Source organism: Mobilibacterium timonense (assembly GCF_900155555.1).
Classification (GTDB): Bacteria; Bacillota; Clostridia; order Peptostreptococcales; family Anaerovoracaceae; genus Allobaileyella; species Allobaileyella timonense.
The window spans coordinates 115,343-173,013 of record NZ_FUHN01000008.1; the positions used below are offsets into that span (position 1 = coordinate 115,343).

Consider the following 57,671-nt stretch of genomic DNA (forward strand, 5'->3'; position numbering starts at 1 on the left):
CAGCGCTGCTGATATCGTCAGTGCTGTTCGTCTCGGAGTGTTTTACTCCGCTCCACACGAGGTCAGTCCTGTCCCCTGAGCTGCCGCTGACTACCGACCAGGCCGGATCCGCAGGTGCAGCGAGTTTTGCCTTTTCCACATTCAGCTTGCCGGATACTTCGGTGTTATTGTTGTCCTGATCTGTGATGTAGGCCTTCAGGTCGTATGTGCCGGGTGTCAGCTGAGAGCGTCCCTCGCCCAAAGGTTTGTACTGATCTTCTGACTCCTCTTCACCCTTATAGTAATAGGAGTAAGTATCTCCGTCCGAAGCATTGCCCCAGGTGAATTTCACCCTGTCTCCGTAATGGATGGTGTAGGTCCTGGAGTCTCCGGTCACGGTCCCCTTATCTCCGTTGACCATCAAAAAAGCCCCTGACGTGGCTGAAGTATCACTGCTTGTATCTCCCGCGAATACCCAGGCCAGATCTCCTGCGCCTGTCGTGAATACCATTGCCACCGCCAGAAGGGCACAAAACAACTTTTTCAACATCCTGTCCATTTCTCAGATCCCCTGTCCCCGAACCACTGCCGGCCCGAAGGAATGATGCTCAATATTTTGTCATTTGATCAGAGCTCTCTGTCCGCATTCGTGTTAACATAGCCTCTAAAGAGAACGGTATAACTTGTGCTTTTGTATCCTGTATACCTTTTCTGATTATACTCCTCCTTCATATAGTTTTCACAAAAACATTCAATTTGGCTTGAATAAATTCACAAACTTTAATTTATGCATGGCACCGAAGGGAACGAGAATAAGAAAAAACCGCCTGTCGTATCGACAGACGGCTTTATTGATCCTGATATTCGAATACTTACTAGCCGAAGTACTTCTTTCCCAGATTTGCGAAGGACTCTGCGGACCTCTGGATGGTCTCGTTCGCGATGCAGAAGGATGCTCTGACATATCCAGGACAAGCGAATGCACTTCCTGGTACGATGAGGATCCTCTCGTCCTTTGCGGCCTGAACGAACTCCTTCTCGTCCTCAACAGGGGACTTGATCCACAGATAGAATGCACCCTGAGGTACGATAGCTGTGAATCCGGCCTTTGTAACGATGTCGTACAGGTCCTTGGCGTTCTTCTCGTAGTAAGGGATGTCGACTCTTGCATCCATGCATCTCTCTACTACCAGCTGCATGATTCCAGGTGCGTTGGTATCTCCGCATACACGGTTTGCTACGATGGCAGCCTGTACGAACTCGTCTGCACCCTCAGCCTTGGAAGGAACGGCAACGTATCCGATCCTCTCTCCAGGGAGGGACAGGGACTTGGACCAGGAGTAAGCCATGATGGTGTCGTCGTAGTAGTCAGGAATGAAAGGAACTTCCTTGTCTACGTATACCAGCTCTCTGTATGGCTCGTCTGACAGGATGTAGATCGTGTGTCCGTACTCCTTCTCGGCCTCCTTCAGGACCTCTGCGATCCTCTTGATGGTCTCTGCGGAGTAGATAGCACCTGTAGGGTTGTTAGGGTTGTTGATGATGACCAGCTTTACCTCAGGTGTGAGGGCAGCCTTCAGAGCCTCAGGGTCAGGCTCGAATCCGTTAGCCTCGTTCGGAGGAACCACGATGGTGTCTGCAAGATAGTTTCTTGCCCAGTTAGCGTACTCTACGAAGTAAGGAGCGAAAACGATCTGCTTGTCACCAGGGTCGAACACGGTCTTCATGATGTCGTTGATGGCAGAGCCGGCACCTACTGTCATGATGATGTGCTCCCATGAGTAGATCTCCTTGCCCTTTCCGAATCTCCTGTTCAGGTTGTCAGCAACAGCCTTTCTTGTGGACTCGTATCCGGCATTTGCCATATATCCGTGTACTACATGTGGATCCATCTCGTTGTTGATGTACTCGATGGCATCGTGAACTTCCTTCGGTGGGTGGAGTCCAGGGTTACCTACAGAGAAGTCATACACGTTCTCCTCACCGTAGACCTTTGCCATCTTCTTACCTTCCTCGAACATAGCTCTGATTACAGAGCTTCCTGCCAGGAAAGGCTTCATGCTCTTTGCGATCATTAGTCTTCTACCTCCTGTAAAACCAGTTAGCCTTTTAGGTTCCCGGGTATCTCTGCCCCAGGCAAGAGAATTATATCACAATGCTATCGATGTAACAACACAGCAACACCGCTCCTGAGGTCACTCTTGCTTCAATTTTTCTTATCGTCTTCACGGAAAAACTTTTCCTTGAGATCCTCTCTGATCTCTTCCCTGCGCTCCTCTCTCCTCTTCTCCACTCTGAGCCTGTTCTCCTGGAGCTTGTAGTACTTCGCCCTCCTTCGTTCAAGCAGGACATGGGAAGATACTATCTCTTTCGTGCTCTCCGGATGATGGGCGATCTCCACGATAGCCGTTATCGGCTCGGCATCCGCCACTCTGTATGTCACGGCCGCCACGAATGGCATCAGGAATACCGTTATTGCTCCCGCGGCGATGAGCGCCGAAGCCACGTCCTCGTCCATGATGCCCCTTTTAACGCATATAGTAGTTATCGCCACCACCAGCGGAAGGGCTGTGGTGCAGTAGGCAGCCGCCGCTATCCTGTTGTGGAGAGACAGCTCCTCCCTCGTGCACTTTCTCACGGAAAGGGAGATGATGATAGGTACGGATCGAACGAGGATCAGTGCCACTATGAAAAAGATCATTATCATCGGTCGTGAGGCTACGGCTCTCAGGTCGATCCTGGCCCCCGAGGCCACGAAGAACAGCGGGATGAAAAAGCCGTGGGCCATTCCGTCCAGTTTCGTCTCCAGAACCTCATTTCCTTCCGGCACGATATACCTGAGGATGAATCCTGCGGCAAAGGCCCCCAGTACGATGTCTATCTGGAATATGGATGAAAAAGTCACCAGCATGACGAGTATGAGCACGGTCATACGCACAAAGGTCTGGGATGTGGATTCCGACCTGCTCACCAGGAACCGGTAGATCTTGCCTCCGTTGCTCTTCGCCCTGGCACCTGCATGGGCTATCCACACGCAGAGCCCAAAGAAGACCCCAAGTATCAATGTTATCTGCCAGGTCGTCCGCACTCCCAGGAGGACTGCTACTGCCAGGATCACCGCCAGTTCTCCCCAGGTGCCATAGGATATCACGATCTGACCGACTCTTGTATCCGTAAGTCCCCTGTCCTTAAGTATAGGCATGAGCGTGCCGAGCGCCGTCGTCGTGAACAGGAGAGACGTGGCTATAAGGCCCTGCCTTCCCGATGCCAGAGATGGTGTGACCCATGACACAAGAAGAGCTATGGCGAAGGTCGCACACCACGTTCCAAGGCCGTGTATCCCGTCCTTTCCCGTGACGGACTTTGGGTCTATCTCATATCCTGCCAGCAGGAAGAGGAATGCACAGCCCATCTCCGAGAGGAACTCTATCGCCGGATATTCTGTCTGTATTATCCCGTACATATTCGGTCCCAGCAGGGCGCCTCCCGCGATGAGGAGCACGGTCTCCGGCACGATCTGCTTCGGTATTATCCTCGCCACCAGTGGCACCGCTGCGGAGATCCCCACGATCACCGACAGTGAAATAAATACTTCTGTCATCTTAAACTATTACCTTCTTTTCCCGGATGTGTTCTTCATTTACGTATCTGTTCAATTTACGACTGTTACGACCCGAATGCAATCATAGACCATAGCCCCGGCCCGCGCAACAAAAAACCGCCTCCCGCGGGAGACGGTCTGTATATACCCGGCTGTTATGCCTGAGGCTGCTGAGCCTCAGCGGCCTTGGCAGCCTTTGCTGCTGCAGCCTTCTTCTTTGCTGCCTCGATCTCCTCAGGGGACATCTTCTTAGGCAGTGGCTTGATAGGTCTGTAGCTGTTGATGGCACCTGTAGGGCACTCTCTTGCGCAGGCAAGGCAGTTCTTGCACTTGCTGTAATCGATGCTGGCCAGGTTGTCCTCAACGTGGATGGCATCGAACTTACATGCCTTCTCGCACTTTCTGCATCCGATACATCCGTTGTCGCATGCCTTTCTCGTAACTGCCCCCTTGTCGGTGGAGCTGCACATTACGTGGACCATGCTCTTGTAAGGGACCATCTTGATGATCTTCTGAGGGCATTCCTTGACGCACTTTCCGCAGGCAACGCATGTGTTTCTGTTCACCAGAGCAACTCCGTTGAACACCTTGATGGAATCGAAGTCACACACGTTCACACAGTCTCCCAGGCCGAGGCAGCCGTGAGAGCAAGCGTTCATTCCGCTGAAGAAGCCCTTTGCGCTCTTGCAGGACTGCATCCCCTGATACTCGAGGAAGTCTCTCGTAACACTGTGGTCGCCGGTGCACATCACCTGTGCTACTTCTTTCTCAGCGGCCTCTGCATTTCTTCCCAGGATCTGGGCGATCTGCTCTGCTACCGCAGCTCCTCCCGGTGAACACTTCGAGCAGGAGAGCTCGGAATCAGCGACCAGAGCTCCCGCATAGTCATCACATCCGGCGAATCCGCATCCGCCGCAGTTAGCGCCCGGAAGCACTTCCCTTACGGCCGTCTGTCTCTCGTCTACAGGTACGAAGAACACCTTGGAAGCGATGCACAGAAGGACTGCACAGATGAGTCCTATTACCATTACCAATATTACTGGTGTAGCCATTAATGCGCCTCCTTACTGGAACAGTCCGGTGAATCCCATGAAGGACAGGGACAGGATGGTGGCACTGATCAGGATCATAGGCATACCCTTGAAGGCTGCAGGAACACCGCTCTCATCCCAGAGCTTTTCCTCACGGACACCGGCGAACAGGACCATAGCTACAAAGTAGCCAACGCCTGCACCAAAAGCATTAACGATGGACTGAATGTATGTGTAGTTATTGTTGATACTCAGGATAGCAACACCGAGTACCGCACAGTTCGTGGTGATCAGAGGCAGGAAGATACCCAGAGCCTTCTGGAGAGAAGGCATGTACTTCTTCATGAACATCTCTACGAACTGAACCAGCGCGGCAATAACCAGAATGAATACTACAGTCTGAAGATATCCGATATCGAACTTATTCAGCAGCTGCTGAATAGGCCATGTTACCAGCTCGGCCAGCACCATTACGAATATTACTGCTCCGCCCATACCAGTGGCGGAATCCATCTTGTTTGATACTCCAAGGAAGGAGCAAATTCCCAGGAACTGAGACAGCACGAAGTTGTTCACCAGCACCATGGACATGAAAATGAGTATTAACTGTACCATTATGCCTCTGCTCCTTTCTGCTCAAGTCCGGTGTCTGCCGGGTCGATGATCCTAGGCTCCTCTCCTGTGCAGGAATTGTACATCGGGCATGCTGCGCAGCCGAAGCTCTTTCCCTTGAGTGCCTTCCCCTTCGTGATGAGGTTGACCAACACGATGAGGATGCCGAACACGAAGAATCCGCCAGGAGCCAGGAGGAAGAATCCGATAGGAGTAAACCAGGAACCGAGTACCTGAACTCCTGCAAGTGTTCCCATTCCAAGAAGCTCTCTGATAGATCCCATTACGGAAAGTGTCAGTGTGAATCCGAGACCCATTCCGATACCGTCGAGTGCGGAATCGATAACGGTGTTCTTGTTGGCAAATGCCTCCGCTCTTCCCAGGATGATGCAGTTTACTACGATCAGCGGGATGAACAGTCCGAGCGATTTATACAGAGAAGGCGCATAACCCTCGAGCAGCAGCTGGACTACAGTTACGAATCCGGCGATGACTACTATATAGCAAGGGATCCTGACCTTATCAGGGATGACCTTTCTCAGCAGAGAAATTACTATGTTTGAACAGATCAGAACTGCCGTCGTGGACAGTCCCATTCCGATACCGTTGATCAGAGAAGTGGATGTGGCCAGCGTAGGACATGTTCCCAGCAGGAGTACCAGCACCGGGTTCTCTTTGATCAAGCCGTTTGTGAGGATCTGAAGTTTGCTTTTCTTAGCCATTATTTCACACCTCCCATCTTCTTGTACTGCTGAAGTGCGCAGTATACAGCCTTGTGGATGGCCTCAGATGAAATGGAAGCTCCTGATACATACTTTACTGTAGGATCGTTCTTGATCTGCTCGTTGCCAAGCTTTGTCAGTCCATTGTACTGCTTCAGGTGCTCTACAGCCTGCGCTCTGGTACCAACACCAGGAGTATCATCAGCCGATGTCACCTTTACCTTAGTGATCGCACCATCCTTGTCGATACCGATCATTGCAGTGAGGAGTCCGCCATAGGAATTGGACTCTACTGTGATGACGCATCCCGCTCCGTTCGTAGCCTCGAAAACGTCGTCAACGAACACCTTGTTCTTTTCCAGCACAAGATGACTTGTCTTTACTTCCTTGAAGTCGCCCTTCGCCTCAGGCATGATCTCGGACCTGGCCTCGTTCGCCGCAGCCAGATTGTTCTTGTCGATGATAGGCTTTGTAACACCATAGGTCATGGCCAGGGCAAATGTTACTACGAAACAAATGACTACCAGAACCAGGATCGGGGCTCCGAAATTGTGGAAATTGCTGTCCTTATTTTTCATCCTTGCCACCTCCGCAGTAGTACTTATAGGTAAGCCTGTTGATGAGCGGTGTGCAGATATTCATAAGGAGTATGGAGAAGGAAACACCTTCCGGATATGATCCCCAGATACGGATGGCCATGGTGATGACACCGCATCCGATACCGAATATCAGCTTGCCCATCGGGAGCTTAGGAGTAGTAACGTAGTCTGTAGCCATGAAGAAGGCACCCAGCATAGCGCCGCCTGCACAGAGGTGGAAGATGGCCATGTGGAGGCTGAATCCATAGTTCAGGAAGGCGATGACGAACACCGTTCCCAGGAAAGCAGCAGGGATGATCGGGGAGATCACCTTTCTCCAGATCAGGAAGATGCCTCCGATGAGCAGAGCAAGTGCGCTCACCTCACCTACGGATCCGCCGATGAATCCAAGGAACATCTCCATGTTGCTAGGCAGCTTGGATGTCTCTCCGCCTGCCAGCAGGTTCAGAGGCGTAGGCCCCGTCACCGCGTCTGCGGATGCAGCCGTGCGAGGCAGAGGCCATGTGGTCATCTGCGCTGAGAAGGAGATGAAAAGGAAGATCCTGGCGGTGATCGCCGGGTTTACGAAGTTCTTTCCGATCCCTCCGTAGAGCTGCTTTACTACAACAATAGCGACAAAGCTTCCCAGCACTCCCATCCAGATAGGAAGAGAAGCCGGTACGTTGAATGCGATCAGGAGTCCTGTAACAGCAGCACTCAGGTCGCCGATGGTCTGTTCTTTGTGAGTTATCAGGTTGTACAGCCACTCGAAGCCGACTGCGGAGATCACACACGCAATGGCCAGGAGTACGACTCTGCCTCCGAACACGTAAACTCCCGCTACAAACGCAGGAAGAAGTGCCAGAAGGACTGTGCCCATAACTTTCGTAGTATCCGAATCAGTGACGATGTGCGGCGCTGAGGATACTATGAGTTTATCGTGAAAATTCCTAGTCTTTTCCATTACTTCTTCATAGCCTCCTTTACGAGTCCCTTAGCCAGTGTGTTCGTCATGGCCAGAGGTCTTCTTGCAGGGCAGATGAAAGAGCAGCTTCCGCATCCCATGCACTGCATTACCCTGAACTTGTTCAGTCTGTCGACATCTCTCCTCTCATATGCCTCAGCGAAGATCTGTGGCATCAGGCCGAACGGACAGGCACTGTGGCAGCGCTGGCAGTTGATGCAAGCTGTCTCCTCCTTGACCTGGGCAGCTTCCTGTCCGAAGATCAGAAGTGATCCTGTGTTCTTCATGATAGGAGACTCGTCGGAGTTGGTGGCACGGCCCATCATAGGTCCGCCCATGACGATCTTCTTAGGCTCCGCCTTGTATCCGCCGCAGAAGTCGACGATGTCGGCTATCTGAGCGCCGATCGGAGCGAATACGTTCTTAGGGTCGTTGACGGCATCTCCGTCGACTGTGACTCTCTTTCTCACCAGAGGCATGCCGGTCCTGAAATATCTTCCCAGCTCTGCGACTGTGGTGACGTTGTCCAGTATGATACCCAGCTGTGCAGGAAGAACTCCGGCATCCATCACCTTTCCGGTGACTTCGTAAACCAGGACTCTCTCTGCGCCCTTCGGGTATCTGGACTGCAGTTTGAAGGTCTCTACGTTTGTCAGGCCCTCCTGCTCTATCAGTCTGTTGAGATTGGCGATAGCATCAGGCTTGTTCTCCTCAATGCCAATGTAGCCCTTCTTCAGATCCAGATGCTCCATGATGATCTTCACGCCATCAAGAACATCCTGTCCCTGCTCTACCATCATCCTGTTATCAGCAGTGATGAACGGCTCACACTCTGCACCGTTTACGATGAGAGTGTCACATTCATCCAGGTTCTTAGGGCTCAGCTTTACGTATGTAGGGAAGGAAGCTCCTCCCAGTCCAACCATTCCGCTGGCTCTGACCGCCTTGATGAAATCGTCAAAGCTATTGATCTCAGGGATCTTGACCTCTTCGCTTACAGCCTGCTCCTTATCCGTCTCGATGACGATGTGAGTCTCTGTACCTCCCATGGATCCACGGAACGGAACTATGTCCTTTACTGTTCCCGAAACGCTGGAATGAACAGGTGCGCTGATGAACGCATCAGAGTCGCCGATCTTCTGGCCGACCTTGACGTAGTCACCCTTCTGCACTAAAGGCTTGCAAGGAGCACCGATGCTCTGAGACATGCTGATCCTTACCACATCAGGAATTGGCATTACCTCGGTCTCGCGGCCGGCGGTATTCTTATGATGCGGTACAAGAATGCTTGGTAAGTGTTTACCTTGGCTCATCCTTTAGAAACCTTCCTTTCTTTATAGAAATCCTTTAAATATGTCTTATAAAAAACTTACATCATAGACTTATGAATTATACATCATGTAATCACAAAAATCATTGGATATTTATCTTATCGTCACATTTCAGCCTTGCACAAAATGACGACCATTGAAATATCGTCACACGTCCTTTCCTACTTTAATAAGGCCTTCCTCATCTACGCCCATGAGCTGGTCACCTTTTCCAAGAAGCCCGCCTATGTACGAGATCGCCTCGTAACTGAGCACTTCTCCCGGACATGCCAGTGGGACTCCCGGTGGATACGGAATAATCGGATCGTAGAGGACCCTGCCCTCGGCCTGGTAGATAGGGATCAGCTCCGCCTCGGCGGGTACTTCGCGCTGCTCCATTTTTCCGGAAAAAGGTTTTTCCCTCTCCCCGGGGTCTGCGACTATGCCGTAGTCGTCCGAGATCTCCCTCAGCGCTTTCAGCAGCTGTATATAGTCCTCGCTCCTGTTCCCTGCCCCCGTGAGAAGCAGTACGTAATCTCCGTGCACCATCTCGGGCCAGATGTTCCTGTAGATGAGGTCCTCCCAGAGCTGGCTGCCACGGACCCCCTTATCGGCAAAGGAGAGATTGATCTTAGTTCTGTCGTATGTACGCCTGTCCTTCGTCACAACGGTGAGACCGGCGATCTCTTCAGCCTCCTCGTAAAAGGTGTCAAGGTCGTCCCGCCACCTGTCGATGATATACGGGCCATGCTTTTCCATGATCTGGAGACTGGCATCCAGACTCTCCATGAGTATGTATGACGGACTGGTGGTCTGGAGCATACCGAGCATCCTCGAGATGCGGTCCACATCAGGCCTGTCCGTACAGACGTTCAGCACCCCCGTGCCCGTGAAGCCAAACAGTGATTTGTGTATGCTGTTTATTGTGATGTCGGCTCCGAGAAGTTCGGCGCTTCGGAATTCCGCCGGAGCCTCTCTGTATCCGCCGGGATCTTTCCTTTCCATCTCTCTCTGTCTCATGTCCACGTCCACCAGGTGGGCGCCGTGAGCCTGATCGACTATCAGGATCATGCCCGCATCGTGGGCGATCTCTGCTATTTTTCCGATGTCAGACAGGACACCGTAGTAATTCGGGCTCGTGATGAATACAGCCGACGCTTCTGGATGTTCATCTGCGGCTTTTTTTATGGCCTCCGGAGCAATGTCTCCCTGCAGGAAGTACTCCTCATCAAACAGGGACTCCACGTACACGGGCCTTATGCCCCCGAGGCGCAGGGCGCTGTAGGCAGACTTGTGAGAAGCTCTTCCCATTATCAGGCTCCCCCCTCTCGGCACGGAAGTCATGACAGCCGCCATGATGCCTGCGCTGCTGCCGTTGACCAGGAGCTCCGTATGCCTTGCATGGTAGTGCCTGGCATAGGCGTCCATCAGATCCTTTATGATCCCATCCGGCTGCTGGAGGGCGTCGGCACCCGGGATCTCCGTGATGTCTCCCTGTACCAGCCTGTCCACGAAATCCTGACCGTAGTACCGGAACACCTCCGGGCGGCCCTTGTGCCCCGGCATGTGGAAGGATATGGGCCTTTTCGCACCGTGATCCCCAAGGAACCCGGTGAGAGTCTCTCTGTCCTTCATGTGAAAACCTCTCTTTTCCAGACGAATTTTTTCCTGACCATCAAACGAGGCCGCAGCTGTGCGCCGCGGCCCCCTGACTTATCTGTGATGCTGTTACCTGATGACGTCGAATCCTGTGTATTTTCTCAGGGCCTCCGGGATCTCCACCGATCCATCTTCCTTCTGGTAATTCTCAAGGATCGCGGCTACCGTTCTGCCTACCGCCAGCCCGGAACCGTTCAGGGTGTGAACGAACTCAGGCTTCATTCCCTTCTCTCTCCTGAAGCGGATGTTGGCTCTCCTTGCCTGGTAGTCCTCGAAGTTGCTGCAGCTGGAGATCTCAACGTACCTGCCGTAGCTCGGCATCCAGACCTCTATGTCGTAGGTCATGGCCGCGGAGAAGCCAAGGTCTCCGGTGCTCAGCCTTACGACTCTGTAAGGGATGTTCAGTCTCTGAAGAACGGCCTCTGCATCGTTAGTGAGCTTCTCCAGCTCGTCGTATGAGTTCTCCGGTGCAGAGAGCTTCACCATCTCCACCTTGTTGAACTGGTGCTGGCGGATCAGGCCTCTCGTGTCTCTGCCGGCGGATCCTGCTTCCTTTCTGAAGCAAGGCGTGTAGGCCGTGTAATATACAGGGAGCTCCTCGAAGTCGAGGATCTCGTCGTCTCTCAGATTGGTCACCGGGACCTCAGCCGTAGGGATCATGAACATATCCACGTCCTGGAGATAGTACATGTCGTCCTCGAACTTAGGGAGCTGGCCTGTGCCGATCATGGCCTGCCTGCCGACCATGAAAGGCGGCAGGATCTCCTTGTATCCCTGCTCCTCCGTGTGGAGATCCAGCATGAAGTTGATGACGGCCCTCTCGAGCCTTGCGCCCTTGCCCTTGTAGACCGTGAACCTGGCGCCGGAGAGCTTTCCCCCTCTTTCAAAGTCCAGGATATCCAGAGACTCTCCCAGATCCCAGTGGGCCTTCTCCTCGAAGTCGAACTTGCGAGGCTCTCCCCACTTTCTCAGCTCCACGTTGTCCGAGTCATCTTCTCCGACCTGGACGTCCTTGAAAGGCGTGTTAGGCACGTTGAGAAGGGCGTTCCTCTGGGCCTCCTCGACCTCGGATACCTGGGCGTCCAGCTCCTTGATCTTCCTGCTCAGCTCCTTCATCTCAGCGAAGAGCTCCGTCGTGTCCTCTCCCGCCTTCTTCATCGCAGGGACCTTGCGGGATGCGGTGTTCTGCTGATTCTTCATCTGCTCGACCTGGGCCAGGAGTTCTCTTCTCTTCGTGTCGTACTCCAGGACCTTGTCAATGCCGAAGTCCCCCTTGCACCGGCTCTCAACGGCAGCTTTAACGTTGTCGAAATCGTCTCTTACTCTTTTAATATCAAGCATTCTGATGCCTCCAGTACTAATTTTCCGTATTCAGCGACCCATATACAGAACGATGTCGTCGTTCCTGCGCTCCTGTTCGTTCCATTATACACCAACAGCCTCCCGCAATGGGAGGCTGCCTGGAAAAACCTTGTTATTCAGTTCCTTCTCGATATCTTCCCGCTACCCTGACTCTACCGTTCAGCGGATGCTGTCAGAAGAGGTTCTTTGTGTATGTGGTGTAGAGGTCTCTCAGCTCCTCTGTCTTCCTCTGGATCTCTATCTCCAGCTCGGATACCAGGTCGAAGTTCTCCTCGTCGATGGCGATCTTGGTCCTGGTGAGGAGAGACATGCTCTCCAGGTGATCCTTGCCCAGGGATCTCCTCAGGTTGTCCACCCTTCTCCAGTTCATGATATCGTAGTCTGTGGCCTCAGTCTCGTTGTGCTTCCTGGAGCAGCTGCGGACGAAGTCCATGGTGTTAGGGATCAGACGGTCGTGGAGCTCCGTGTACCACTTCGTGGTGAGCTGCTCTCTGAAGGACTTCACGATCAGCTCCATGACAGGATCTCCCTGGGTGATCTTCTCCAGCATCTCAGGATGCTCGTCCAGTGCCTTGAAGTTCTCCCAAACGGTGGCAGGAGCCTTTCCGAAGAGACGCTCCCTCTCTTCTGCAGAATAGAAGTCGAACACGTTCTCCTCGCTCCTGTACTGCCTGTCCTTTTCCAGGTAGAAGTCTTCCTCGCCGGCCTTCTTTGAAATGGACGCCTCGAGCTCCTTCGGAGTCTTTCCTGCATCAAGTGCGGCCTTTATGCCGTCCAGCATGAGCATGTATGCAGCTCCCGTGAGAAGATATGTATTGCTGTGAGGGTTAGGCGACCTCATCTCGAATCTCGTGGCAAGAGGGTTGTTCATGTCTCTCACCAGTCCGGCCAGGACCGTCCTGTTCCTGGAAGGTTCCTTTGCGCTCCTTCCCAGGGAAGTCACCACGCATACAGGTGCCTCGTATCCAGGCTTGAGCCTGGCGAAGGCGTCGTGGGTTGCGCTCACAAAAGGATTGAGGATCTCGTAGTTCCTCAGCAGTCCCATAAGGGCACCGAAGCCCACAGGGCTCATGTACTCGTTCTCCTTGTCCCTTGGGACAAACAGATTTACTCTTCTTCCGTCCTTCAGTTTTGCGGTCATGCCCAGGTGAGTGTGCTCGCCGTTTCCGGCAACTCCGTCCATAGGCTTCGCCAGGAAGGTGACCTCCAGGTTGTTCGCTCTGAAAACGTCCCTTACGATGTGCTTCACCTGCGCCTCGTTGTCGCAGGCCTGGATAGGTGATGCGTACTTCCAGTCTATCTCCAGCTGCTCCATGATGTGGTCGTAGTTTCCGGAGTTGCCCATCTTAGCCCTGATGCCGCCGACCTCCTTGTGGCCCATCTCTACTCCGAAGCCGTACTTGTCCAGGATGATGAGGGTGTCCTCGAGGGCAGTCCCCACAGGACCTACCGTCCTCTTCCAGTACTGCTCCTTCAGCTCCTGAGATGTGAAGAGCTGTGCCCTGTCGGCCTTGTCGTCAGGGGTCTTCACCCAGAACTCCAGCTCCGTTGCGCTGGTGAGGTCGAGTGACTCGATCTCATCAGGGGAGTCCACTCCATCGATGTACTTGAACACCTCAGGATGCGCCTTCAGCGTCTCCATAACTCCTTCCTTGAATGACTGTGTGCACTTGTTGTTGAACTCCCTCGAGCCGACGAACTTCTCGTTGTTGTGCCTCAGGAACGAAGGGATCCTGAGGGTGCCTACCGGCAGGGATGTCTCGTAGTCTATGTTTCCGTAGTTGTACTCCACGTACCAGTTCACGGACATGTCAGGAAGGATGTCCACCCTTGCGTCGGAAAGAGCCGCGATAATCGGCAGCGCTACGCTGGAGCCGTCAGTCTGAACGCCTTCCTTGAGGACCTTTTCCAGGTCTTCGAGAAAAGTATTCACCGGGATCTTCTCATCTGTGGAGTGGTTCGCCAGGTCGACTCCCGTCAGAGAGACGAAGCGCACCTCCTGGTGCTGCTGCAGTATGGCCTTGATGGTATCAGGGTCGTGTTCTTCCGGGCCGATAGTGAACAGCATTTTGTTTAAGTCAATTCTCATAAGCGCCACCTTTCGTTTATTCCAATACCCAATAATGTTCCTGAAAAATACTCTCTAATATTACAACAGTCTGGTTTATTTACCACATATAAATATGGATTTTTTGAGAAAATCTTCAAAAAATCCATATCATATTTCTAGTTTTCCGAACTATTACACAAAACGTACCATTTTCATTCGAGTTTTCCGCGCAGCATGCGCGCAGTCTGTGCAGGCTCGTTCAGAAATTTACTTGTTCATGCTTTCCAGCTGATCCAGGTAGGAACTCAGCTTGTCCAGGTACTCTCCGTACTCCTTCCAATTGCCGTCCTTCTGGGCGTCCACCGCGGCGTTGTACTCGTCGTTTGCCTTGCCGATCAGGTCCTTCATGGAATCGCTGGCGCTCTCCGAGGCGGAAGCCGTTTCAGTACCCCCGGAATTGAAGGTGCCTCCGAAGAGATCCTCCAGGGCCTCATCCAGAGTAGAGCTGTAGGATATCCTGTCGCCATAGGCCACGATCACCCTCTTCACCTCTGGTATCGCCTGGTTGGAGGCCTCCAGATACACCGGCTCCACGTACATCAGCGAATCGTTGATCGGTATCACGAACAGGTCGCCTCTCCTGTATGTTGACCCTGAGGAGTTCCACAGCGAAAATTCCTTGGATATCTCTGTGTTCTGGTCGATCTGAGCCTCTATCTGCATCGGCCCGTACACTGTCTTGCTCTTAGGGAACTTGTACACCAGCAGCTGGCCGTAGTTGTCCCCGTCGTTCCTCGCCATCATGAGGGCAGTCATGTTCTGCTTGGACTTCGGCGTGAACGGGACCATGTTTATGAACTCCTCGCTGCTCTCCCCTGGAAGTTTGAAGATGTAGTAGCTCGGATCCATCTGCTTTTCTTCCGTGCCGTAGATCTGGTGGGCGATGTCCCACAGGTCCTCCTTCTGGTAGAACACCTTCACCTGGCTCATGTGGTATTTTTCGTATACAGAAGCCTGTATCTTGAACATGTTGTTCGGATACCTGACGTGTTCGCGAAGACCCTCCGGCATCCTGTCGTAGCTCTTAAAGAGCTCCGGATATATCTTCTGATACGTCTGGGCGATAGGATCGTCTTTGTCGATCACGTAGAACTTCACGTCTCCGTTGTAGGCATCTATGGTCACCTTGATGGAGTTCCTTATGTAGTTGGTGCTCCCCACCTCTCCCGAATAAGGTTCAGAATACGGATAGTAGGAGCTGGTGGTATACGCATCGACTATCCAGTAGAGCTTTCCGTCCACAACGGTCATGTACGGGTCTGACTCGTACTTGAGATAAGGCATTATCTTCTTTACCCTGTCCTCGATGTTCCTGTTCACGATGATCCGTGACTTGCTGGTGACATTGGAGGACACCAGGAGCTGCATGCTTCCCTCTCTCATGGAAAAGAGGATCCGGTTGAGCGGAGTCAGGCGGATGCCCGCGTTTCCTTCGTAAGTCGTGTATTTGTTGTTGTTGCCGTCCGGGTAGTCGAATTCCTTCTCGTTCGTATCCACCACAGCGTAGTCATTCGTAAGCTCTCCGAAGTAGATCTCAGGCCTGTTTATCCTGAGCTCCTGCACCGAGCTTTCCGGAGGTATGTTCTTCACCAGCACATCAGGCTGGCCGCTGGCCGTTACCTTGTCCACCTGTGATACTACGGCGCCGTAGCCGTGGGTGTACTTCAGGTGCTTGTTAAGCCACGTGTCGCTTATCTTGCTCTCGTTGATCTCCCTCGGAGACAGATAGGTCTGTGTCTCCTGTCCGTTAATGCTGTACCTGTCTATGTCCACATCGTGGAACTCGTAATACTGCCTGATACTCTGAGTCTGGTTATAGAAATCCTGCACTGGCTCATAGTCGTTGATCCTGATGTTCCCGATGGTCTGGCTGTTCTCGTTTATCGCCGCCTGATCGAGCGAAGCGTTTGCCGGAAAAGACTTCACCTTCACGTTGTCCAGTCCGTAGGCGTGCTGTGTGTATGTGATGTTGTTCTTGAGATACTTGCTTTCCTTGTTTATCTCGTCCGGGCTGACCACCAGAGACTGGACAAGAAGGCCGGCTATCACCCCGACGATCCCGATGATCACTATTGCCGCAGGTGCCCGGAGGAGCTTCCTGTATTCCTTCCTGTGCATGTGGATGACGAAGGTCACGGCGCCCACTATGGCTGCGGCCATTATCACCCTGTACATCAGAAGCGTTATGTTCACATCTGTGAACCCGGCCCCGTACACGGTCCCGGTGTGGGCGTGCAGCAGGTCGAACTGGTTCAGGAAGAAATCAACAGCGATCATTATGTAGAAGATAACGCCTAGTATGGTGAGCTTGCCGGAGGCAATAGACATCAGATGCCTGAAGTTTCCCTTGTTTATCTCAGGCCGCTCCCCTCTGCCTCCTCTTGATGTGAATGTCTTTATGAACTCCTCTCCGGGGTTCTTTTTTCTCCCGAAAGGAATGGAATTCTCGTTCTGCGCCCTGGTGAAGTCGTCCTCGCCCACCGACCGGTCCGGGTCTCCCTCGAAGAAGTCAGGGGTCCTCACGGTCATCAGTATCCCGTAGTACAGCACCGTGAGGAGCACCACCCCGATGATGATACCTATGGCAAGGTTGTTGAGCTTTCCGAGGAACTCGAGCTTGAACACGTAGAAGCCGATGTCCAGGCCGAAGATCGGATCCTTCAGGCTGAAACTCGTGGAGTGGGTGAACTGGAGGAAGTTCATCCACATGTCCCTGGCGGCGTATATGGCCACCAGTATGGCGAAAATACCGGAAAGGCCCCATGAGATGAGCTTAAGTCTCTTCAGATCCGGGATCTCGTGGGACTGTATTTCCCGGAAGTAGCCGTTTCTCAGGCTTCTGAGATACAGGCGCACAAGAAGCGCCGTGAACACGAACACCGGTATGCCGATCTCAAACTCCGTCTTCAGCTGCTTCCAGAAGACGCTGGTGTACCCCAGCTCCCTGAACCAGAGAAAGTCGGTGAGGAATCCAACAAGCGCCGCGATGATCACGAACGCCACCACGACGATCATGATCACCAGGGCGGCGATCCTGCTGCCCCGGCCATCAGATGGCCTCTTATCTCTTCGCTTTATCACAGGTCCCCGACCCGAAGCGGAGCCCCAACTTTTTTTAAGATCCATTCTTTCCCCTCTTTATTATTCTTTCTTCATATAAAGCAAAATACAGCGTCAGCGTCAACGCGCTGCCGCTGTAAACAGTGTCAGTAAATGATCATGTTGTATGATGTTCCCGCCATCTGGCTAATTGCTCTGCCCGGCCCCGATGAGCTGGGTGAAGTTGGCGATCACGTTGTTCAGTGCTGAAGCCGCTCCGCTGTTAGGCGCGAAGTTCAGGATCATGATGACCACGAGCAGGATCACCAGAAGGACAGCCACGATGATGGCGATGACGGTCAGGACTCTTCCGCCCTTTCCCATCTCCTCTTCCTCATCGTCCTCTTCAGGTCTCAGAGGAGCTGCGGTCGCTGCAGGTGCCGCAGCCGCCGCAGGCTGTTCAGGTACAGACATAGAAGATGTCGACGCTGACGACTGAGCGGTCGCCGCAGGCGATGCAGCCTGAGCCTGCTGACCGGCCTGCTGGGCGTTCGCCTCCTCGAGAGCCTTGTTGACCTCCGCCACCTCCATGGCGATGGTCGCTCCAGTTCCGTACATGTCAGCTGTATCAGTCTCCTCCACAGGCTCGTCCATGAGGGAGTAATCAGCGCTTCCTTCCTTCAGCTTCTGGTATTCCTCATCCAGTAGCTTCTGGAACTCCTCGTTCTTCCTGTAGAGAGTGTAGAATTTTTCGATCTTTCTGGTGGCCTCCAGGTCAGAAGCATCTTCGTCCGTGCCGAAGATGTCGTTCTCCAGCTCGTCTATGCTCATGGTGCTGTCCGAAGGCTCGCCATCCTGGGCAGGGAGCACGCTGGTGTCAGTGGTCTCCTCAGTAAAAACCAGGTCATCCTCTGAACCTGTATCCTCCGGAGCAGCCTGCTCTTCCGGCTGGCTGTCCAGATCGAACCCGAGGGCTGCGAGTTCCTTGTCGATATCCATGTCGGAGTCGAGAGGCTTGAGATCATCCTCCGCCTCGGCAGGTGCGGTCTCCTGAACTGGAGTCTCATCTGCGACAGGCTTCTCCTCCGTCTTCTCTACTGCTTTTTCTTCTATCTTCTCCTCAGGGATATCCTGGATATCCTCGGCATAGTCATCATAGCTTCCGAAGGTCAGCTCCTCTCCAGGTTCTTTCTGTGCCACGGAAGGTGCGGCCTCCTGAGCAGGAGCCTCAGCCTTCTGAGGAGCTGGCTTTTCGACTGGAGCGGCCTCTTCCTCAGGTACATCGACATCTGCACCGGTGAGGCTCGCCAGCTTCCTGCTGAGTGCCTGGATCTCCGCCTCGAGATCCTCGGCGGTCTTCTGAGCTGCCGTCTTCTCAGGGGCTTCTGCCTTAGCCTCTGCCTTCACAGCGGCCGACTCCTGATCCTCCTCCGTAGTCAGATACTCGTCTATATTCGTGTCGTGACTTTCGTCATCGTCTCCAGCAAAGTCTGGCGCCAGCGCCTCGAGCTCGGACTCCAGCTCTTTGTCTTCCGTGGAATCCTCGAGGTCTCTCATTGCCTGAGCCTCGCTGTTTCTTGCAGCTCTGCCGGCCCTCGGCTTCAGATCGAGGTAGTCTGTCTCGAAGTCCTCATAGCTCTCTTCCTGAGTCTCCTCGGATGCCGCAGGCTTTTCCTCCGGTCCCTCGTCGTTGAGTTCTATATCTCTGTCCAGGTCGAACTCGCTGTCCCCGCTCTGATCAACGGCCCTTGAAGCGGCTGATACATGAACCGGAGCTGCATCCTCATCCATGAATTCGGTATCTCCTCCAAGGATGTCAGCAAGCTCGCTGTTTATCTCGTCGTCCTCGCTGGACGCAGGAGCTGTCTTCACTGCCGGGGCAGCAACCGCAGCTCTTGCAGCCCTTTTTTTCTCCTCTGCTGCCTTTCCGGCTCTCTCGATCGCCTTTTCCTCGTCCTCGGCGCTCTCTACGAAAGATCTCGGCGGCTCCGGAGCCTCTGTTCTGGCCTTTCTTCTGGCCCTTATGTACTCGAGCTGCTCCTCGAAGTCAGGGATCCTCCTCTCGCTGTATCCGCTGTCAGCAGATCCTGCGTTTTCTCTTCCTGACTCTTTCCAGGTCTCCTTACGCTCTTCCTTTTTTCCGCCTGAAAGCCTTGCGGTTATGTCGCTGGAAAGGTCATCGTAACCCTGAGTCTTCTCCATCTCGGAGTTCTTCAGGAGACTTTCCTTTCCACCCGAAGAAGCAGGAGCCTCGTCGTCCCAGTTGAAGGAACCGCTCTTCGCGTCCTTCAGGCCCTTCTCCTGCTTGAGAATATCTATATATGTAAGCGTCCGCTCTCTTCCGCCGGATGAAGCCGCGGAATCTCTGGCCACTCTGTCTTCCACAGGGCTCTCCCACATGGAAGGGATCCTCTCCTTCTGGCTGTTTCTCCTCTCAAAGCTTCCCGCAGGAGTGGAGTCGTCGTCCAGACCCGTGGACTCCCAAGGGGATCTGATATCAGGCGTAGCCTTACGGTGAGTGTCGTCTATAACAGAGCTCCAGTCGAAAGTCATACCGCTTGAGCTTCCAGCTCTGCGCTGGCGCCTGTCATCCTTCCACTCAGAATCCGTCATTGCAGGACGATCACCAGGTTTTCCATATCCGGCAGCTGTCTCCGTTCTCCTGACTGCGTTGTTCTTGTTTGTCGGCTCTGTTTCCGGCTCTACTCTGGCACCGCATACGCTGCAGAACCTAGCGCCTTCAGACAGCTTGTTGCCACAATTCTTACAGAACACCATGTTACCTCCTGAATGTACAGTGCCCGGGCACCGTACCCATATCGCGTCAAACAGGCAGAACCTATGAAATTCCCGTGCTCTGCCGTCCATGACACTGCTGCATCAAATTACTGACACCTGCGGATGAAGATATGATCCACGCAGGGTATTCCAAATATATACAAGGGATTATACAACAGAGATATTCAAATATCAATGCTTTGAGCGAAAATCCCGGTCACCTGCAATACATTCGGTCATAAAAAAAATCCGGGTATGATCGTCTCCCGGAATTTAATTATGCTATTCGTTATACTTCTCCACGTCCACGTCGGTGACGTCTACCGTCTCCTGATCTCCGAAGCCGTCGTACTGGTCTCCGTCCACGTAGCTCATCTCGGATCTCTGGACGTCCTCCTCATTCTTTTTCTGCGAAGACCTCCCGCCAAAAGGATCTATCACCAGCGCCAGGAGCGCATAGGCTATTCCTCCGAGAGTGCCATTTCTCAGGGTGTTGATGAACCCCTGGGTGGTCGGGCCCTCGGTCAGGACGCCGAAGAGCGTGAATGCCCCGATGATGGCGAAGCCGATCAGAAATCCGGTGGCGAATCTCTTTAATATCGATTTGACTTTATTCATTATTTACATACCCGCTTTCGTATATCAAAACTGGAAGTGAGTATATAACAAATGTTTTTCCACCGCAACATAACATATCATAACAAGTGTGTTTTTACAGTGAGCTTTCCAGTATGCTCATCATCTCGTCCACGTGCTCCCGCCCGATCACCAGCGGCGGCACGAACCTGATGACATCGCTGCCGGCCCCGATGATCAGAAGCCCCTTTTCCAGAGCCCTGTTCACCACGTCCGCCACCGGCACGTTCACCTGTATACCCTGGATAAGCCCAACGCCCTTTCTTGCCGTCACCTCGACCCTCGTCCTCACCAGCTCGTCCAGCCTCGCCTGGAGATAGGCGCCGACCTCGGCGACATGGGCGGGGATGTTCTTTTCCCGGAAAAGTTTTACCGTCTCAAGGACGGCAGTGCAGGCCAGGGGATTCCCGCCGAAGGTGGTGCCGTGATCCCCTGGAGTGAGGGAGTTTTCCGCCACCCTTTCCGTCATGGCAAACGCCCCGACCGGGAAGCCGCTGCCTATGGCCTTGGCCATTGTCATGATGTCCGGTTTTACCCCAAGCATCTGCCAGGCGAAATTCCGCCCGCTGCGGCCCATGCCGCACTGTACCTCGTCGGCGATCAGGAGAGCGTCGTGCTCGTCGCACATCCTGCGAAGGCCCTCCATGAATTCCTTTGTGGCCACGTTGATACCGCCCTCGCCCTGTATCGGCTCCAGTATCACGGCGCAGGTCTCGTCATCGAAGAGAGCATACACGCTGTCCAGGTCGTTGAACTTCGCGAAGCTTATCCCAGGTACGAGAGGCTCAAAAGGCTCTCTGTAGTGCTGGTTCCACGTGACCGAAAGGGCACCCATGCTCCTTCCGTGGAAGGAGTTCTCCATGGCGATGATCTTGTACTTGCCCTTTGAATGGCCGTATCTCCTGGCCGTCTTCAGAGCTCCTTCCACCGCCTCTCCCCCGCTGTTCGCGAAGAAGATCCTGTCCATCCCGGACACCTCCAGGAGCGCCCCCGCCGCCTTGCCGCAGACCTCGTTGTAGTAGAGGTTGGACACGTGCCAGAGCTTGCGGATCTGCTTTTCCAGGGCCCTGTTCAGCTCCGGAACGTCATATCCCAGGGAGTTGACCGCATATCCGGCGGTGAAGTCCAGGTATTTTTTCCCGTGATCGTCGTAGAGGTAGACCCCGTCCCCGTGGTCGATCACCACAGGGAACTGATCATAGGTGTGCACCAGGTTTGCACGGGTCGCCTTCATGTATCTGTCATCTGTCTTCTGTTGTTCCATGGCTTTTCTCCCTTCCCGGGCCCGCCGCCCGGAAATACCTTTCGGCATCGTCGTTGATCACCGCAGTGCCGATGCCCTTGTCCGTGAAGATCTCCAGGAGCAGGCAGTGCGGTATCCGGCCGTTCATGATGTGTACCCTTCCGACGCCCCCCTTCACGGCATCTATACAGTTCAGCATCTTTGGCCTCATGCCTCCGGTTATCGTGCCGTCTTCCAGCATCTCCATACCCTCGCTGATGGTGATCTCGGATATCACGGACTCCGGATCATCCGGATCCGTATAGACGCCGTCGGTGTCTGACAGGAACGCCAGCTTCTCGGCGTGGAGCGCCTTTGCGATAGCGCTGGCCGCCTCGTCCCCGTTGATGTTGTACGTGTGGTAGTTGTCGTCAAGGCCGAGAGGCGCAACTATGGGGAGAAAGTCCTTTTCCAGGAGATCCAGCAGGACCCCCACGTCCACGCTCTTGATCTCTCCCACGTAGCCGATGTCCCTTCCGCCAGGGCGATCCTTGTCTACTCTCAGGAGGCCTCCGTCCTTGCCGCTTATCCCGATGGCGCGGACGCCGAGGGACTCCACCATTCGGACGAGGTTCTTGTTCACCTTGCTCAGGGCCATCTCCGCCACTTCGAGTGTGGGTTCATCTGTCACTCTAAGGCCGTTGATAAAATTGGACTGCAGGCCCACACGGCTGGACCAGCGGCTGATCTCCTTACCGCCTCCATGGACGATGATCGGCTTGAACCCCACCAGCTTCAGCAGGGTCACGTCCTGTATCACCTGCTTTTCCAGCTCCTGGTCGATCATGGCCGATCCGCCGTACTTCACGACTATTATCTTCCTGTTGAATCGCTGGATATAGGGCAGGGCCTCGATGAGGACCTGGGCCTTCTCCAGGTATTTTTTCATACCACTGTCCATATCAGCTCCTGTAGTCCCCGTTGATGGTGATGTAATCGTGGGTCAGGTCGCAGCCCCAGGCCGTCGCTTCCTGATCTCCCTCCTTCACGTCCACGAGGCACGTGATCACGGGCGCCGTCAGAACACTGGCGGCCTTTTCCTCGTCGAAGTCAAGCGCCACTCCGTCCTTCGCGATCTCGATGTCGCCGTTCTCGCTGCTGAAGCTCAGATCCACCTTTTCAGGATCGAACTGTGCGCCCGAGTACCCCATGGCGCAGATGATCCTGCCCCAGTTTGCGTCATGGCCGGCCATGGCCGTCTTCACCAGGTTCGAGCAGGCGATGGACTTGGCGAGGGTCTTTGCCTGTTCTTTTGATGAACAACCTTCGGCTTTGACCTCGAAAAGGCAGGTGGCACCCTCTCCGTCTCCGGCGATCTGTTTCGCCAGGAAGGTGTTTATGGTGTTCAGCGCCTTGGAAAATTCTTCGAACTCCGGGGTGCCCGGCTGTATCTCGGGGTTTCCGGCCTGGCCGTTGGCCAGGAGAAGGGCCGTGTCGTTGGTGGATGTGTCCCCGTCCACCGAGATCATGTTATAGGTGTCTACCACGTCTTCCTTCATGGCCCTGGTCAGAGCCTCCTGGCTGATGGCGCAATCCGTCGTGATGAAGGCCAGCATGGTGCACATGTTCGGGTGGATCATTCCGGAGCCCTTTGCCATGCCTCCCATGGTCACGGTTTTTTCTCCGCACTGGAATGTAACGGCGATCTCCTTAGAATGTGTGTCGGTGGTCCTTATGGCGTTTGCAGCCAGGAAGCCCTCTCCCAGGCTGGACGCCTTTTTGTCGGCGAGGGCGTGGACTCCCATGCAGATCTTGTTTATCGGGAGCTGCTTTCCGATGATACCTGTGGAGCACAGCAGTACCTCCTCCTGCTTAAGACCAAGTACCTTGGCCGCTTCCTGAGCAGTATCGCTGCAGTATCCCATTCCTTCCGCGCCGGTGCAGGCGTTGGCTATGCCCGAATTCACCACCACGGCATGGACGGCACCTCCATTTTCGACGATCGCCTGGTCCCACTTTACCGGTGCGGCCTTTGCCAGATTGGTGGTAAACGTCCCAGCCACCTTGCACGGAGCGGCGCTGTATATGAGAGCCATGTCGTCCTTTCCCGTCTTCTTGAGTCCTATAGATGTGGCAGCAGCCTCAAATCCCTGAGCCGCAGTCACTCCTCCTTTTATGATCTCCATCGCTGTGACCCTCCCTTCTCTGCTCATTTTCTTTTATCTGTGAAGTCCCATGCCCTCCGGAAGCCCGAAGAGCAGATTCATGTTCTGTACTGCCTGTCCTGCGGCGCCCTTTACCAGGTTGTCGATGGCGCCCAGGAGTATGACCCTTCCGGTCCTCGGATCCGTCTTGAATCCGATCTCTATGGTGTTGGTCCCCTTCACCCACCTGGTCTCCGGGGAGACGCCCTCCGGGAGGAGCCTGACGAATTCCTCTCCTCCGTAGTATTTTTCATAGGCGGCCGCGAAGTCATCTCCTGTGGCCCCGGGTCTCATGGACGCGTACTCAGAGATGAGTATGCCTCTTTCCATGGGAACGAGATACGGGGTGAAGCTGACCGTCACGGGCTTTCCCGCTGCGCAGCTCAGCTGCTCCTCTATCTCAGGTGTGTGCCTGTGGTTTCCAAGGCCGTAGCCCTTCACGCTCTCGTTCACCTCGCAGAAGAGGTTCTGCACTTTCGCTCCCCTTCCGGCTCCCGAAACACCTGATTTTCCGTCGATCACCAGGGTGTCCGTGTCTATGAGGCCTTCTGCTGCCGCCGGCCACGCAGTCAGGATCGAGCATGTTGTGAAACACCCCGGGTTGGCCACCAGTCTGACCCCCGGAGCCTTTATCTCATCCCGCCAGATCTCGCATAGCCCGTAAACCGCCTCATCCAGGAACTGCGGCGCTCCCTGGGGGATGCCATACCACTTTTCAAAGACCGCCGGATCCTTCAGACGAAAGTCTCCGCTCAGGTCTATGACCTTCGCGTTTTCCAGTATCTCCTCATCCATCTCCGAAGACGAAAAGCCCTGGGGCGTTGCGGTGAATACCACGTCTGCTCCCAGAGCCATTTCCTTGAGTGACATATTGGAGCATTTCTCATCAGCGACACCTGCGAGATCCCGGAATATGGAACTGAATTCCTGCCCGTCGAAGCTCCTCGATCCCAGAAAGGCGATCTCGACCTCCGGATGGGCAGACAGCAGCCTCACGAGCTCCGCTCCCGCGTACCCGGTCGCTCCGATAATACCTGCTTTTATCATTTCACTGACCTCCAGACCAGTTCAACTGCTCTATGATCTAAGATGCACTCCCCCCATCGACAGGGGATTGTGCATAATTATACGTTTTAATGATAAGAAATGCAACATTAAATATATTGTATTTGATTTTGTGTAATCGCCGCGGACGGCCTAGCCCTTGAGGTGGAGCTTTCTCATGATGGAATCGAGTTTTTCCTGCCCCATGAACCTCCCCAGGGCACCCGACTTATATGCAAGGGCGAAATACAGGATGGATGCCAGGACGCCTGCCACGCCGAACCTGATCACCTTGGTGATCCACCTGTCCGCATCCGGGATCAGGTACTGGTATCCCGCCATGAAAAGGCTGATCACGATCGTCCCCGCGATGCTGGCCACGAGCGCCCGCACTATAGGGCCGTAGTCGAAGTGGAACTCCCTCTTGAGAGATACCATCACGATGGTGAGAGACGTGGACACTCCGATAATAGTGGCGAACATGGATCCGATATACGGAGGCAGACCGATTTTATCCAGCAGGATGATGATCGGGATGTCCAGGCATATGTTCACTATGATTCCCGTGAACTCGTTCACGTATACGATCTTGTATCGCTTCATGCCCTGGAGCATCATGTTTATCACCAGCTGAAGGCTGAAGAAGATGCACACTATGGCCATGACCGCCGTCACCAGACCGCCGTAAGGGCTTTCCCCGTAGAAGATGTAGTAGACGTCCTTGTTGAAGGCGATTATCACCGCGGCCAGCGGGATCTCCACCAGCAGAATGGTGTTGATGGCGGTGTTGAAGTTCCTGTTCAGCCCCTGGAAATCCTTGTCGACGTAGCTGTTGACCACGAAAGGGACGATGCTGGAGCACAGGCTTAGTGCCAGGGCTGTCAGCAGCACCGTGATCTTCGGGGCCCAGGTGATGACAACGCTGCCGAGGAGCTCGCTCTTCTCCGCGCCGAAGCCGACGATGTAAAGGCCCTTTACCAGGAGCTTCAGGTCCGTCATCTCGTATATGTTCTGAGCCAGTGCCACCACGATGACCGGGATGGCATATGTCACTATCTTCTTTACAATGGTCTTGCTGGAATCGGTCGCGTCGTCGATGGACGTGAACCCCTCGCTGATCTCCTCTCTGTTGCGGTGGATCTTGACCTGCAGATACAGGAGAGCCGCCGCTCCGCCGAGGACCGTACCCGTGAGGGCGACCGCAACGCCCACAGGCACCGGTGTGTTGAGGATATTCAGCGCGACGTATGCTCCTACCAGGGCTACCGCGACCCTGACCACCTGCTCGATCAGCTGGCTCAGGGATGAATTTGCGACGTACCTGTTGCCCTGGAGGTATCCCCTGGTGACGCTCAGGTACGGGATCACCAGCAGGCAGAAGGAAAGGGTCCTCACCACCAGCTTGATGCTCTCGATGGACGTGCCGCCCTCGATGTCGCCAACGAAGAACTTCCCTATATCGGCGGCGAAGACGAACATCAGGAGGAACGCTATGGTGGACACGATCCCGATGAACCTGTATGCGATCTTTATGGTCTTTTCCTTGTCGTTGTACAGCTTCATGGCGCTGTACTCCGCCACTATGATGCTGACGGCGGTCGGTATGCCGCTCGTTGACAGGTTGAGGAAAAGGTTGTAGACGTTATACGCGTACGAGTACAGCACTCCTCCGGACGTGCCGATGATCTTGTAGAACGGGATGACGTATACGGCTCCCAGCACCTTCGTGGTGATGATTATGATGTACGCCACCAGTGTCCCTTCCAGCAGTGAGTTTTTCTTCATATTTCTCCAGTATTCTCGGGCTCTTCAAAAACAAAGAACAGGGCACGGCCACTGTGGAGTCCTGATGCTCCGGGGCCATGCCTCAGTTGTCATTTTCTGATCTTATTTGTACTTATAGCTCGGCACGATCTTCAGGATGTCAGGTATCACACCGATGGTGCTGTCGCTCTGCTTCGGCAGCTGCATATAGTCATAGGAAGAATAGTTGTTCCCCTCTATGATGGCCGGCCCGTCCGGCGTAATGGCCATGTCCCAGCCTACGTACCTCGCCTGAGGTATCTCCATGGCTGCCCTGAGCGCCATCTCCCTGGCCTCCTCCCAGAAAGGGACCTTGAAGCCGATAACGTTCTTGTGTGTCACAGGGTGCTCTGTGTAGAACCTGTCCAGCGACGTCTCTCCGCTGTGGAACGGATAGTTGCATATGCCGGTCTCCAGATCCACCGGCGCATGCATCCCGAACACGTCCACCACCCTCTTTTCCAGGCCGAACTTCAGTGCCGCAAAGAACAGATACGGCTTTCCGTCGTCTCCGATCAGCGTGATCATCCTGACGGTGTTCAGGCAGTACGGGTTGATCTCCTGGAGATCCGGGTGGTTCTCCAGAACGTCCTCGAGAACGCCGAAGCCCTTTTCCCTGACGTAGGCGCAGAACTGGTCCGCATCCCGGAAATCCTTCATGTAGAGCTTCTCCGCTCCCGTTCCGCAGGAGAGGTCCTTCATTTTTGCAAAGGTCTTGTCCCTTCCTGCAAAATACTCCCTGATCTCCTCGTCCGAGGCGCTCTCCACGTCCACGAAGCTGCGCTTCTCGTATTCAGCGAACCTCTCGTCGAACTCGTTCTTGTTGTCGAAAAAGTGGACATACTCCGGATCGTTCATCTGTGTTACCAGCGCCTTGCTGCGGAACCTGGTGATGTACGTGTCCCTCGTGGCGTCGTCCAGCTTCCAGAAGTGGTACGTAGTGTAATCGTTGTAACCGCTTCCGAATTTTCTGGCGCAGTGGATGATGTCTTTCAGCAGCCAGGCCTTGCTCCTGCCCGAAATGCTGTGGATGTAGCTGAGTTTTTCATTCAGCTTGGAGAACCTGGCTCCACTCAGTACTCTGAGCCTGTAGGATAGTTTCGTCGCTCCCATTTGTGTTCCCTCTTCCAGACTGGTCATGGATCTGTGTGCGGATCTATTTGTCTGAACGCAGGTCCGCGGATGGCGCGGAGCCCTGTGAATCACGTAATTGTATATTATTATCGGAAGTATTTCAATTCACTTTATTTACTAATGCCAATTAAAGCCACGAGAAAAGGGTGTCCTGCGCTTCGCAGTTCACCCTTTTCTCAGTTCTTATGATGGAACAACAGCTGATAGCTAAAACAAAGCGCCGCTAGTGTGTGGCACCCGCCGCCTCGACCGCATCCTGCCTTATCCCCTTCAGGTCTTTTACCAGGGACTCGACGCCTGCCTTCAGTCCTGCGGCTATGTCCTCTGCGGACATACTCGGCGCTCCACCCTTGATGTTCAGCGTCTGCTGCGGCAGGAACGGCACGTGTATGAATCCGCCCTTCATCGCCGGGTATTCGGTGTTTATCAGGTGCATCAGGCGATACATCAGATCGTTGCACACGAATGTTCCAGCCGTGTACGACACCGATGCCGGTATGCCGGCGTCCTTGATGCTCTTCACCATCGCCTTTATCGGGAGGGAAGTGAAGTAGGCAGTCGGGCCGTCCTCTTCCACCTTCTGGTCGAAAGGCTGGTTCCCCTTGTTGTCAGGGATCCTCGCCTCCATGAGGTTTATCGCCACCTGCTCGATGGTGATCTCGTTCCTCCCTCCGGCCTGACCGACGCATATGACCGCATCAGGCCTGCAGGCGGACACCTTTTCCCTGAGCACCTCTCCGTCGAGGCCGAACACCGTCGGCACCTCCACCTTCATAATCTCGGCGCCACCGATGACGTCGGGCAGTTTCTTCACCGCCTCATAGGCAGGATTGATGTTCTCTCCTCCGAAGGGATCAAACCCCGTGATCAGTATTTTCATCATAATTTCCTTTCTTTCACTTCCGCATGCACTTCCAGCTTCCTAGTACACCTGAGGCTCCGGGACGATTATCCTGCCGAGTGAGATGAGCTTCCTGTTGTCTGCATACAGATCCGGCTTCCTGGCTATCAGGTCGAAGTGGCCCGAGGCCTCGTGGACTCCTCCCAGGGCGATGTTCCTGCCGAATCCGATGTGAAAGGTCCCGTAGGCGGACTCATCCTCGATGTAGCAGTTCCCGGTGCAGCAGCTGAGAGAATTCAGGCCGATCCCCAGCTCGCCGGCGACATACATCTCAGGGTCTCCGTAGCTCTCGAGATACTTCTTAAGCCTGAGCCCGTCCTTCGTCTCCTGGATCCCGGTGATCCGTCCCTCGTGTATGAGGATCCTGAAAGGCTCTTCCACCCGGCCGATGTAGCCCAGTGATCCGTCTACCACCATGACCCCCTCGGTCTTCGTCTCCTCGATCGGCACGTAGACCTCGATGGAGGACGAGGAGAAGCCTTTTCCCGCTCTCACGTCTCCGTTGAAGAAGCCGGGCGTCCTGTCTTTCTTGGAAAAAGTGAGTTCCGATCCGCCAGGTGTGGCGACCCTGATGACGGTGGCGTCGTCGAGGTACTTCTTGAAGATCTCCGCCATCAGCTTGCTCTTCCCCGTATCCATCTTCAGGAATGAATACTCAAGGACGTACCGCCCGTCGTTCGTTGAACACGGGAACGACAGGAACCTGCCGCCCCTCTGGATCATCCTTTTCACAGAGGTCGTAGTCACTATGGAATACGCGGTAGCGCCCACCACGACATCGTAGGGATCGAAAATGTCCTCTTTTTCGTCGAAGTACACCGAAGTGGTCTTCCCGTTGTCCGGACAAATCATGATCTCCACTGATGAGGCATAATTGCGGAACGCCCTCTGCATGATCCTTGCCACCAGGGAATCCCTGTCGGTGGTCACTATGAGGACCTTATCCTTCGCACGGAGATGCAGCCACCTTTTTCCGATGATGGCCGCATTCTCTTCCATCGCTTTTTTTCTTCCGTCAGAAACATCCATAGATAATCCACTTCCGGTCTGATCAATAACTTACTTGCAGATGATCATGTATATGATCTGGAAAACTATGAGGAACAGTGCAGGTACGATCTGATTCTTGATGACGCCCCACTTGTCCTTCATGTCCAGCATAGCTACAGGAACGATGTTGAAGTTGGCTGCCATAGGCGTGCAGAGTGTTCCGCAGTATCCGCATGTCAGCGCGATCATTCCGATGACCACAGGATCCGCACCGTAGTTGAGGACGAAAGGTGCTCCGATGCCCACTGTCATCACGGTGATGGCGGCGAAGCCGTTGCCCATGATTATGGTGAAAAGCATCATTCCTATGGCGAAAACGATTATACCCACGTTCACATTCCCCTGCGGTATAACTTTTCCGACCAGTGATGCGATGACGTCACCGACGCCAGCTGCCGTGAAGATGGCGCCCAGGGATGCCAGGAGCATAGGGAGCATCGACAGCGGTCCTACTGCGGACATCAGGCGCTCCGAGTCGTTCAGGAACACCTTAGGCGTGTTGTCCCTGTCGAAGGCGATCAACAGGATGATCGAAACTATGATGCCGGCTCCGATACCGACGATGGCACCGATGGCAGGGAGGAAAATGGCGAACAGTATTGCGAAAACACCTATGGACAGAGCCGGCAGGAATACCTTCATTCCGACCTTGTCGAACATCGCCTTCATGCTCTTCTCCGACGGTGCATCGACCTTGCCGATCTTGACCTTCTTGAAAATGGCCGGTATGGTCATGATGAGGACCAGAACGCCCACCGCCTTAGGTGGGATCCACCGGCCGAAGGCCAGCACCACTCCAAGGGTGCACCAGAACAGCGCTGTGCCGAATCTGGACGGGTTTTCCTTGTCGCGGGCGTTTTTTATTCCCGTATATAGCGTTATCAGGCCTATGACTATGTAGATCACTTCCAGGAGCTTCTGTCCCGTAGTGAAATCCGAGCTGGTGAAGAATGACATGATATTTCTCCTTTCACGCTGCGTTAAACTACTTCTCGTCGCCGTAATACTTTTTCCTGAGCTTCTTGTCCTTCAGGTAGTAGTAGATGATGCCCACCGCCACCGCGAAGATAGCAACAGGGATCTCCGCCTTTGCCAGGTCGAGCAGGCTCACGTCATATCCGAGAGGCGCCAGCGTCGACTGTACAAGAAGTCCTCCGGCACCGCCTACGAACAGCACCTGGCAGAAGAACCACGCGATGTTCTCCATCCCGGAGGCCATGCCCTTAAGCTCCTCCACGTGCTCTTCGTTCGGCTCGTGTCCCTCGGCCTCGATAGCACCGATGGCCATAGGCATGATGATAGGCCTTACGAATCCGGCTACACCACCGAAGCTCACGTTGAAGGCTGCGAAAATCCCTCTCATGATGCCGTATGCTCCGATGACCTTTCCTGATGATGCGTTCTTGACCTTCCCGATCAGGTGCGCAGCCGCGTTCTTGAGGCCGTTCCTCTCCAGCGTTCCTGTCACCAGCATGATGAGGATGAAAATTGCCATGCTCCGGTTCGCAACAAAGCTGGTCCCCAGAGTCTCCAGCAGTCCGCCTATGCCGAGTCCTCCCAGCAGAGCCGTAGCTACTGAGGCCACGACTATGATGAGGATGGAATCCAGCTTCAGGGCGAACCCCACGATAACGATCAGAATTCCAAGTAATACCAGATAATGCATGATGATCCTCCTTCGTTATTTAAAGCCTCCTGAGAGGCTATTCCAGTCGTCTCATTGCGCGATCACAGGTCTTTTTCTCACGTGCTTCACGGCTGCCGCTCCGGCCCCGAGCTCCTCGCGGTTATCGTAGACCTTGCCGGCCTTCATCAGCATATCCACCACCGCCAGGTCGTGGACAAGATGCGCCCTCGCACATGAATGGAGATATTCTCCCTGTGCAGTTTCGTCTGCCACCTCACTGACGTAATCCACGCTGAGTATCCACGGGTACCTTATAGACGGGTACCTGTGTGTCGGGTCGTATACGTGAGGTATCCAGTAGGTGATCATGTTTTTGTAGTAGGACGCCGGGAAAAGCTTTGGCATCCAGCCGTGAGCGTACTTTTCGAACTGTCTCGCCCACATCAGGTTTTCCCTGGTGATCTCCTCGTCGGCCAGGAAGGCGTCCGCTATCACATCCTCCATCTTGTGGCAGAGGTCCAGGCTGCTCCTGTACTCGTCTCCGGCTATGTGGAAGAAGTATCCGTATAGCAGTGACCTCGGGAGCCAGAATCCCTTGAAGGAAGGGGATGTGTACCCGGAGAACTGCTGTTCCCACTCGTGGCTCGGCACCCCGTGATCGTCCACTATCACGTCAGGCAGGAGTCTCATGAAAAGGCGTCTCAGGCTCACCGCTTCAGTGTGTATCGTGTGGATCTTGAAGTGCTCGTAATAGAACTCCTTGCCGATGGCGTTGAACCTCGCCACGTGGAACTTCCAGTGTGGATTTTCCTTCTGCAGCTCATAATGGATCGCGGCACCATCCACATTTTCCACAGGCACTATGGCCAGGTTCACGTGTTCCGTCAGGTCTCTGTATTTGCCCTCTGTGAGCAGAGCCTTTATCAGCATGAACGCTGAATTGGTGCTCGACACCTCGTTTGCGTGATGCCTGGAGGTTATGAGCTCCGTAGGATATTCCGTTATCCTCTTCGTCCTTGAAACATACCCTCTTCTGTCCGGACTGAATTCCACGGCGTATATAGATCTTCCCTTATAGGATCTCGCCGTCCTGTATACCTTCAGTCCACCCACGTGTTCAAGCTGCCTGATGACCGCCATGTACTCTTCATAGCCCATCAGCTCGTTTTCGGCTATGTCCACGTCACGGATGTCTATGTTTTTCTCCGGGACCGCCGCCGGGCTGACCGCTGCCCTGTATTTCCCAGAATCCGTGCGGAATTCCACCGCATCCACATCGTCGATCTCGCCGCCAACTGACAGGAGTCCTCTATCCATAAGTGCAGCATAGGATGAAACGAGTTCATCAGGAACACCCGCCACATAAACAGATGCGATGACCTTTTCTTTTTCTGAATAGAGTTTCTCAAGGCGGATATCCAGGTCGTCGTAGTCGGCCAACCTTGTTATGACCGCCTTCTCTGTCTTTATCTCCGGCTGGTCTGACTGCTGGGCGAACACGGATGCCTTTACGTATGCTCCCCTGCCGTTCACCTTCCTTATCCTCGGGAGGATGAGACCCGGTGCGTCGGTGATCTCACCGCATTTCTCGTAGCCGTAGTTCTTGAAATAGTCCGTGCCCACGAAGTACATGTCCTCGTGGAGCCCGTCCAGAGACGACAGGAGATCCTCTCTGGAATTCAGGCGCTCATTAGGCTCGCTGGTCTCCACCTGTATTTCCAGCTTGTTGAAGAAAGGCTGCAGGTCCGGGAGCTCGTCCTGTCTGCCGGCGGTCTTGCTGTCCACATATTCCCGTATATCCGGCAGTATCTGCTGCTGATAGACGTCCCATATCTTCTCAACATCAGTTTCTATGCGCTCTTCGCAGGTGAGCTCTCCGTCCCGGAAGATCCTGATGTATCCGGTCGAAGGATGAACGAGTCCCATTTCCTTGTAGGCGTCAAGATAAGGTCTCTCATCCCATGCTGCCTTGTACGTCTCCGACCACAGGGTATTACCCGCTTCGTCCATGGCCGTGAAAAGATATGTTATGTCCTGATCTCCCTTGTATTCGCTGAAGATCACATCGTCACCGGAGATCCCAAGGCCCTCGACGAGGATATCCTCCACCGGATAGAGCTCCTGAAGGTATCTGATCGGGAGATCATACCATCTGTCCGGATCCCCATTTCCTCCGACGTTCGTGTATGAAGGGGTGGCTCCGTCCTCATCATGCCACTCCGTTTCCCCGGGCTTCAGGAACGGCTTGAAGGCTATCTCCACCCGGGAGATGTTCTTCTCGCCATGCGCCCTCTCCTCTGACAGGAGTTCAGGTATCACCCGGTCCTGGATCCAGGAAAAGCCCTGTTTATACGAGCAGTAGACTCTCACGTCGGTGCCCGCCGGAGCGAGCTTTGCGATGTATTTCTTCAGCTCTTCTCTTACGCTGCCATCCTCGCTGACCGCAACGTCGATCCTCAGGTCGCCTCCACTCTCCTTTTCCATGAGCGATGTCAAGCGTTCCTTCAGGTCGTCCACCTCCCAGGAGAGGTGATACTCCTTTTCGTAGACCTTCTTCTCATCCTTGTAGCTCACAAATGAAAAATCCGGGAACGCATTTTCCACTTCCTCTCTCCTGCCCGGACGCATGTCTATCTCGGGATCCACGAAAGCCTTACCGCTTGCGGCGAACGCATCGGCGTAGGCAAGCTGTCCATCCAGGGTGTTCATCCGGAGACCTTCTCCTATCTCCTGGAGCCTGTCGCTCCAGTCGTCGAACTGGCCCTGGTACGGGAAATTCTCGCACATCCGTGCGACGAACCTCACCAGATGTTCCGGCCGGCCTTGTATTACGACTTCGATACCGCCTTCATTCCTCTGCCAGGCGATCTCTTCTCTGGGCCCGCTCTTCACGACGACCTTGTTGCCGTCTATGTTCCGATCGCTGCTCAGGAGCCTGCCGCTGTACGCCGTAACTTCCATGCCCCAGCGAAACGCCAGGTTGCAAGCAGCGTCCAGCACAAAGGGCTCATCCGAACCGAGGATCAGGTGAAAATCCATTTCGTCCGGCAGCTGATCAAGGTCCCTGTCTACCAGCAGGTCGCCTTTGGTGAAAAGGGTCTCGAGGCCCTTCTCCCTGCGCCAGTCGAAGTCCGGCATAGGCCGTGCCTGGTCCGACGCTGCTATGTATCCCTCAGGGTGCACACCGGATGAGATCTCTTCATACTTATCAAAGTCCTCATAGGTATCCGGCACCTTGATCCCGCATTCTGACGAAGTTACCGGGAATTCTGCGGCTTCTGTCTGGAATCCCATGAACCTGGCGAATTCCACTGCCCTCTCCTGGTATTCCAGGCTGCTGTCCGGCTCCAGCAAAATTGCTTTGTCCCACTGTCTGATCACTGTCTCGCCACCTTTCCGGATCAAAGATTGCATTTCGGAAACAGTTTCATATAATTTATATAGTACTGTGTTCCGTATTGTGTTCTATGTTTGAGTACAGTTTACGCGGTCGTTAAACAAGTGTCAATATGCCCGAGCACAAATGTTGTCGGTTTTTTTGCGGAAAATAAGAATGTAAAACGCATAAATCACTGGTAAAATGAAGCCCTGATCACGAAAGGAAGGTATTAAATGCGAACGACAAGAAATACCGCCAAGGAAAAGATAATAGATGCCGCCTGGGAACTGTTCCAGGAGGTCGGATACGAAAACGCCACCGTCAACGATATAATCGAGAGGTCAGGGACCTCCAGAGGCGCCTTTTACCACCACTTTCGGGCCAAAGAGGACCTGCTGTTCCAGATGGCCTGGTATTTCGACCAGGGATATGAAGGGTGGCTGGAGGATCAGCCGGAGGATCAGGATCCGATCACCACGCTCTACAAATTCCTGATATACACAATGGAGGCAGTAGAAAACAGCAAGTACAAAGAGTTCCTGTCTCAGCTCTACGGCTACGAGGTCATGACCGACGGGAACCGACCTATCATCGATGAGCAGCGCCTCTATTTTCAGACGCTGCTGAAGCTGTGCGCCGAGGCGAGGAACGAAAAGCTCATCTCCGAGGACTGGTCCGAGTACACCCTGGCCAGAACACTGGCGGGCCTCGGGCGAGGTCTGACGTACAACTGGCTCCTGGAAAGATGCCGGTATTCCCTCACCCGCACCGCAGAGCGGGTCTTCAAGTCCCTTCTGAAGAGCATCTCCACCATCGACGTAGATCTTAACTAGAGTAAAAAAAGCGGCTGGACTCGTAACGTTGCGAGCTTCCAGCCGTTTTCTTTATGCGTCGTTTTTCGATGTTTCGCCGCGCTTTTTCCTGCCTGCAAAAACCGCTATCAGCGCGAGGACTATGCCTCCCAGTCCCTCGCACAGGAGGATGAAGTAGTAGGCGTGGTTATCCGAAACGCCGGAGATGGCTCTGAAATGGAAAAACCACACTGCTGCGCACGCTGCCGCAAAAACCGTGACGGGAACGTAGATCCGGAGTTCTCTTTTTCTGGCCACCCAGCGGACGGCGCCTATAGCGATGAGCACCAGCATGGCCACGCCGAGGGCGAGCACCATGGTGTCGAGCGGGTATTTTTCCATCAGCGCGGCGGTGTTGAAGTTCACCCATCGGTTCATGCCGAGTTTTGCGGCAGTGTAGTAGTCGATCTCGTAGGCACCGACGAAAAGTCCCGCGCTTATGACGTAACAGAGAAATAGTAGTACTTTTTTCATGGTGAAACCTGCAGCTCCTGTAAAATCAAAGGAACGGCGTCGCATCAGCATGCGGCGCCGTGTTTCAAACTATTGGCTGACTGCAAAGGATATCGTTGCTGTTAGTTCTTTGCAGCCTTGTCTGTCGGCAGCTGAGAAACTGTTGTGTGCTGGCAGTTGTCAGAAGCCGGATCGCCTACCTGTACAGGATTGTCTCCATACATCTGCCACTCGTACCAGCCGCCGTCGTATACGGATATGTTGTCCATTCCCTCCTGATAGCAGATCAGGAATGGAACGCAGGCTCTCCAGCCTGTTCCGCAATAGAATGCCAGGTGGTTGTCCATGGTGAAATCGACGTCCTTCCAGAGGCCGTTCTGCAGTGTCTTCAGGTCTACGACCTTGCCGTCCTTCATGTATCCGTTTACATCTGCGGCAGAATCAGCGCCCTTGCCCCATACGGCGCCTTCAGGCTCGCCTGCTCTGTCGATGTAGGAATATCCGCTGGTCTTTCCGAGCCACTCAGCCTTGGACCTGATGCTGACGAGCTTGAAGTTGCTGTCGCTCTGGAGCTTGGCCTTCGCGTCTGTCATGGATGTCCAGTACTCAGAGTGTGCAGGAACTGCAACGCCGAAGTCTGTTGCTGCCTTGGCCTTGTTCACATCGGTCTCTGTGTCGTAGCCGGCATCCTTCCATGCATCCAGTCCTCCGTTCAGGACCTTAACGTCCTCGACGCCGTCATAGATCATCCCGTATGCGACACGGGCAACTCCGGACGGATCCTCTCCGTACAGTACGACCTTGGTGTCCTTGGTGATGCCGTGCTTCAGCAGGTTGGCCTCGATCACCTCAGGCTTCAGCAGGTTGTAAGGCTCCTCCTGGGAACCTACGGCATCCTCGACATCCGTGTCTCCGATGAGCATCGCTCCAGGAACGTGTCCCTTCTTATAAGACTTGCTGTCCTTGAGCTTGCCTGTGTAAGTTACCTCGAATACCTTGACGTTCTTGTAGCCCTTGACCTTTCCGTTCTGAGCCGCGTTCACCCACTGAGGTGAAACATATACAGTCCTGGTGGAGACGTCCTCGACCTTTGCGTCGCTGTCGCTCTTCTCGCTGCTAGAACCGCAGCCGGCGAGAGCCATGGCGATCATGACGCCGCTGATGGCCAGCACCAGGAATTTCTTCCATTTTTTCATTCGTTCTTCCTCCCGAAAAAGTATGTCGCAGTAAGCGCCAGTAGTCTGACTCCGGTTATGGTACAATATTGCCGGCGTTAATGGAATTTGTTTTTTACACGTGAGTATGTAAGCGCTATTGGAAAAATCAATGTTTCTGGTGAGATGCATTTCACGGATGTTACAGACTTCCTGAGGTCATCCGAATCAATATTCCTCGTGATCGTGGATCGCCCCGGCACTTCCGGGTCGCCAGACCGATCTTGCATGGCCGGCAAGGCCAGGTTCCGCAAAAAGTAAAATAAGTTTAAAAAATTGAAAATTTCACTTGACACCGCACTTTACCGGTAGTATTATAATTGAGCGTTCAGCGTTGCGCGTCATTAGCTCAGCTGGCAGAGCACCTGACTCTTAATCAGGGTGTCCAGGGTTCGAACCCCTGATGACGCACCAGTTCAAAAGCCTGCAACTCAAGGGTTGCAGGCTTTTTTCGTGCCTGAAAAAAGAGCCCTTCAAGGGCGTCATTTGGCGTGTTTCAGCACGGGAAGTGTGTCATTTGGTGTGACATTTTTTTGAGGATACATATACGAACCATACATGAGCATACATAAAACATACACCGCTCCATATGCTTATGATGGAGATGTCTGAGGTCGAAGTCTCAGGCATCACAGTTCTTCCACGGTAGTTCGAACATCTTAAGGTTGCAGGCAAAGGCCCGGTCTCATGACGCGCATAGGACTATAGCGATCCGAGAGTCGTGAGACCAAAAGGCACTAGATGCGAAAATATTCATGCCAGCCCCGGGGTCACCACGCAAAAGGCCGGATCAGGATCTGCATGTGATCCTGGTCCGGCCTTCTTTGTTTGCGAACATTTATTAGCGCAGTCTCTTTGCTCTGAAGTCACAGGCTCTAAGCCCCGAAGTCTACCTTTACGTTCTCGCGGCTGGCGGCGTCGGTCTCAAACATAGGCTTTTTCTCGTAATGGAACATAGAAGCGATTATGCTGCTCGGGAAAGCCTGCACCTTGACGTTGTATTTCTTTACCACGGCGTTGTAGTACTTGCGGGAGTTGGCGATGTCCTCCTCCACCTTCTGGAGCTGTCCCATGAGCTCCTGGAAGTTGGTGTTCGCCTTCAGGTCCGGATAGGCCTCGGCCACGGCGAAGAGAGAACGGAGCGTGCCGGAGAGCACGTTCTCATTGGCGAGCTTCTCGGCCGTGGAGGAAGAGTTTCCTACCGCTGTCCTCGCAGCCGTAACGGCGTTGAGAGTCTCCTTTTCGTGGCTGGCGTAGCCCTTCACCGTCTCCACAAGGTTCGGGATGAGGTCGAAGCGCTTCTTGAGGTACACGTCCATGGTGGAAAAAGCTTCCTCACAGTCGTTGCTGCTTTTTACGAACCCGTTGTACATGGCTATGACGGCCACCACGAGTACCGCGATGATGATACCAACGATGATAAGTGTCATAAGTTCTCCTTTCTTACGCGCCTTGCGCGCCTTACGCGCAGCTCTCCGGCGATCCCGCCAGGACTCTGCGACAGTTCACATTGATTTCGACAATTCCAGCGGTCCAGGCCGCCCCGACTTTCAACGACGCTCCACTCAATGCCGCCGGCCGCTCAGGCCGGACCGGCTGCGCCGACATTGGAAACGATTTTTTTACCAGGCGCCACCGCCGCCTCCGCCGGATCCACCGCCGGAAAAGCCGCCACCGCCTCCGGAGAAGCCACCGCCTCCCCAGCTGCCTCCGCCGCTGTCCTGAGATATTACGACGTTGCCGGCAGACGCCGAAAGATTGCTGACCATTGAGTTCATCACCATGATGTCGAACACCCAGTTGTCGCCGACGCCGTATGGATCGTACCAGTCGGGTTTTTCAACCGGTATACCCTCGAAATTCTTCGCCCACTTCTTGGTCAGGCCCAGAACGTAAGCATACGGCAGGATGTTGTAGAAATAGTCCGGATCCTGCTCCACCAGCTCGTTGAGTTTCGGCAGCTCGGCGTCCCGGATGAAGTTCCGGAAGCCTTTTATCCTGCCGAGCATCCTGGCGCTCCACTCCGTCCTGGATCTCATGCCCACCATCAGCACGGGTGCCACGATGAGGAAGATATACAGGGCCGTGGCCGCCTTCTGGTCGGTCTCCCCCAGCTTGTCGCTGCCGATCAGCGCGGCGAAGATCGTGCCCGCAACGAAATAGACTATCCCCCAGGCCACCAGCCTCGAAACGGTCGAAGCGCCGCTTCGGCTGAACCTGTACTCGTTCACTTTTCTGAACTTCAGCATGAGGACAGACAGGACCCCAGAGCAGATCAGTCCAACACCGAAGCCCGCCAGAACGGAGCTCTGCAGTTCGCCTTCCCTGTACATGGCCAGCAGCGTCAGCAGGAACACGACGGCGCCATACAGGACCGTCCCCACCACGCTGGCCACCTTGGACTCGCGGGAATAAATGCTCCTGGCGCCCGAGAAGGAATCCTCCGTCATGGTCTTTACCTGATCGTAGGCGCTGGCGAGCCTTTTGCCGGCATCCTCCATACCCACGGTGTATCCGATCTCCCGGGAAGACGCCTTCTTTCCGAAGATGCCCCGGAAAAAGGTTTTTACATTCTTCGATTCTTTCTCCGGCACGTCGGCGGCCTTGATGAACTCGTAGTCCTTCTTCGATTTTTCCTTTATCTTGAGATATCCCTTGGAGGCCAGGTAAAAAAACATGGCAGTTACGTCCTTCCTGTCCACATTTCCGTCGATCAGACATCCCACCTCGACGGGATCCAGCCCTTCAGGAGAATAGAATTCCACAGGCTCCGCGAACCGGGGCTCCCTGCCCCAGCGCAGCCGCATGAAGAGCATGGCGCACAGGGCCGCCGCTATGACCCCAATGGCCAGACGACTCGTCCATTCCAGGTTCATGGCACCCTTCCAGTATCCTTCAGGTACCGAAGCCCGGATAGTCGCCCCTGCACCCTCCGGCAGGCCGTAGGCTTCGTAGGTTATGCGATGGTTATCCAGGTCGTAGTTCCAGGTGCCGTACTCCTGTCCGGTGCTTCCGTAGGCGCCCACATAGGTTTTGATGTCGTTTTCATCCAACTTCAGGTCGGACGGCAGTGTCACCGCCACGCTGGCGTGTCCGATGTCCGTCTGCCATCCGGTCGGCAGCAGGTCCGTGTAGATGTCGTTTGAGGCCCCTCTCTTCTCTATGCAGGCCAGCTTATATTTTATGGTGTAGGTCTTGCGCCCCGTGACGTAGCTGTCCGCATCACCGATGCGTATGACCTGGTGGCCGTCCTGCTTTTCCACCTCATAAGGAGCGCCGCTCACCCTGATATTCATGACCCTGTAGCTGGCGTCCATCGGGATGTCCCTGTAGATCCCGTGACGCGCCTCCTGGAAGTCCACGGTGATGGTCTCCGTGTAATCGTAAGTGTAGTCCTTGTTTACCTTGACCTTCACGTCGAAGCTATCCGTGGTGTACCCGGTCCCGGTATCGCCGTGTGCCGTCCACGTCCCGGCAAAGCCGCAGACCAGTACTGCCAGCAGCGCGACCAGAACGCCGGTCAACGCGACGGACGAAAAGATCTTTTTTACTCGTTCCACAACGCCTCCCTTCGGTAAAAGTGCAAAACTTAAGATGATTTTTTCTTAATTTCTCCGTGTTGTCAAGAAATTCTGACTTTTATCAGGTTTTCTTAAGTAAAGCAGGTTGGGGCTCATAACTTTTTTGCATGAAGGTGTTTCGAATTTCACATTTCCATTTTGCCCGGGAAAAAGGCTATCATATATGAGGTCAAAGAACCTTTTTCGAGATTTCCGGAAAAGGTCGGTCCGCCCGGCCGGCGGTAGCGGCAGGCGGCGTGAGAAATCGAAAAGGAGAGATCTATGAGAAGAACAGAGATGCTGATGAAGAACATGGAATACATCGGCTACAACGATCTTAATAAAAAGCCCGGATTCCAGATGGCGATGCACAAGACGAAGGACGGCAGATACTTCATCTACACCGCCTGCTTCCGCGACAACGGATTCAACATCGTGGAGGTCACAGATCCCGCGAGCCCTGTATCCAAGTGGGTAGAGGGAGACTGGATCGGAGAGGTCCACGACGGGCAGAGCCTGGCCAAGATCCAGGCCGCAGATGGCAAGCTCATCGCATGCTGCGGCGGCACCATGAGGGTGCTGCACGGCACACACGAGCAGCCGTACTGGGGCGGCATCAAGGTATACGACATCGAAACGGATCCATGGAATCCTAAGTTCCTCGGTCAGTTCGAGTGCGAGGACGGACCTGGAGTCCACAGGAGCTTCTACAGTGGCGGGAAATACGCCTATATCATGGGAAGCAAGAGGAACTACCTCGGCTACATCCTGAGGATCCTGGACATCTCCGATCCTGCCAACATCGTGGAGGTCGGAAGCTGGTGGGCAGACGGCCAGTACCTGGGGAACAAGAAGGCGTCAGCCATCCCTGAGGTCGGCACCGAGCCTTTCATGAAGCTCCCTAACGGCCACGCCATCACGGTCAAGGACGACGTGGTATACGCCGCGTTCCCTAACGTGGGATTCTGCCTCATCGACGTCAAGGACAAGACTCGCCCGAGGCTCCTGGGAAACGTTCCGCTGAACCCGCCTTTCGCGAACGGACAGGCCGGCGCGGCGTGCCACACCGCCATGCCTCTCGGCGACAGGCCTTTTGCCATCGTAACCACAGAGGGAGAGCGCCCTTGGTACTTCGACAAGAACCGCACCGAGGGGATGTTCCACAACATCACGAGCCAGCCGATGAACATCATCGGAATGATCGAGACGGGCGACATGGAGAACCCGAGCCTGATCTCCATCTTCCCTTATCCTGAAGTTCCGGAGGGATACAAGAAGTGCCACGGCGAGAACTTCAACATCATCGACGGACAGCGGGTGGTATTCGGACCTCACAACATGTTCGATGCCTTCGGCCAGGACTGCTACGAGAACAGAGACGACAGAGTCTACAACTGCCACTTCCAGGCGGGCCTGAGAGTATACGATGTATCCGATCCATTCGTTCCAAAGGAGATCGCCTACTTCATGCCGCCTGATCCAGAGGGCACATGGTTCGACATCGAGGATGGCACGCTCTTCCCTGGACCACACGTCGGTATCGCAGAGGACTGCCTGGTGGACGACAGGGGCTACATCTATGTGGACACATACCAGGACGGCCTCTATATCGTGAGGTGCACGCTGTAAAAAAACAATTAGCCATTGGTATCAATATAAGGAATGAGGGAGCGGCCGGAGCCGCGGGAGATGCCCGCGACCCGGCTGTTCTTGTGTTTTTTGTGCGGCTGTTCTGCCGTTCTGCACCAGCCGGCCATCCGGATCGTCCGACACCGCCCAGATCCGTACGGATCGTCACCTGTTCATCCGGGATAATGACATTTTCACACGGATCACAACCACAGACGCCGCGGCGATAGTATAATATTTGTTTGTGTTGAATGTTTTGTTACACTGAGCTGGCGATCTTCGGTCACTTTTCTCAAGATCGTTTTCGAACACTTCAGCTTTCATCAAGCAGTCAACAAAAAATAAGACTATGACCACACTTGACCATATAAGGAGGAAATTTATGCTGCGATTCTATTTTGCACTCTGGGTCTCGAAGCTGGCAGCCTGGGTCCTCAAACTCAGGGGCCGGGAGCGGGACGACAGGCCGGGACTGCTGGCCAACCGGATCTGTCCTGATTTTCTGGCGAAGATCCGCAAGCCGCCTCTGGTGATAACCGTCACAGGCACCAACGGCAAGTCCACCACCACCGCCCTGCTGAACAACAAGCTGGTGGCCGAAGGAAAGAAAGTATCCTTCAACGACTGGGGTGCGAACATGAACGCCGGATACGCCCTCAACCTCATGAGGTGCGTGAACATCTTCAACAAGCCGGTGTACGATGCTTCCATCCTCGAGGCCGACGAGAGGCTCCTGGACAAGACCATGGGGATGATCAGGCCGAACTACATCCTGGTCACCAACATCTGCAAGGACTCCCTGAGGAGGAACGGCCATCCGGAGTTCATCTTCGACATCATCAACAGGACCTTCGATGAGCTCGGCGACCACACCACCGCCATCCTGAACGCCAACGACCCGATCAGCTCTCAGCTGGCAGACCACTCCCCGAGGGTCTATTTCGGGATGTCGGACATCGGGGCGCACCCGTTCGAAAACCGCGTCAAGGACATCGCGGTCTGCCCTAAGTGCGGCAGCGAGATAAAATACAACTACAGGATCTACCGCCACATCGGGGATTTCTACTGCCCTGACTGCGATTTCAGGACTCCTGAGTCCAAGTACTACGTGTCCTCTGCGGACCTGAAAAACAGGGTCATGACCGTCGTAGAGAACGGCGAGGCGTGGGAGTACCCGCTCATCTCCGATGCGGTCTACAACGTGTACAACGTGCTGTCCTGCGTGGCGGTGCTCAGAGAGCTCGGAGAGTCCAAGAAAGAAATTTCTGAGTTCCTCAAGACACAGCAGGTGACCAAGATCCGGGAAACCTGCAAGGAATACAACGGCATCAAGTACTACACCTACGGCGCCAAGAGCCAGAACGTCAGCGCGGCTTCTACTGTTTTTGAGTACATGGCAAAGGAGCCTTCCGACAAGGATCTGGTCCTCCTCATGGACGAGGTCCAGGACGGCAACCACCCTACCGAGACCCTGACGTGGCTGTACGAAACAGACTTCGAGTTCCTGAACAGCCCTAACATCAAGAGGATCATCGTCGGCGGCCACATGTACCTCAACCACCAGCTCCGCCTGCTCCTGGCCGGAGTGCCGAGAGAAAAGATCGTGTGCGTGGAAAATGAAAGCGACATCCCGCAATACGTGGAGAGAGAGGGTATCGAAAAGGTCTACGTGCTCTTCGAGATAGACTTCCTCTTCAAGGCACTGAGGATGCGCGACGCCATCGTTGAAAAAGCCAGAGAGGAGGACGCAAGAGCATGAAAAACGTAGAACTTCTTTTTCCAGAGCTCTGCAACATCTACGGCGAGAGCTACAGCGTGACCTATCTCAAACGCTGCGACCCTGAAAACATCAACGTCATCGAGACGAACCACAAGACGCAGCCGGCCTTCGTCACACAGGACGTGGACATGATCTACCTGGGGTGCATGACCGAGCGGAAGCAGGAGATGGTGATCCAGATCCTGTCGCAGTACAAGGACCGGATCCGGGAGCTCATCGACAAGGGCGTGATCTTCCTCATCACCGGAAATGCCATCGAGATCTTCGGCAACGAGATCCGCGACGGCGGCCGCACCATCCCGGCGCTGGGACTCTTCGACTTTTACTCGGTGAGGTACATGGACAGGGAGCGTCACAACTCCCAGTTCATCGGCAACTACGGCGACCTGAAGATGCTCGGACACAGGAGCCAGTTCTCCTTCGCCTACGGCGAGTTCGAAAACAACTTCATCGACATCGAGAAGGGTATCGGCATGAACCCGGACACCCGCAGAGAGGGCATACACGTGAACAACTTTTACGCCACCTACTCCCTCGGGCCGTTCCTGATCCTGAACCCGTACTTCACCAAGGAGCTTCTTGGAAAAATGGGGCTGGATCAGTCGCTGTGCTTCGAGAAGGAGATCATAGACGCGTACGAGTACAGGCTCAACGAGCTGAGCAGGAACATGAAATAGGACTGGAGATCACGATCTGACGACAGATCGAATTTGGGGGAATAAATGATAAATCCGAAATTTCTGCTGAAGCGGATGAGAGGAGCCAACTATCAGGGCTTCATCGACTCCGCGAAGAGAATAAGCAATATCAATCACAGGCCCTGGCCCGTGAACCTGGCGGACTGCCTCATGTGCACGGCCAGGTACGGCAGCGGCTACGTGGATTACGAGACCTTTGAGATGTACCGGATGAACGGCCGGGATAGGGCCAACGTCCTGACCATCTCGAAGAACAACGATCTCGTGAAAAGGCTCAACGACCAGAGTTACAAGGACTACTTCGAGGACAAAGCTCAGTTCAACAAGACTTTTGACAAGTTTATAAAGAGAGACTGGCTCTATCTGAAGGACCACACCTACGAGGACTTCGTCAGGTTCATCAGCGGCAAGGACCAGATCATCGTGAAGCCTCTGGGTCTCAGCTGCGGCCAGGGGATCGAGATGTACCGACCTGCGGAGCATGACCCTCGAGAGCTCTATGACGAGCTCATGAAAAATCAGGCCTATCTGGTCGAAGAGGTCGTTGTCCAGAGCGATGAGATGGCGGCTCTCTGCCCTTCTTCCGTGAACACCATCCGTCTGGTGACCATCCTCAACGGCGACAAGGCCAGTATCGTTGCCGGCTGCGTGCGCATGAGCAAGGGCAATGCCTTCGTGGACAACTTCAACCACGGCGGGCTGGCTGCGATCCTGGACACAAACACTGGAAAACTGGCCACCGACGGCTACGACAAGTGGCGCCACACCTACGTCACCCACCCTTCCACGGGTACCGTCATCAACGGTTACCCGATCCCGATGTGGGACGAGGTCAAGGATCTGGTTCGTGAGGCCGCAAAAGTCGTCCCTCAGATCAGGTACGTGGGCTGGGACGTGGCCATCAGCAGGGATCACGGCCCTCTCCTCATCGAGGGGAACGAGTTTCCGGGGCAGGACGTGACACAATATCCGAAGCTCCACCTCGGGACATACGACGTGATGCTGGCGGCGATCAGCTAGCGTGTCTATGCGGATGCGCCCCGGCTAAACGGGTGATGTGGCAATGCGGCGGCATCCCAACGAAACGTGTGATACGCAATGTGGCGGCATCTGCGGGGCGATCTGTAGATAGAATATGAGAAAATGTGGCATCTGTGCTCTTCTTAATTTCAGGTTTTGCGAAATTGCGGGAGTACAGATGCTTTTTTGTTTTGTGCGGCCCCGAGGACCGTTCGCAGCGCGCACCTCTTTTTTCCCATGGCATGTGCGATACTGCGCATATCATGGAGCTATCTCGGTTCCACGGGATCAGTCACTTTATTATTTTCCGTGGAACCTGTGGAAACCTCTCTAGGGAGAATGCCACGGAATCTATCATTATCTTCCTTTCCGTGGCTTTTTTTATAAGACATGTTCCACGGAATTCAGACCTTTATCATTTTCCGTGGAACCCGTGGGAACCTCTCCGGGGAGAATGCCACGGAATCTATCATTATCTTCTTTTCCGTGGCTTTTTTATAAGACATGTTCCACGGAATTCAGACCTTTATCATTTTCCGTGGAACCCGTGGGAACTTCTCTGAGGAGAATGCCACGGAATTCGGTACTGCGATCTATATCGTGGAACTCGATCTTAACAACGACAACTCTGACCCGATAACTTTGACACGCCAACTCTGACTTGCAATGCAATCTCCATTTTCCTCCTGCTGCACCGGTAAAATACTTATATCAGGTGACGGCGGAAATATCTTGAAAACTTTGAACCTTTCCGTGCACAGCAACCACTATATTATGAAAGGCCGATCCCAGGTTTAATCAGGAGGAGCGATAATATGAAGACTAATGCGAAAAAGGAGATCGAGCTTGCCATCCTGGCCGGCGCCATGGCCCTGGTTCTGGTGCTTACCGGATGCGGAAGTGCTCTTGAAAATGCGAAAGACGATGCAGACAAGTACATAGGCGCAGTGGATCTCAAGGCATATACAACAGAGGATCAGAAAGGCATCAAGTCGCTGCAGTCCGACACGAGGAAAGCTGTAGATAAAGCCAAAGACGAAAAGAGATTGCATAAAAAAAGAGATGGCATTGCGCCATCTCAAAAAATGCTACTGAAATCTTACATATTGTATCTGTATTGTTAGAGAACAGTCAGATCATATGTCCTCGGTGCCATCAGGTCTCCCTCGAAAATGAGTGGCTATTTCTCAGCGGACGAGAAGCCGAGGTAGTGGTATCCCGTCTTTTCTATGACGTCCTGAACGACCTGCGGATCAACTGGCTCCGCGGTCTGGAACACGGCGTTGCTCTTGCGCCTGGACGCCTTTACCTTTTTTGCATCCGGAAAAGCCTTCCGCAGCTCGTCTGCGATGTGTGACTCGCACATGCCGCACATCATCCCCTCGATTTTTACCTCATTCTTGTACATTATTGATATTCTCCTCATATTCTAAAGTGTCCGCAGGCGTACCTGCAGGAGCATCGCCAGAGACACATTTCCCGGGCAGCGCCGGACACCGTCGCATCCCAGTGTCTCCAGTTGCCGGCACGTCACATCGGCAAATAGATAAAGCCGCAACGGTGTATCCCGCTGCGGCCAGTTGTTACTTTACTTTTTTCGCTGTACCGCAGCTGTGCCCGCAGGAACCGCAGTTTCTTCCGCAGTTCTTGCAGGAGCTGCCGTTCTTAAGGCTGTAGCGGGCGGCCAGGAAGGCCAGCACAGCGATCACAAGAGCAACTATTATGCTTGGCAAATTCATTTTTGATCACCACCTCAGTTAAGCTTCTGCACCAACGATGGCTCCGTCCAGTGTGTCTTTCTTTCCGTAAGGGTTCCTGCGGAAGATGAAGTAGATGGCTGCAACGATGACTGCAACTGCGACCGCTGTTCCCAGAGTGAAGGCACCGCCGGAAACGAAGGCACCGATCTGGTATGTGCACAGGGTCAGGAAGTAGCCGATGCCCATCTGGAAGCCGAATGTGATCCAGCCCCACTTCTTTGAGCCCATCTCACGGAATGCAGTGGCGATAGCCACCATGCAAGGTGCGTCGAAAATATTGAACAGGAGGAAGCACATTCCCACCAGCTTGCTGCCGCCAAACATCGCGTTGATGGCTGTGGCAACTGCTGTCTCTGCGTCGCTGGTAGCGTGGGCCAGCATTCCCAGAGTAGCTGTGGCCTGCTCTTTCGCCACCTCTGCGGACACCGTAGCAACGGCTCCCTGCCATGTGCCGAATCCAAGAGGCATGAATATCCACTTCAGGCCCTCACCGATGTATCTCAGGAACGAGCTGTCGATGTCGTCCGCCAGGAATCCGGACGGTCCGAAGTGCATCAGGAACCAGATCACGATACACATGGTGAAGATGATGGTCCCTGCCTTGATGATAAACGCTTTTGCCCTCTCCCAAACGTGGATGAGCACTCCCTTTACCGTAGGGATGTGGTATGCCGGGAGCTCCATTACGAAAGGAGCCGGATCGCTGGAGAAGTACTTCGTCTTCTTGAGTGCGATACCCGAGCAGATCACGATGGCCAGGCCGAGGAAATACATTCCCGGAGCGACGAACTTGCTTCCAGGGAAGCACACCAGCGTCATCATGGCCACGATCTCCATCTTGGCGCCGCAAGGCATGAAGGTAGAGAGCATGATGGTCATGCGGCGGTCCTTCTCGTTCTCGATGGTACGTGCCGCCATGATCGCCGGCACCCCGCAGCCCGTTCCGATGAGCATAGGGATGAAGGATTTTCCGGAAAGCCCGAAGCGACGGAAGACTCTGTCCATGATGAACGCCACACGCGCCATGTATCCGGAGTCCTCAAGGATGGACAGGCACAGGAAAAGGAGGATCATCTGAGGGACGAATCCCAGCACCGTTCCCACGCCGCCGATGATGCCGTCGACCAGCAGGCTCTCGAGCCAGCCAGGAGCGCCGATTGCGTCCAGTCCAGCCGTAGCACCGTTGGTGATCCACGTGCCGAACAGGACGTCGTTGGTCCAGTCCGTGAGCCATGTTCCCAGCGTGGTAACTGATATGAAGTACACGAGCCACATGATCGCCACGAAGATCGGGAGCGCGGCGATACGGTTGGTCACCACCCTGTCGATCTTGTCGGAAGTGGTCATGGCGTGTCTCGACTGCTTTTTCTTCACCGTGTCGGCCACGATCTCCTGGATGTACGTGTATCTCTGGTTCGTTATGATGCTCTCCGCATCGTCGTCCATCTCCTTTTCACAATCCTGAACGTGGAGGTCGATGTGCTTCACGAGCCCTTCCGGGAGCTGCAATCCCTCGGTGGCCTTGGTGTCTCTTTCAAAAAGCTTTACAGCGAACCAGCGGAGGTTTTCGGGTTCCACCGCATCCTGGATGGATTCTTCGATGTGCGCCAGGGCGTGCTCAACGCTTCCCGTGAACACGTGAGGGAGCTCTCTGTGCTGGCCGGCGAGCTTTTTTCTCTTGAAGGCCTCAGCCTCCTCTATGGCCATCTCTGCGGCCTTCTTCGTGTTCTCACTGTGGAGGGCGCTGATCTCGATGGTCCTGCAGCCAAGGTCTTTCCCGAGCTTCTCGGTGTCGATCCTGTCTCCGTTCTTTCTGACCAGATCCATCATGTTGAAGGCCAGAACCACCGGGAGTCCGATCTCCACCAGCTGTGTGGTGAGGTACAGGTTCCTCTCGATGTTGGTTCCGTCGACGATGTTCAGGATCACGTCAGGCTTCTCGTTTACCAGGTAGTTTCTGGACACGACCTCCTCGAGTGTGTATGGGCTGAGAGAGTAGATGCCCGGGAGGTCCTGGATGATCACATCCTTATGGCCAGAGAGGCGTCCCTCCTTCTTCTCTACCGTCACCCCCGGCCAGTTTCCCACGTACTGGGTGCTGCCGGTGAGGTCGTTGAACAGTGTCGTCTTACCGCAGTTGGGGTTTCCCGCAAGTGCTATTTTTATACTCATTCCTTCCTCTTTTCTGTACTTGATGCCTCCCCGTGGCAAGGGGGGGCTGTGATGTACTGTTCTCTTTTGTGAGCCCATTTTTTCATCCGGGCTCTGAGATCTTTGAAAAAGCCGTATCAGGTCATCAGCTCATCTCAAGGATATCGGCATCTTCCTTGCGGACTGACAGCTCGTATCCCCTGACGGTGACTTCCACCGGATCGCCCAGGGGAGCCACCTTGCGGACATAGATCTCTGTGCCCTTGGTGATGCCCATGTCCATGATCCTGCGCTTCAGCGCGCCGCTGCCGTGGATCTTTATCACGGTAGAACTCTGACCTATCGGAACATCCCTCAATGTCTTCATATCTCACCCTCCTCACTCTTTTTTATATAAATGGGCCCGAAGGCCCTGATCCATACCGGACTGTTCTGATCACGCGGCTACTCGCGACCCGCGGACAGATCCACCGCTCCTCGCGAACTGCGGTCAGAGCGTGATAAAGATCTTTTCCGCCATCTTCGACGTTACCGCCAGCGTGGAATCCTTCACATTGATGATGAGGTTGCCGTTCCCCGGCGCAGAGACCACTCTAACCTCGGTGCCCGGAACGAGGCCCAGATCCTCCAGGTGCTTTTTCGTCTCCGGACTTCCTCCTATTCTGGAGACCATCAACTTTTCTCCTGAATTGGCCATAGACAGTGGAAGCATGAACTCATCTCCTTACATAAAACAAATCGCTGATATATGCCTCAACGAACAGTTATACATCTCTAACTCGCTTAGGAATTATATCATCATGGTAATAAATGTAAACTTAATTTTGATAAGACTATTTATACTGAGTTAGATTGTTTTAACCGCATTAGGCTGTTATAATCATATAAGGCAATTAAATTTGCGGCCTCGGGACTCGCGACAGCGGAGATGTTTATTCTCTCTACAGGGTCGATCCGATCCACAGCCACGGACACGCAAGGACCAGATGCAAAACTATCCCTTTAATTTGACCTTTAAATTCACTGCGGAGGTTAGCCAGATATGACCAGATCAGAACAGATGAAAAGCATTTACAGAACGTTCGAGGATTACCTCGAGGCGATCCTGATTATAAAAGAACGCCAGGGATACGTGCGCTCCACCGATGTCGCTTCCCAGCTGGGGGTCTCTCAGCCCAGTGTTTCATATTCGGTAAAACGCATGATGGAGAGGGGCTTCCTCACCAGAGACCAGAACAACATGCTGATCCTCACCGACGAGGGCTCCGAGATAGCGCGGCGGACCTACGACCGCCACAAGCAGCTGGAAAAGATCTTTATCTCCATCGGTGTGGATCCGGAGACCGCCAGGGAGGACGCCTGCAACGTGGAGCACGACCTCAGCGAAAAGACATTTCAGCTCCTGTGCAAACACTTCGGGGGAGATGCGAAGAAATAAATTCGAACAGAGGCGGCTGGTGACCGGAGACGGCTGGCGGTCGGCGAACGGATGCGACTGTTGACAGCAAACAGGCGTCTGTGCTCCTTGTTTATATCGATTTCTCGACAGTTCAAGGGCACAGACGCCTTCTCTCTCTGAATCTGTTTTCTGTTTTCCCGTCCGCTTCGCCACCAGATCACGCCGGCCTTCCAGACGCTGACAGCGATGGCGGCGATAGCAGCGGCTCTTGCGGTGGCGCCGAAGCTGTCTACTTTTCCATCAGATCCATACCAGCCTTCCAGGCGACCGCCACTTCCTCGCCGTACCTGTAGTACTTGCGGCCGAATGTGTCGAAGATCAGCGGATCCATTTTCCTTACATCCACGTTGCCCTCTTCATCCAGCAGGCTGTCATCCACCAGCACGCCCAGGATATCCCCATACACGTGCAGGCAGGTCTTACCCTGGACGATCTCGCTCACCTTGCACTCCATGGTGATCGGGTATTCCTCAACGACAGGAGCATCCACCTTTTCGCTCTTGACCGCGTGCATGCCGGAGCGCTGGAACTTTTCAGGGTCCTTATTGCCCGTAGCGATCCCGAAGAAATCAGACTCCTTCACGTGCGCCCCGTCGGCCACACTGAGTGTGAATGCGCCTCTCTTCCTCAGGTTCTCCGTGGTCTTGTGCCCCTCGCTGATGTTGAGCACGACTTCCTTGGATCCGCAGACGCCGCCCCAGGCCATGTTCATCACGTCGACGGTCCCGTCCTCGCCGTAGGTGGCGATCATCAGCACCGGCATGGGTGCCAGCAGCGGTTTTACACCGAGATCTTTTTTCATTTTGCTTTCCTCCTTTGAAAAAAACATATCGTAAATTCGTAAGCTTCCGGCGGCCTACGGCCGTGTATCATCTGGCAGCCCGGTGATCTCCGGCCGGCATCGTCCGGGATCCTGGCCGAGCAGGCGTCTCCGACCTTCTCATGCAAAAGGATCCCAGTCCTCCGCCCCGGTACCGTCACCAGCTGCGTCACCTGAGGTCTCGTCCTCCCTCATGATGTTGGCGGCCTCCAGCAGGACCGCCGCCAGCTCCGTGGCACGAGACGCCACAGCCTTTTCCGTGAGCTCCGGCAGCAGGCTTCCCGGGATCAGCTTCCTGTCCAGCATGTACACCAGCGCCGGCTTGTCCCTCTCCTCTATCGCCATTGTTGCCATGGCCTCCGGGTCCTCGCGGACGATCCCGTCCAGCAGCTCCGAAGCGCCGGAACCGGAGTCCCCGGAAAGCTCTTTTTTCTCCCAGAGATCGCTCATGGCCGTCAGTGCGGCAGTGGACCGATACTTTTCTGGCAAAAGCCCTATATGATCCGTGGAGATGTGGATCCGCCGGAGCTTCGAGGCACCGGAAAAAGCGTTTTCATCTATCGAGCACACCGTTGCGGGTATGCGTATCTCACGGAGAGACGTGCAGCTCCCGAACATGAGGGGTCCCAGTTCCCGGACGCCCTCCGGCAGATCCACGGACTCCAGGCTCCTGCACTGCAGAAACACCTGCTGTCCCATCTCATCCAGTTCACGCGGGAGCACCAGGCGCTTCATGGCGTAGCAATCCTGGAAGGCGTTGTCCCCGATGGCCCGGATTCCTTCCGGCAGTATGAGCTCTATGATGTAGCCCTTGCCGTAAAAGGCCTTTGCGGATATCTCCTCTATGTAATCAGGCAGCTCCACCACCGGAACGGCGATGTCGTAGCTCACCATTTTTCTGCCTATTATAAGCGACGGCATTGGAGCTCACCTCCCTTGATAGTCCAATTTTCGTTCGTTGTTTTTCGTTTGTCGTCCGCCGTGCGCCGGCTGCCGAAGACCGGGCGCCGCGTATCAGCAGTCGCATATCGGCCGTTACTCCTTGAGGTCCCGGATCTCGTCCTGGAGATCCTTTTCCCTGTCGTAGAAAAGCACCTCCTTGTTGTGCCGGAAGTACCCGGGGCTCCCGTGCTTGCCGATGAAGCGGGAGCTGTGCTTGTTTTCAGTGAGGGTGGTGACGAAGACCAGCATCTCGTTGTCATCGCCATATGTCTTCTCGATGAAGGAAAAGGCGTTCTCGAGCCGCGCACCCGCGGACTTTACCTTCTCTTCTTTTTCCCGGTTCTTCTCCGCCATGACGCCCCTGATCACGGCCACGGGATCGTCATCGCCAGTCGCCGCATCGGCGCTGAGGCGGGTCCCCATCTCCGACAGGCCGGAGATGACGCCCATCTTCACTCTCTTTTCCCCGCGGGAGATGCTGTGGGCCATGCGCTCCCTGCGGAGCTCCTCCTTCAGCTCCTCGCGGCGGCTGTCAAGGATCGTAACGCCCTGGGCGCACCCGCCGGAGGCGAGCTTTTCCCGGTCTTCCTTTATCAAAGCCACCAGCGACCGAATGATCTCCTCGGCATCGCTGATGCTACGGAAGTCGGATATCAGGCTGTCGCTGAGCATCCTGAGCACGGTGATGCGCTCGTCGAAAGGCGCCTTGCCGGCCTTTTCCAGCACCGCCGGGCTGCCGCCGCCGTTCAGGATGTCGTTGACGTCGTATTCCTGCCTGAACTTGAAGAACAGGTCGTAATAAGCGGCGAAGTCCCTGGCGATCCGCTCGTTCTGAAGGTACTGGCGGATGAGATCGATGTCCACGGGCAGGTCGTTTTTCTCGTAGAGCTTTATGGCCTCGGAGAGATCCACCCAGCCCCTGGCCGTGACGAATTCCTTGCCATCCACCGTGGTCTCCACCGAGTAGAAATCGTCCTTCTTGATCTGGAGATAGCTTATCACCGAGCTGTGCACTCCCTCGTTCTGGGCGTACTTCATCCACACCGCCAGGTCCGGCTCCACGTCGATGCGCTTCAGCCTGTCCATGGTCACGATGTCCATCTCCCGGACCGAGTCGTTGTACTCAGGCGGGTTTCCGGCGGTCACCACCACCCAGCCGTCGGGCACGCGGTGACGGCCGAAGACCTTGTTCTGCAGAAACTGCAGCATCGAAGGCGCAAGTGTCTCGGATATGCAGTTGATCTCGTCCAGGAAAAGGATCCCCTCCTTCTTGCCGGTGGCTTCCATGAGGTCGTACACGCTGGCGATTATCTCGCTCATGGTGTACTCGGTCGTCCTGTATTTTGTCCCGCCGTATTCCTTCTCATGGATGAAAGGAAGGCCCAGGGCGCTCTGCCTCGTGTGGTGGGTCATGGAATAGGACACCAGTCCTATCCCCATCTCCTCGGCGACCTGAGACATGATGTCCGTCTTGCCGATCCCCGGCGGGCCGACGAGGAACAGCGGCCTCTGCCTCTCCACCGGAATAATGTAATCCCCGAATTCGTCCTTGCTGAGATAGGAGATCACCGTGTATTTCACCTGGTTTTTTCCCTGCTCTATGTTCATACTGCGTCACCCCTCGCGCTTCTATGCTATTCTCTGCTCTTCTTTTCCCGGTCCTTTTTTCCCGCCTCGTGACCGTATTGGTCCCGCTCCTTGCCGAGCTAGTCCCGCTCGTCGCTGAATTCCACCTTCATGGCCCACGGCGGGACCTGTACGTCCTCAGACTTCCCGTCTGTAAAAATAAATGCCGTATCATAAGCCGGCTTCTTCTTCGGGAAGATCCCCTTCCCGTCTGTAAAATACAGCAGGCCCCTCAGGTCCCTAAGCCGTCCCTCCTTCACCATCTGGTCCACGTACCGGAACACCGGGCGGAAGTCCGTGCCTCCCAGGCCACGGATCTCCATGTTGTCCAGGTATTCCTCAACGTCTGCCCTGTCCCGCAGGACCCTCACGTCCTGGATCTTCGCATCGCACTGGATCAGGTGGATGTTGAACTTCTTTTGTATGACAGTGCGGTTCTGGAGGATCTCGAAGGTCTTCTCCACGAAGGACCTCACCAGGCTCCCCTCGGTGGATCCCGAGGTGTCGATGGCGATCACCATGTCTCTGATCTGCTTTTCGTCGCTGTATTCCAGCGGCTCGATCAGCGGCATGTCCCCGTACAGATCCATCCCGTAGGAATAGTAGATGTAGTCGAAGGAGCTGTCGTCCACCTTCACCGTCTCTCTCCTGGCTGCAAACTTCCTGAGGAAGGTGGTGAAGTCCACGGGCTTCCGGTATCTGTCCCTCAGGCTCGCGGAAAATTTTTCCTCTCCCGCCTCCTGTTCCCGGTCGTCCATCTCCATGCCGGTCCTGACCATCTCGCTGATCTTCTCCCAGTCCGCCTGTGAAACGAGCTCCCGGCCCTTTATCTCCCGGGCCTCTCTGTCCTCGTCGGTATCCTCCTCGAGCTCAAACGGACTCGAGTTCTCCATCTGGTACCACAGCCGGTGGTCGTCCACCCGGAAAACATCCCCCAGGTCCCTCAGCTCGCCCCCGGTCATCTCTCCCTCCAGGAGCTTCCTGTAGAGAGCCGGCGCCGTGAGCTTTCCGTATCTCTGCCTCAGCTTCGAGAGCGCCCCCGCCCGGACTCCGTCCATGGAACAGCGGAAGCAGTCCATCCCGAGCGACATCACCAGCTCCTCCACCGCCACGTCCACGGCCAGGTTCCACAGGGCGGCGTTGACCTCCCCGGAGATGAAGTAGTGCTTCATTATGCAGTGCATGAGGACGTGCATGTAGTCGTGGGTGAGCCTGGTGATGGAATCACCGGCGCGCATGAGGATGTCCTTCGGGCTGTAAAAAAAGGATGTGCCGTCCGTCATAGGCGCGCGGCCCGCGTCCCGGCCGTCCTCCGCCGTCGATACGTCCTTCAGCGCGAAAACCGCGGGATCCATGAACCGCATGTTCGTCACCAGACGGTTCTTCCCTATCCTGAGGGCCTCCGCCGCCAGCACCTCCCGCTTCTCACCGGATCCTCCTCCGGCTTCCGTCCCGATCTCAGGTTTGTTCTCCGGTTTGTTCTCCCGTCTTGCCGTGTTTTCACTTTTTACATTCGCATCTTCTCTGTCCATGGCTATATTCTATCAGCTGAGGATCTTCACTTCATCAAGAATATGTGACTTTTTTGGTCTACATTAGATCCAGTATCTCTCTGTAAAAGCCTTCTTCGTCTCCCGCCCTCTCTATCTCGCTTTGGATCTGGCCTTCTCTTATCATGAGGAGCCTGTGGCTTCTGGCCGCCAGGCGCGGGTTGTGAGTCACCATTATCACCGACGTGCCCATGGACTGGTTGATGTCCTCCAGGAGCTCTGCGACCATCCTTTCGGATCGTTCATCCAGGTTTCCCGTTGGCTCGTCCGCCATCAGGACCTCAGGGCTGTTTATGAGCGCCCTGCAGATGGCGACTCTCTGCCGCTCGCCTCCCGACATCTCGTAAGGAGCCTTTTCCAGAAGCTCCTCCTTGAGGTCTGCCCTGCGGCTGAGTTCCAGAGCTCTTTCCTTGAGCTCATCCTCATTTCTCTTGTCCAGTATCCCGGGCAGGATGATGTTGTCCATGGCCGTCAGGCTGTCCATGAGGTTGAAATCCTGGTATATGAAGCCCACCCGGCGCCTCCTGATGTCCGCCATCTCGTCGGTCCAGAGGTCTCTGGTGTCATTGCCCAGGAATTCCAGCTCTCCTGACGTGGGTCTGGAGATCATCCCAAGGATCCTGAGGAGCGTGGACTTGCCGCTCCCGGAGCGCCCCATGATGCTGAGGTACTCACCTTTTTTTACCTGCATGTCGATGCCCTTGAGGACGTGGACCGTCTTCTTTGAATCGTCCTCCAGGCTCCTGATGAAATAGTCCTTCTTCAGATCAGCTGCCCTGAGGAGCAGGTCGTTTTCTGTTGTTTTTTCCGTCTGCGGGATCATGCTCCACTCACCTTTCCCTGACACATTTTTTCAGTCTCTTTCTCAACACGGCCCACAGTATGAGCTGCACCGCCGCGAAAACGAGCCAGACCTCCATTGTCCCCCTGGAAAACACCCTCATCTGGTCCGTCGTGAACTGCCTCTGACTGAAGATCATGCCCTGGAAAAGAAGGGCTGATCCCAGCGCCGCAACGGCGGGTGGCAGGAAGTACGGGCGCAATTCCTGCCTGATGGATCTGCTCTCCTGCTCTTTCGTCATGCCCAGATCGGACAGGAGGCAATATTTCTTTCTCATCTCCTGCTCCTGGGTCACGAAGCGGAGAAAAGTTATGAGGACCGACGATATGCAGAGGATGACCAGCGTCATCACTGTCACCTCATCCTTCATGATCCTCTCCGTGGTCAAGTCCCTGATCATCGCAGCTCTGGCATATACAGGCCTGATCTCGCTGTCCCACCGCGAATCACCGCGGTGGCGCCGTCCGAAGCTGCTGACGATCTTATCCACCGCTCCGGATCCTTTGACCTTCCCGGTGTTCACCAGGTACATGACATCCGGGCCCTCTGTTCGGCCCTGTCTCAGTTTGCTG

The 57,671-nt window shown here is 54.6% G+C and carries 48 protein-coding genes and 1 tRNA gene (2 of these 49 running past the window's edge); 8 read left to right on the forward strand and 41 right to left on the reverse strand.

The genetic code is table 11. The annotated features are described in order from the left end of the window. The 26 genes from BQ7382_RS06570 to BQ7382_RS06695 all read right to left on the reverse strand — a co-directional run. A protein-coding gene (locus tag BQ7382_RS06570; RefSeq protein ID WP_077391329.1) for a YDG domain-containing protein crosses the window boundary here: on the reverse strand, window positions 1-538 show its 5' portion. It extends 15,668 nt beyond the left edge of the window; 538 of the gene's 16,206 nt are visible here — the first part of the coding sequence; its start codon is at window positions 536-538; its stop codon lies off the left edge, out of view. 316 nt (window positions 539-854) lie between these two features. Continuing rightward, window positions 855-2,054, reverse strand: a complete 1,200-nt coding sequence (locus BQ7382_RS06575; protein ID WP_077391330.1) for a pyridoxal phosphate-dependent aminotransferase — start codon at window positions 2,052-2,054, stop codon at window positions 855-857. A 131-nt stretch (window positions 2,055-2,185) separates the two neighbouring features. Further along, window positions 2,186-3,580: a cation:proton antiporter gene (locus BQ7382_RS06580; RefSeq protein ID WP_077391331.1), complete on the reverse strand. Its 1,395-nt coding sequence runs from the start codon at window positions 3,578-3,580 to the stop codon at window positions 2,186-2,188. Between the two features lie 155 nt (window positions 3,581-3,735). Beyond that, window positions 3,736-4,632: an RnfABCDGE type electron transport complex subunit B gene (locus BQ7382_RS06585; RefSeq protein ID WP_077391332.1), complete on the reverse strand. Its 897-nt coding sequence runs from the start codon at window positions 4,630-4,632 to the stop codon at window positions 3,736-3,738. A 12-nt stretch (window positions 4,633-4,644) separates the two neighbouring features. Then, complete coding sequence (locus tag BQ7382_RS06590; RefSeq protein WP_077391333.1) at window positions 4,645-5,226, reverse strand: electron transport complex protein RnfA; 582 nt, start codon at window positions 5,224-5,226, stop codon at window positions 4,645-4,647. Then, window positions 5,226-5,945, reverse strand: a complete 720-nt coding sequence (gene rsxE / locus BQ7382_RS06595; protein ID WP_077391334.1) for an electron transport complex subunit RsxE — start codon at window positions 5,943-5,945, stop codon at window positions 5,226-5,228. Before rsxE ends, BQ7382_RS06590 begins: the two co-directional genes overlap by 1 nt. Then, a complete protein-coding gene (locus BQ7382_RS06600; protein WP_077391335.1) occupies window positions 5,945-6,523 on the reverse strand; it encodes an FMN-binding protein in 579 nt (192 codons plus the stop codon). Before BQ7382_RS06600 ends, rsxE begins: the two co-directional genes overlap by 1 nt. Continuing rightward, on the reverse strand, window positions 6,513-7,487 hold the full coding sequence (locus BQ7382_RS06605) for an RnfABCDGE type electron transport complex subunit D (RefSeq protein ID WP_077391336.1): 975 nt from the start codon (window positions 7,485-7,487) through the stop codon (window positions 6,513-6,515). The genes BQ7382_RS06600 and BQ7382_RS06605 overlap by 11 nt, the downstream gene beginning before the upstream one ends. Beyond that, window positions 7,487-8,800: an electron transport complex subunit RsxC gene (rsxC, locus tag BQ7382_RS06610; RefSeq protein WP_077391337.1), complete on the reverse strand. Its 1,314-nt coding sequence runs from the start codon at window positions 8,798-8,800 to the stop codon at window positions 7,487-7,489. The genes BQ7382_RS06605 and rsxC overlap by 1 nt, the downstream gene beginning before the upstream one ends. 165 nt (window positions 8,801-8,965) lie before the next feature. Continuing rightward, window positions 8,966-10,432 carry an aminotransferase class I/II-fold pyridoxal phosphate-dependent enzyme gene (locus BQ7382_RS06615; RefSeq protein WP_077391338.1) on the reverse strand — a complete coding sequence of 489 codons (1,467 nt, stop codon included), beginning with the start codon at window positions 10,430-10,432 and terminating at the stop codon, window positions 8,966-8,968. Between the two features lie 93 nt (window positions 10,433-10,525). Next, window positions 10,526-11,797 carry a serine--tRNA ligase gene (serS, locus tag BQ7382_RS06620; RefSeq protein WP_077391339.1) on the reverse strand — a complete coding sequence of 424 codons (1,272 nt, stop codon included), beginning with the start codon at window positions 11,795-11,797 and terminating at the stop codon, window positions 10,526-10,528. Window positions 11,798-11,990: 193 nt separating this feature from the next. Continuing rightward, on the reverse strand, window positions 11,991-13,907 hold the full coding sequence (locus BQ7382_RS06625) for a glutamine synthetase (protein WP_144082102.1): 1,917 nt from the start codon (window positions 13,905-13,907) through the stop codon (window positions 11,991-11,993). Window positions 13,908-14,135: 228 nt separating this feature from the next. Next, window positions 14,136-17,054 carry a UPF0182 family membrane protein gene (locus BQ7382_RS06630; protein WP_077391341.1) on the reverse strand — a complete coding sequence of 973 codons (2,919 nt, stop codon included), beginning with the start codon at window positions 17,052-17,054 and terminating at the stop codon, window positions 14,136-14,138. A gap of 120 nt (window positions 17,055-17,174) precedes the next feature. Further along, window positions 17,175-19,745: a zinc ribbon domain-containing protein gene (locus BQ7382_RS06635; RefSeq protein WP_159437251.1), complete on the reverse strand. Its 2,571-nt coding sequence runs from the start codon at window positions 19,743-19,745 to the stop codon at window positions 17,175-17,177. 282 nt (window positions 19,746-20,027) lie between these two features. After that, on the reverse strand, window positions 20,028-20,363 hold the full coding sequence (locus tag BQ7382_RS06640) for a hypothetical protein (protein WP_077391343.1): 336 nt from the start codon (window positions 20,361-20,363) through the stop codon (window positions 20,028-20,030). Between the two features lie 94 nt (window positions 20,364-20,457). Then, the gene (locus BQ7382_RS06645) at window positions 20,458-21,645 is read right to left on the reverse strand and encodes an aspartate aminotransferase family protein (protein ID WP_077391344.1); all 1,188 of its coding nucleotides are present in this window, start codon (window positions 21,643-21,645) and stop codon (window positions 20,458-20,460) included. Continuing rightward, window positions 21,623-22,564, reverse strand: a complete 942-nt coding sequence (gene argB, locus BQ7382_RS06650; RefSeq protein WP_077391345.1) for an acetylglutamate kinase — start codon at window positions 22,562-22,564, stop codon at window positions 21,623-21,625. The genes BQ7382_RS06645 and argB overlap by 23 nt, the downstream gene beginning before the upstream one ends. 1 nt (window position 22,565) lies before the next feature. After that, the gene (gene argJ, locus BQ7382_RS06655; protein WP_331465916.1) at window positions 22,566-23,816 is read right to left on the reverse strand and encodes a bifunctional glutamate N-acetyltransferase/amino-acid acetyltransferase ArgJ; all 1,251 of its coding nucleotides are present in this window, start codon (window positions 23,814-23,816) and stop codon (window positions 22,566-22,568) included. 6 nt (window positions 23,817-23,822) lie between these two features. Next, the gene (gene argC / locus BQ7382_RS06660) at window positions 23,823-24,854 is read right to left on the reverse strand and encodes an N-acetyl-gamma-glutamyl-phosphate reductase (RefSeq protein WP_077391346.1); all 1,032 of its coding nucleotides are present in this window, start codon (window positions 24,852-24,854) and stop codon (window positions 23,823-23,825) included. Window positions 24,855-25,004: 150 nt separating this feature from the next. Continuing rightward, window positions 25,005-26,636: a polysaccharide biosynthesis protein gene (locus BQ7382_RS06665; RefSeq protein WP_077391347.1), complete on the reverse strand. Its 1,632-nt coding sequence runs from the start codon at window positions 26,634-26,636 to the stop codon at window positions 25,005-25,007. A gap of 102 nt (window positions 26,637-26,738) precedes the next feature. After that, window positions 26,739-27,767: a sugar-transfer associated ATP-grasp domain-containing protein gene (locus tag BQ7382_RS06670; RefSeq protein WP_077391348.1), complete on the reverse strand. Its 1,029-nt coding sequence runs from the start codon at window positions 27,765-27,767 to the stop codon at window positions 26,739-26,741. Between the two features lie 244 nt (window positions 27,768-28,011). After that, window positions 28,012-28,668, reverse strand: coding sequence for a pyroglutamyl-peptidase I (gene pcp, locus BQ7382_RS06675; protein ID WP_077391349.1), 657 nt, complete (start codon window positions 28,666-28,668; stop codon window positions 28,012-28,014). Between the two features lie 42 nt (window positions 28,669-28,710). Further along, a complete protein-coding gene (locus tag BQ7382_RS06680) occupies window positions 28,711-29,688 on the reverse strand; it encodes a M29 family metallopeptidase (RefSeq protein WP_077391845.1) in 978 nt (325 codons plus the stop codon). 60 nt (window positions 29,689-29,748) lie between these two features. After that, window positions 29,749-30,696 carry a DUF979 domain-containing protein gene (locus BQ7382_RS06685; protein WP_077391350.1) on the reverse strand — a complete coding sequence of 316 codons (948 nt, stop codon included), beginning with the start codon at window positions 30,694-30,696 and terminating at the stop codon, window positions 29,749-29,751. 28 nt (window positions 30,697-30,724) lie between these two features. Next, the gene (locus BQ7382_RS06690) at window positions 30,725-31,405 is read right to left on the reverse strand and encodes a DUF969 domain-containing protein (protein WP_077391351.1); all 681 of its coding nucleotides are present in this window, start codon (window positions 31,403-31,405) and stop codon (window positions 30,725-30,727) included. A 51-nt stretch (window positions 31,406-31,456) separates the two neighbouring features. Beyond that, on the reverse strand, window positions 31,457-34,771 hold the full coding sequence (locus BQ7382_RS06695) for a M14 family metallopeptidase (RefSeq protein WP_235847972.1): 3,315 nt from the start codon (window positions 34,769-34,771) through the stop codon (window positions 31,457-31,459). 207 nt (window positions 34,772-34,978) lie between these two features. On the opposite strand from BQ7382_RS06695, the gene BQ7382_RS06700 reads away from it, so the two are divergent. Beyond that, window positions 34,979-35,578: a TetR/AcrR family transcriptional regulator gene (locus BQ7382_RS06700; protein ID WP_077391353.1), complete on the forward strand. Its 600-nt coding sequence runs from the start codon at window positions 34,979-34,981 to the stop codon at window positions 35,576-35,578. A 51-nt stretch (window positions 35,579-35,629) separates the two neighbouring features. Here BQ7382_RS06700 and BQ7382_RS06705 read toward each other — a convergent pair whose 3' ends face one another. Both BQ7382_RS06705 and BQ7382_RS06710 read right to left on the reverse strand, forming a co-directional pair. Beyond that, on the reverse strand, window positions 35,630-36,070 hold the full coding sequence (locus tag BQ7382_RS06705) for a hypothetical protein (protein ID WP_077391354.1): 441 nt from the start codon (window positions 36,068-36,070) through the stop codon (window positions 35,630-35,632). A gap of 101 nt (window positions 36,071-36,171) precedes the next feature. Continuing rightward, the gene (locus BQ7382_RS06710) at window positions 36,172-37,245 is read right to left on the reverse strand and encodes a sulfurtransferase (protein WP_077391355.1); all 1,074 of its coding nucleotides are present in this window, start codon (window positions 37,243-37,245) and stop codon (window positions 36,172-36,174) included. 356 nt (window positions 37,246-37,601) lie between these two features. On the opposite strand from BQ7382_RS06710, the gene BQ7382_RS06715 reads away from it, so the two are divergent. Further along, window positions 37,602-37,677, forward strand: a tRNA-Lys gene (locus BQ7382_RS06715). Between the two features lie 461 nt (window positions 37,678-38,138). Here the strand turns inward: BQ7382_RS06715 and BQ7382_RS06720 are convergent. Both BQ7382_RS06720 and BQ7382_RS09545 read right to left on the reverse strand, forming a co-directional pair. After that, window positions 38,139-38,693, reverse strand: coding sequence for a LemA family protein (locus BQ7382_RS06720; RefSeq protein WP_077391356.1), 555 nt, complete (start codon window positions 38,691-38,693; stop codon window positions 38,139-38,141). Between the two features lie 192 nt (window positions 38,694-38,885). Continuing rightward, on the reverse strand, window positions 38,886-40,823 hold the full coding sequence (locus tag BQ7382_RS09545) for a DUF2207 domain-containing protein (RefSeq protein ID WP_159437252.1): 1,938 nt from the start codon (window positions 40,821-40,823) through the stop codon (window positions 38,886-38,888). Between the two features lie 282 nt (window positions 40,824-41,105). On the opposite strand from BQ7382_RS09545, the gene BQ7382_RS06735 reads away from it, so the two are divergent. From BQ7382_RS06735 to BQ7382_RS06755, 5 genes are all read left to right on the forward strand, one after another. Beyond that, a complete protein-coding gene (locus tag BQ7382_RS06735) occupies window positions 41,106-42,452 on the forward strand; it encodes an LVIVD repeat-containing protein (protein WP_077391359.1) in 1,347 nt (448 codons plus the stop codon). Between the two features lie 382 nt (window positions 42,453-42,834). Further along, window positions 42,835-44,211 (forward strand): Mur ligase family protein, encoded by a 1,377-nt coding sequence (locus BQ7382_RS06740; protein ID WP_159437253.1) that lies wholly within the window; start codon window positions 42,835-42,837, stop codon window positions 44,209-44,211. Continuing rightward, window positions 44,208-44,909: a hypothetical protein gene (locus tag BQ7382_RS06745; protein ID WP_077391361.1), complete on the forward strand. Its 702-nt coding sequence runs from the start codon at window positions 44,208-44,210 to the stop codon at window positions 44,907-44,909. The genes BQ7382_RS06740 and BQ7382_RS06745 overlap by 4 nt, the downstream gene beginning before the upstream one ends. A 45-nt stretch (window positions 44,910-44,954) precedes the next feature. Continuing rightward, window positions 44,955-45,950, forward strand: coding sequence for a sugar-transfer associated ATP-grasp domain-containing protein (locus tag BQ7382_RS06750; protein ID WP_077391362.1), 996 nt, complete (start codon window positions 44,955-44,957; stop codon window positions 45,948-45,950). Between the two features lie 815 nt (window positions 45,951-46,765). Continuing rightward, window positions 46,766-47,074, forward strand: a complete 309-nt coding sequence (locus BQ7382_RS06755) for a hypothetical protein (protein ID WP_077391363.1) — start codon at window positions 46,766-46,768, stop codon at window positions 47,072-47,074. Between the two features lie 56 nt (window positions 47,075-47,130). Here the strand turns inward: BQ7382_RS06755 and BQ7382_RS06760 are convergent, their stop codons facing one another. The 5 genes from BQ7382_RS06760 to BQ7382_RS06780 form a co-directional block, all read right to left on the reverse strand. Then, window positions 47,131-47,358 (reverse strand): heavy-metal-associated domain-containing protein, encoded by a 228-nt coding sequence (locus BQ7382_RS06760; RefSeq protein ID WP_077391364.1) that lies wholly within the window; start codon window positions 47,356-47,358, stop codon window positions 47,131-47,133. A 175-nt stretch (window positions 47,359-47,533) separates the two neighbouring features. Continuing rightward, entirely contained in the window at window positions 47,534-47,689 is a 156-nt protein-coding gene (locus tag BQ7382_RS06765; protein ID WP_077391365.1) for a FeoB-associated Cys-rich membrane protein, read from the reverse strand. Window positions 47,690-47,707: 18 nt separating this feature from the next. Beyond that, window positions 47,708-49,882, reverse strand: coding sequence for a ferrous iron transport protein B (gene feoB / locus BQ7382_RS06770; RefSeq protein WP_077391366.1), 2,175 nt, complete (start codon window positions 49,880-49,882; stop codon window positions 47,708-47,710). 124 nt (window positions 49,883-50,006) lie between these two features. Further along, window positions 50,007-50,228 carry a FeoA family protein gene (locus BQ7382_RS06775; RefSeq protein WP_077391367.1) on the reverse strand — a complete coding sequence of 74 codons (222 nt, stop codon included), beginning with the start codon at window positions 50,226-50,228 and terminating at the stop codon, window positions 50,007-50,009. A gap of 123 nt (window positions 50,229-50,351) precedes the next feature. Further along, window positions 50,352-50,573 carry a FeoA family protein gene (locus tag BQ7382_RS06780; protein ID WP_077391368.1) on the reverse strand — a complete coding sequence of 74 codons (222 nt, stop codon included), beginning with the start codon at window positions 50,571-50,573 and terminating at the stop codon, window positions 50,352-50,354. 330 nt (window positions 50,574-50,903) lie between these two features. Between BQ7382_RS06780 and BQ7382_RS06785 the strand changes: the two genes are divergently transcribed. After that, window positions 50,904-51,299, forward strand: coding sequence for a metal-dependent transcriptional regulator (locus BQ7382_RS06785; RefSeq protein WP_235847974.1), 396 nt, complete (start codon window positions 50,904-50,906; stop codon window positions 51,297-51,299). Between the two features lie 250 nt (window positions 51,300-51,549). Here the strand turns inward: BQ7382_RS06785 and BQ7382_RS06790 are convergent, their stop codons facing one another. From BQ7382_RS06790 to BQ7382_RS06815, 6 genes are all read right to left on the reverse strand, one after another. Next, window positions 51,550-52,122 (reverse strand): flavin reductase family protein, encoded by a 573-nt coding sequence (locus tag BQ7382_RS06790; RefSeq protein WP_077391369.1) that lies wholly within the window; start codon window positions 52,120-52,122, stop codon window positions 51,550-51,552. 138 nt (window positions 52,123-52,260) lie between these two features. After that, entirely contained in the window at window positions 52,261-53,061 is an 801-nt protein-coding gene (locus BQ7382_RS06795; RefSeq protein WP_077391370.1) for a leucine-rich repeat domain-containing protein, read from the reverse strand. A 114-nt stretch (window positions 53,062-53,175) separates the two neighbouring features. Continuing rightward, window positions 53,176-54,690, reverse strand: a complete 1,515-nt coding sequence (locus BQ7382_RS06800; protein ID WP_077391371.1) for an AAA family ATPase — start codon at window positions 54,688-54,690, stop codon at window positions 53,176-53,178. A 98-nt stretch (window positions 54,691-54,788) separates the two neighbouring features. Next, entirely contained in the window at window positions 54,789-56,240 is a 1,452-nt protein-coding gene (locus BQ7382_RS06805) for a vWA domain-containing protein (RefSeq protein WP_077391372.1), read from the reverse strand. A gap of 58 nt (window positions 56,241-56,298) precedes the next feature. Continuing rightward, window positions 56,299-57,081 (reverse strand): ABC transporter ATP-binding protein, encoded by a 783-nt coding sequence (locus BQ7382_RS06810; RefSeq protein ID WP_077391373.1) that lies wholly within the window; start codon window positions 57,079-57,081, stop codon window positions 56,299-56,301. Window positions 57,082-57,088: 7 nt separating this feature from the next. Further along, window positions 57,089-57,671, reverse strand: partial view of an ABC transporter permease gene (locus tag BQ7382_RS06815; RefSeq protein WP_077391374.1) — the 3' end only. Its footprint extends 2,021 nt past the window's final position; 583 of the gene's 2,604 nt are visible here — the last part of the coding sequence; its start codon lies beyond the right edge, outside the window — the gene reads right to left on this strand; its stop codon occupies window positions 57,089-57,091.

Coding starts and splice junctions, on each gene's coding strand:
- BQ7382_RS06575 (WP_077391330.1), bottom strand. CDS start 2,054: ATGATCGCAAAGAGCATGAAGCCTTTCCTGGCAGGAAGCTCTGTAATC.
- BQ7382_RS06580 (WP_077391331.1), bottom strand. CDS start 3,580: ATGACAGAAGTATTTATTTCACTGTCGGTGATCGTGGGGATCTCCGCA.
- BQ7382_RS06585 (WP_077391332.1), bottom strand. CDS start 4,632: ATGGCTACACCAGTAATATTGGTAATGGTAATAGGACTCATCTGTGCA.
- BQ7382_RS06590 (WP_077391333.1), bottom strand. CDS start 5,226: ATGGTACAGTTAATACTCATTTTCATGTCCATGGTGCTGGTGAACAAC.
- rsxE (WP_077391334.1), bottom strand. CDS start 5,945: ATGGCTAAGAAAAGCAAACTTCAGATCCTCACAAACGGCTTGATCAAA.
- BQ7382_RS06600 (WP_077391335.1), bottom strand. CDS start 6,523: ATGAAAAATAAGGACAGCAATTTCCACAATTTCGGAGCCCCGATCCTG.
- BQ7382_RS06605 (WP_077391336.1), bottom strand. CDS start 7,487: ATGGAAAAGACTAGGAATTTTCACGATAAACTCATAGTATCCTCAGCG.
- rsxC (WP_077391337.1), bottom strand. CDS start 8,800: ATGAGCCAAGGTAAACACTTACCAAGCATTCTTGTACCGCATCATAAG.
- BQ7382_RS06615 (WP_077391338.1), bottom strand. CDS start 10,432: ATGAAGGACAGAGAGACTCTCACCGGGTTCCTTGGGGATCACGGTGCG.
- serS (WP_077391339.1), bottom strand. CDS start 11,797: ATGCTTGATATTAAAAGAGTAAGAGACGATTTCGACAACGTTAAAGCT.
- BQ7382_RS06625 (WP_144082102.1), bottom strand. CDS start 13,907: ATGAGAATTGACTTAAACAAAATGCTGTTCACTATCGGCCCGGAAGAA.
- BQ7382_RS06630 (WP_077391341.1), bottom strand. CDS start 17,054: ATGGATCTTAAAAAAAGTTGGGGCTCCGCTTCGGGTCGGGGACCTGTG.
- BQ7382_RS06635 (WP_159437251.1), bottom strand. CDS start 19,745: ATGGTGTTCTGTAAGAATTGTGGCAACAAGCTGTCTGAAGGCGCTAGG.
- BQ7382_RS06640 (WP_077391343.1), bottom strand. CDS start 20,363: ATGAATAAAGTCAAATCGATATTAAAGAGATTCGCCACCGGATTTCTG.
- BQ7382_RS06645 (WP_077391344.1), bottom strand. CDS start 21,645: ATGGAACAACAGAAGACAGATGACAGATACATGAAGGCGACCCGTGCA.
- argB (WP_077391345.1), bottom strand. CDS start 22,564: ATGGACAGTGGTATGAAAAAATACCTGGAGAAGGCCCAGGTCCTCATC.
- argJ (WP_331465916.1), bottom strand. CDS start 23,816: ATGAGCAGAGAAGGGAGGGTCACAGCGATGGAGATCATAAAAGGAGGA.
- argC (WP_077391346.1), bottom strand. CDS start 24,854: ATGATAAAAGCAGGTATTATCGGAGCGACCGGGTACGCGGGAGCGGAG.
- BQ7382_RS06665 (WP_077391347.1), bottom strand. CDS start 26,636: ATGAAGAAAAACTCACTGCTGGAAGGGACACTGGTGGCGTACATCATA.
- BQ7382_RS06670 (WP_077391348.1), bottom strand. CDS start 27,767: ATGGGAGCGACGAAACTATCCTACAGGCTCAGAGTACTGAGTGGAGCC.
- pcp (WP_077391349.1), bottom strand. CDS start 28,668: ATGAAAATACTGATCACGGGGTTTGATCCCTTCGGAGGAGAGAACATC.
- BQ7382_RS06680 (WP_077391845.1), bottom strand. CDS start 29,688: ATGGAAGAGAATGCGGCCATCATCGGAAAAAGGTGGCTGCATCTCCGT.
- BQ7382_RS06685 (WP_077391350.1), bottom strand. CDS start 30,696: ATGTCATTCTTCACCAGCTCGGATTTCACTACGGGACAGAAGCTCCTG.
- BQ7382_RS06690 (WP_077391351.1), bottom strand. CDS start 31,405: ATGCATTATCTGGTATTACTTGGAATTCTGATCGTTATCGTGGGGTTC.
- BQ7382_RS06700 (WP_077391353.1), top strand. CDS start 34,979: ATGCGAACGACAAGAAATACCGCCAAGGAAAAGATAATAGATGCCGCC.
- BQ7382_RS06705 (WP_077391354.1), bottom strand. CDS start 36,070: ATGAAAAAAGTACTACTATTTCTCTGTTACGTCATAAGCGCGGGACTT.
- BQ7382_RS06710 (WP_077391355.1), bottom strand. CDS start 37,245: ATGAAAAAATGGAAGAAATTCCTGGTGCTGGCCATCAGCGGCGTCATG.
- BQ7382_RS06720 (WP_077391356.1), bottom strand. CDS start 38,693: ATGACACTTATCATCGTTGGTATCATCATCGCGGTACTCGTGGTGGCC.
- BQ7382_RS06735 (WP_077391359.1), top strand. CDS start 41,106: ATGAGAAGAACAGAGATGCTGATGAAGAACATGGAATACATCGGCTAC.
- BQ7382_RS06740 (WP_159437253.1), top strand. CDS start 42,835: ATGCTGCGATTCTATTTTGCACTCTGGGTCTCGAAGCTGGCAGCCTGG.
- BQ7382_RS06745 (WP_077391361.1), top strand. CDS start 44,208: ATGAAAAACGTAGAACTTCTTTTTCCAGAGCTCTGCAACATCTACGGC.
- BQ7382_RS06750 (WP_077391362.1), top strand. CDS start 44,955: ATGATAAATCCGAAATTTCTGCTGAAGCGGATGAGAGGAGCCAACTAT.
- BQ7382_RS06755 (WP_077391363.1), top strand. CDS start 46,766: ATGAAGACTAATGCGAAAAAGGAGATCGAGCTTGCCATCCTGGCCGGC.
- BQ7382_RS06760 (WP_077391364.1), bottom strand. CDS start 47,358: ATGTACAAGAATGAGGTAAAAATCGAGGGGATGATGTGCGGCATGTGC.
- BQ7382_RS06765 (WP_077391365.1), bottom strand. CDS start 47,689: ATGAATTTGCCAAGCATAATAGTTGCTCTTGTGATCGCTGTGCTGGCC.
- feoB (WP_077391366.1), bottom strand. CDS start 49,882: ATGAGTATAAAAATAGCACTTGCGGGAAACCCCAACTGCGGTAAGACG.
- BQ7382_RS06775 (WP_077391367.1), bottom strand. CDS start 50,228: ATGAAGACATTGAGGGATGTTCCGATAGGTCAGAGTTCTACCGTGATA.
- BQ7382_RS06780 (WP_077391368.1), bottom strand. CDS start 50,573: ATGCTTCCACTGTCTATGGCCAATTCAGGAGAAAAGTTGATGGTCTCC.
- BQ7382_RS06785 (WP_235847974.1), top strand. CDS start 50,904: ATGACCAGATCAGAACAGATGAAAAGCATTTACAGAACGTTCGAGGAT.
- BQ7382_RS06790 (WP_077391369.1), bottom strand. CDS start 52,122: ATGAAAAAAGATCTCGGTGTAAAACCGCTGCTGGCACCCATGCCGGTG.
- BQ7382_RS06795 (WP_077391370.1), bottom strand. CDS start 53,061: ATGCCGTCGCTTATAATAGGCAGAAAAATGGTGAGCTACGACATCGCC.
- BQ7382_RS06800 (WP_077391371.1), bottom strand. CDS start 54,690: ATGAACATAGAGCAGGGAAAAAACCAGGTGAAATACACGGTGATCTCC.
- BQ7382_RS06805 (WP_077391372.1), bottom strand. CDS start 56,240: ATGGACAGAGAAGATGCGAATGTAAAAAGTGAAAACACGGCAAGACGG.
- BQ7382_RS06810 (WP_077391373.1), bottom strand. CDS start 57,081: ATGATCCCGCAGACGGAAAAAACAACAGAAAACGACCTGCTCCTCAGG.